The sequence below is a fragment of the Azospirillum sp. B21 genome, from assembly GCF_008364825.1.
Taxonomy (GTDB): domain Bacteria; phylum Pseudomonadota; class Alphaproteobacteria; order Azospirillales; family Azospirillaceae; genus Azospirillum.
Genome location: NZ_VTTO01000011.1, coordinates 1 through 57,671, shown reverse-complemented (window position 1 = coordinate 57,671; position 57,671 = coordinate 1). Strand labels below are relative to the sequence as shown.

Here is a 57,671-nt window from a genome sequence, read left to right as displayed (position 1 = left end):
GGCGAGGCCAAGGCCCGTCGGCGCCGCCACGGCGGTGTCGATGGTGACGATCAGCCCGCCGGAAGCCGCCGAGGTGTTGCCGGCCGCATCGAAGGCCTTGGCGGTGAGCGTGTGCGCCGCGTCGGACAAGGAGGAGGCCGCGATCGTCCAGAGCCCGCCGCCGCCAGCAGTGGCCGTCCCGACTGCGGTGCCGCCATCGTACAGAACGACCCTGTTGCCGGCCTCCGCCGTGCCGACGATGGTCGGCGTGACGATGTTGGTCAGGTTGTCGGTGCTGCTGGCGCCGCTGTCCGTCGTCAGATCGAGGGCGCCGGGGGGCGCCGCGACGGTGTCGACGGTCACGGTCAGCGCACTGGACGCCGCCGAGGTGTTGCCGGCGGCATCGACCGCACGGACGGTGAGGCTGTGCGCCGCGTCGGACAGCGCCGAGGACGGGCTGACCGTCCACACGCCCCCGCTGTCGGCCGTGGCCGAGCCGACGAGGAGGTTGCCGTCGTACAGCAGCACCGTGCTGCCCGCCTCCGCCGTGCCGGTGATCGGCGGCGTGGCGTTGTTCGTCAGGGTGTCGTCGTCGTTGGCAAGGTCGAGGTTGCCCGGCGCCGTGGGCGCCGTGGTGTCGATGCTGAAGAAGAAGGGCGCCGACAGCGGCGATTCGACCCCGTCGGGATCTATGGCCGTGGCGGTGAAGGTGTAGCTCGACCCGCTCAGGTTTCCGGTGGTGATCGACCAGAGGCCGTTGCCGTCCGCCGTCCCGGTCCCGACGACCGTGATGTAGTCGTACAGCGTCACGACGCTGTTCGCCACCGCCGATCCGGTGATGGTCGGGGTCCTGTCGTTGGTCAGCCGGTCGGCCTGGACGCCGCTGTCGGACGCCGGCGCCAACCCGATGCCGGTCGGAGCGGCGCTTTCCGGCGTGATGGTCAGGGTCAGGCCGCTGCTTGGCGACGAGGTGTTGCCCGCCGCGTCCACGGCCCTGACGGTCATGGTCTGGGCGCCGAGGCTCAGCGTCGAGGTGCTTCCCGACCAGTTCCCGGACGCATCTGCATCGGTCTCGCCCACCAGCGTGCCGTTGGCATACAGCAGGATGTGCGCGTTCGCCTCGGCGTTGCCGGTCAGCACCGGTTGCCGGACGTTGGTCACGAGGTTGTTGAGACGGCCGCTGTTGCTGTCGGGACTCAGCGCCGGGATCGCGGGCGCCGACGGTGCGGTCGTGTCGATCGTCACCGCCAGCCCCGACGCGGAGGTGGCCGTGTTCCCGGCCCGGTCGACCGTCGTAACCGAAAGCTGACGCAGACCAGTGTTCAGCGTCGCCGAGGTGATCGTCCAGGCGCCGGTGCCATCGGCTGTCGTGGTTCCCACCGCGAGGTTGCCGTCGTACAGCGTGACCACGCTGTCCGCCTCGACCATTCCGATGAGCGTCGGCGTGGTATCGTTGGTCAGCAGGTCGTCGCGCCCGCTGCCGGTGTCGGACGCCTGGGCCAGCAGCATCGAGCGGACCGGCGTCACGACATCGATGGTCACGAGCGGAGCGGACGCCCCTGCGGTGCCGCTGTTCGCGCCGGGCGCCACCGCCGTCAAGGTGTAGTCGGCCACGCCCAGGTCGCTTGCCAGCAGGGTCCACAGACCGTTGGAGTCAGCGGTTGCCGACCCGAAGACGTTGATGCCCTCCCCGGCGAGGTTCACGCCCTCGTAGAGGGTGACGATGCTGTTGGCGCCCGCGCTTCCGCTCGCCCGCATGATCGAACGGACGGCCGTCGTCAGGTCGATGGTCACGACCAGCTCGCCCGAGGCGTCACTGGTGTTTCCGGCCACGTCTGTCGCCCGCACGGTGAGCGTGTGCGCGCCCTCGGTCAGGGCGCCGGCCGTCACCGACCACAGGCCGTCACTGCCGGCGGTCCCCAGCCCGACGAAGACGCTGCCGTCGTACAGGGTGATGACGCTGTTGGCCTCCGCACTGCCGCTCACCGTGGGCGTGCGGTCGGATGTCAGCCGGTCGCTGTTCGAACGTCCAAGGTCGGAGCCCGCCGTCAGCACCGGCGTGGTCGGAACGGCGGCAGTCGTGTCGATCGTGACGACGAGCACCCCGGCGGCGCTGGTGTTGCCCGCGACATCGACGGCGGTCGCGGTCAGCGAATGCGTACCGCTGGAGAGCGTCGAGGCAATGTCGATGGACCAGACGCCGGACCCGTCGGCGGTGGCCGTGCCGACGTTCTGGCCGCTGACGTCGTCGTGCAGCGTGACGACGCTGTTCGCCTCCGCTGCACCTAGGACGGTGGGCGTGGCGACGTTGGTGATACGGTCGGTTGTCAGCGCACCGCTGTCGGAGCCGGTGCCCAGCCCCAGCCCCGTCGGCGTGGTCGAGGTGAGATCGATGGTGACGACGAGCGCAGCCGAAGCCGCGCCGGTGTTGCCCGCCACATCGCGGGAGATGACGGTCAGGCTGTGCGTGCCCGCGCTCAGCGACGCCGAGCTCATCGTCCAGGCGCCGGCGCCGTCGGACGTCGTCGTGTTCAGAAGGGTGGCGCCGTCATACAGCATGACCACGCTGCCCGCCTCCGCCGTCCCGGTCAGGACCGGCGTCGTGCTGTTGGTCACGAGGTCGGTGGTCGCGCCGCTGTTGGAACCCGCCGTCAAGGCGAGCGACGAAGGCTGGGGTGCGGCGGTGTCGATGGTGACCAGCAGGGCGGCCGAGGCGGCACTGGTGTTGCCGAACTGGTCGATGGTCGTCGCCGTCAGGGTGCGCTCGCCGTCGGCCAGTCCGATGGCCTGGACCGTCCAGTTGCCGTCGACACCCGCCGTCGACATGCCGACCAGCGCCGCGCCGTCATACAGCATGACGATGTTGGAGGCTTCCGCCGTGCCGCTGATCGTCGGCGACGCCACGTTGGTCTTGTTGTCGGTCGCGCTGCTGCCGGAGTCGGTCGTCAGGACAAGACCGCTCGGCACGGCCGCCTGCGTGCTGATGGTGACGATCAACTCGTCGGAGAGTTCGCTGGTGTTGTTGGTGACGTCGACGGCCCTGGCCGTGAAGGTGTGGGTGCCGTCGGCCCGCGTCGGCGTGGTGAAGGACCAGGTGCCGAGTTGGCTTGCCGTGACCGTCCCGATGGAGCCGCCATTGTCGTACAGCATGACGGTGCTGCCCGCTTCCGCGGTGCCGGTGATGGTCGGTGTCGCAACATTCGTCTTCTTGTCGGTCGTGCTCCGACCGCTGTCCGATCCGGTGGCGAGAGCCAGCCCGCCGGGTTTATCGGCGGTGAGGTCGATGGTGACGGTGACACCGTTGACGCCGGAGTTCCCCGCGTTGTCGAAGGAGGATATCCCGAAGTTGTAGACACCCGCGGCAAGAGAACTCGACGGCGTGAAGCTCCAGGCGCCGGTGATGGCGTCCGCCGTCACCGTTCCGATGTCTGCGGCCGTTCCTCCGTTGAACGCGCTCGAGATGGTAACAAGCCGGCCGGGGCCCGCCGTGCCGGTGAGCGCCGGCATGGTGTCGGAGGTGATCCGGTCGCTGTTGGAGGAGCCGGTGTCCGAAGACGGGGCAAGCTCGATCGAGACCGCATCCGGCACGGTATCGATGGTGAAGGTCAGCGACGCGGACGCGGAGCTGGTGTTGCCCGCCACGTCGACGATGGTAGCGAACAGCGAATGCGCCGTTCCGGTGCCGCCCTCCAGAAGGGAACTGGTGATCGACCAGGCGCCCGTGCTGTCGGCGGTGCCGGTGCCGAGCGCCCCCGAGCCGTTCGACAGCGTGACGACGCTCCCCGCTTCCGCCCGGCCGGTGATGGTCGGGGTTGTGGCGGAGGTCAGGTTGTCGCCCCGGATGCCGGTGTCGGAGACGGCGGCCAGGGCGAGCCCCGTCGGAGCCGCCGCCGTGGTGTCGATGGTGACCGTCAGCGCCGTGGACGCGGCGCTGGTGTTGCCGGCCAGGTCGAGCGCGACCACGGACAGCGTGTGCGCGCCATCGGCCAGCGACGGCGTGGTGGTCGACCAGGCACCGTTGCCGTCGGCCGTCACTGTGCCGAGCGCCGTCGTGCCGTCGTACAGCGTGATGATGCTGTTCGCCTCGGCCGAACCGGTGATGGTCGGCGTGAAGACCGAGGTGATGCGGTCGGACGTGGATCCGCTGTTCGAACCGGCGCTGAGCGACGGGGTCCCCGGCGCGCTTGGCGCCGTGGTGTCGATGGTGATGGTCAACGTAGCGGACGGATCGCTGGTGTTCCCGGCGGCATCGACCATCCGGGCCGAAAGCGTGTGCGCACCCGCGCCCAGCCCGCTGGCCGCGATCGTCCAGATGCCCGAACCGTTCGCCGTCCCGGATCCGATGAGGCTGGCTCCGTCATAGAGCCGAACGAGGCCGTTCGCCTCGGCCGTGCCGGTGAGGGTCGGCGAACCGGTGTTGATCAGCCGGTCGGTGCTGGAGGCGCCGCTGTCGACGACGAGCGACGGCGTCCCCGGCGCAGCCGCCGAGGTGTCGATCGTGATGACCAGCCCGGCGGAAGCGACCGAACTGTTGCCGGCGCGGTCGATCGCTCTGGCGGTGAGGGTCCGGGTGCCCGGGACCAGTGTGCCGGTGGCGATCGACCAGACGCCCAGCCCGTTCACGGTGGCGGAGCCGTAGCTCACGCCGCCGTCGTAAAGGGTGACGACGCTGCCCGCCTCGCCCGTGCCGGTGATCGTCGGGTTGACGATCCTGGTGATGCCGTCCGAGCTGGAGGTTCCGCTGTCGTAGGCAGCGCCCAGGACCGGGGTGCCGGGCGCGGCCTGGACGGTGTCGATGGTGACGGTCAGCGGCGAACTGGCGGCACTGGTGTTGCCGGCTGCATCGGTCGCCTTCACCGTGAGTGTGTTCACGCCATCGGCCAGCGACGCGGCGGTGACGGTCCAGCCCCCGCTGCCGCCAGCGGTTGCCGTGCCGACGGCCGTGGAACCGCTGTAGAGCGTGACCGTGCTGTTGGCCTCGGCCGAACCGGACAGGGTGGGCGTCGCGATGTTGGTGAGACGGTCGGTGTTCGATGCACCGCTGTCGGAAGCGGTCGCAAGCGTGACACCGGTCGGCGCATTCGGCACGACCGTATCGATGGTGATCACCACCGCCGGGGACAGAACGCTGGTGTTGCCGGCCGCATCCATGCCGCGCGCGGTCAGCGTATGCGGGCCGTTGCCCATCTGGCTGCTGGTGATGGTCCACAGGCCTGCGCCATCTGCGGTTGTCGACCCGCGCAGGGTGGTGCCTTCATAAAGCGAGACGAACCCGCCGGCCTCCGTCGTGCCCGTGAAATCGGGCGTGGCATCGTTGGTGATGCGGTCGCCGGTGACTCCGGTGTCGCTCGCGGCCGACAGGCCCAGCGAGGGCACCGCCGCAACGGTGTCGATGGTGACCACGAGAACCGCGGAGGTCGAGCGGTTTCCGGCGAGGTCGGTCGCCTCCGCGGTCAGGCTGTGGCTGCCCGCCGCCAGCGAGGGGGACGGCAGCGACCAGCCGCCCAGGCTGTCGGCGACGACCGTGCCGAATGCGGTCAGGCCGTCATACAGGACGACGGTGCTGTCCGCCTCGGCCGTGCCGCTCAGCGGCAGGATCTGGTTGTTGGTGATGCGGTCGCTGTTCGAGATGCCGCTGTCGGACGAGACGGCCATGAGCAGGCTGGGCTGCGGGGTCGATAGGTCGACCGACAGCACGATGCTGCTCGACACCGTGGAGGTGTTGCCCGCCCGGTCGACGCTGAGCGCGGTCAGGGAGTGGTTGCCCTGCGACAAGGCATTCGTGGTGAGGGAGAAGGCGCCGGTTGCGTCCGCCGTTGCCGAGCCGACGCTGGTGTTTCCTTCATACAGGGTGACGACGCTGAAGCTCTCCGCCGTGCCGACGATCCTCGGCGTGGCGAGCTTGGTCAGCCCGTCGCTGGCCGACGCCCCGGTGTCGTCCCCGGCCGCAAAGGCCAGGTTCGACATCGTGAGGTTCTCGGTATCGATGGTGACGATCAGCGGAGCGGAGGCCGCGGCTGTGTTGTTGCCGGCCAGATCGGTGACGCGGGCAACCAGCGTGTGGCTGCCGCTGATGAGCGTCCCCGTGGTCACCGACCAGTTCCCCGAACCGTCGGCGGTACCCGTGCCGACGAGCGTGGTACCGTCGTAGAGGGTGATGACGCTGTTCGCTTCGGCGCTTCCGCTCACCGTGGGGGTGGTGTCGTTGGTGAGCAGATCGTTCGGCAGACCGGTATCGGAGCCGGCGGTCAGGCTGGGCGCCGACGACGGCAGCACGGTAAGGTCGACGTTGATGATCAGCGCCGCCGCCACGAGCGCCGTGTTGCCGGCCGGATCGACGGCGTGGGCCGACAGCGTATACAGGCCCTCGCCCAGTGTCGGGCTGGCCACCGACCATTGGCCGAGGCTGTCCACCGTCGCGTTGCCCAGCACGGTGACGCCGTCCGGGTAGTAGAGAGTGACGATGCTGCCGGCCTGGGCAGTGCCGGTGATGACCGGCGCCGTCACCGACGTGACCGCGTCGTTGCCGACGCGACCGCTGTCGGTCGCCGCCGTCAATGCCAGGCGACCCGGGGTCGGGGGCGTGGTGTCGATGGTCAGCAGAAGCGAGCCCGAGGCGCTGCTGGTGTTGCCCGCGTCGTCCACGGACCGGACGGTCAGCGTGTTGACGCCATCGGACAGGCTGCCGGCGGTGATCGTCCAGGCCCCCGTCCCGTCGGCGGTCGCCGCTCCGACGCTTACACCGCCGCTGTAGAGGTGGACGGTGCTGAGTGCCTCCGCCGTGCCGGTCACGGTCGGGGTGGCGTCGGACGTGATGAAATCGCCCTGCGTGCTGCTGTCGGATGCTGAATCCAGCGACGGCGCGGAGGGCGCGTCGGGTGCGATGGCGTCGATGGTGATGACCAGCGGGGCCGAGGCGGCTGCCGTGGCGTTGCCGGCGGCGTCGACGACGCGGGCCGTGATCGTGTGCGCCCCGCTGCTCAGCGGCGTCTCGATGGTGTAGACGCCCGAGCCGTTGGCCGTGCCCATGCCGACGAAATTGCCGCCGTCGTACAGGGACACCACGGCGCCGCTCTCCACCGTGCCGGTGAAGGTGGGCGCGAGCAGGCGGGTCTTCCCGTCGCCCGCCACCCCGGTGTCCGAGGCAAGGGCCAGGGCCGGCGTGCCGGGCGCATCGACGGTCAGGTCGACCGTCACCACCAGCGTGCCGGCGCCGCTCGACGTGTTGCCGCTGGGGTCCACCGCCGTGGCGGTGAGGGTGTGCGTGCCCTCGGCGAACGCGGTTCCGGTGTAGGACCAGACTCCGTTGCCGTCCGCGACCAGGGTCGCCAGCGGCGTCAGGCTGCCGACGATCCCGTCATAGAGGGTGACGGAGCTGTTCGCCTCGGCTGAGCCGGTCAGCGACAGAGTCGTGGCGTTGGTGATGCGGTCCGTGGCGCTGTAGCCGGTGTCCGACGCCGCCGTCAGGGCCATGGCGCTCGGGGCCGGGGTGGACAGATCGATGGTGACGGTCAGCGCCGCCGAGGCGGCTCCCGTGTTGCCGGCCGCGTCGATGGCCCGTGCCGTCAGCGTGTGCCCGCCCGCGCCAAGCGTGCCCGTCCCGATCGTCCAGGCCCCGCCCGTCGCCACCTGGGTGCCGAGCGCGGTGGCGCCGTCGTACAGGACGACGGTGGCGCCGGCTTCCGCCGTTCCGGTGACGGTCTGCGCACGGATGTTGGTGACGTTGTCGCGGACGCCGCTGTCGTCGGCCGGGTCGATCGACAGTCCGCCCGGCGCGTCGGGCGCCGTCGTGTCGACGGTGACCACGAAGGCCGAGGAGGCGTCGCTGGTGTTGCCGACGACGTCAACGACGCGCGCGGTCAGGCTGTGCGTGCCGTTGCCGAGCGCGGAGGCGGTCACCGACCAGTTGCCGGAGCCGTCCACGGTGGCGGTGCCGACAAGATTGGAGCCGTTGTACAGCGAGACGGTGCCGTTGGCTTCCGCCGTCCCGGTGATGGTCGGGGCCAGGACCCTGGTGATCGCATCGCCCGCCAAGCCCGTGTCGGATCCGCTCGCCAGGGCGAGGCCGGTCGGAGCGGCGGCCGTGCGGTCGATGGTGACGACAAGGCCGCTGGACGCGGCGCCGGTGTTGCCGGCGATGTCGACCGCACGGGCGGTGAGCGTGTGGACGCCGGCCGCCAGCGAGCCCGTGCCGAGCGACCATATCCCGCCGTCGGAGACGGTGGCCGTGCCGAGCGCCGTGGTCCCATCGTTGCCATACAGCGTGACGACGCTGCGCGCCTCGGCGGTGCCGGTGACGGTGACCGCCTCGAGGTTGGTGACGCGGTCGCTGCCGTTCGAGCCGCTGTCCGAACCCGCTTGCAACGCCAGCGCCCCCGGCTGATCGGGCGCCGTGGTGTCGATGGTGACCGTCAGGCCCGAGGAGGTGAGGACCGTCCCATAGGCATCGATCCTGGCATACAGGGTGTGGGCGCTGCCGGCCGTCAGCGTGCCGGTCGAGGCGATGGTCCACAGGCCGCTGACGGCGTCGGCCGTGCCGGTCCCGATCAGCGTCAGACCGCTGTAGAGGGAGACCGTCGAGCCCGCAAGCGCCGTTCCCGTCAGGATCGGCGAGACAACATTGGTGATCCCGTCGTTGGCGACGCCGGAATCGGAGACGAGTTGCAGGCCGCCGGGCACGCCGACACGCCCGGTCACTGAAAGCGCCGTGGTCGTGATGGTTTCGTTGCCGGCCGCGTCCAGCGCGCGCGCAGTCATCGTATGGGTGCCGCCGCCGAGTTCCGGCGTGGTGATCGACCACAAGCCGGTGTTGTCGACGGTCACGACCCCGAGCACCGCCGCACCGACGGCGCCGTCATACAGGGTCACGATGCTGTTGGCTTCGGCGGTCCCCGACAGGATCGGTGTGAACTGGCCCGATGGCCCGGCCGTGTCGGCCGTCGGCGCAGACAGCCCCGGCCCGGTCCTGTCGATGCTGACGACAAGGCCGGCGGACGGCTGGCTGGTGTTGCCGGCCACGTCCACGGCGCTGGCGGTCAGGGTGTGGGCGCCCTCGGTCAGGCCGGTGATCGTGGCGGCCCAGCGGCCCGACCCGTCGGCCGTCGCACTGGCGGTCGTACCGCCGCCATACAGCGTGACCGTGGCGCCGGCTTCGGCCGTACCGGTGATCGTCGGGGCGAGAGCGTTGGTCAGGGCATCGGCCAGGCTGCCGCTGTTGGTGGAACTGCTCAGCGCCAAGCCGCCCGGCGTGGCCGAGGTCCGGTCGATCGTGATGGCGAGCGCTGCGGAGGCGGCGCCCGTGTTGCCGGCGGTGTCCACCGCCCGCGCGGTCAGCGTGTGAGCCCCCTCCCCCAAGCTGGAGGAGGCGATCGTCCAGGCGCCCGTGGAAAGGTCCGCCGTGCCCGTGCCGAGCAGGGTGCCGCCCTCATACAGCCGCACGGTGCTGCCGGCCTCGGCCGTGCCCGCGATCACCGGGGCCGTCACCTGGGTCCGGTTGTCGTTCGGCGTGCCGCTGTCCGAATTCAGCACCAGCGCGCCCGGCGCGTTCGGCGCCGTCAGGTCGATGTTGACGACGAGGCCGCCGCTCGCAACGGAGGTGTTGCCGGCCTGATCGACGGCGCGGGCAGTCAGGGTGTGAACGTCGCCGGTCAACGCGGATGAGGCGACCGTCCAGCCGCCATCGGCCCCCGCCGTGGCTTGGCCAAGCAGAGTGGAGCCTTCGTACAGAAGGACGATGCTGGAGGCCTCGGCCATACCCGTGACCGAGGGGGTCGTGAGATTCGTCCTCGAATCCCCCGTGACGCCGGTGTCCGAGGCGGTCGCCAGAGCCAGACCGGTCGGTGCGGAGGCGCTGGTGTCCACCGTTACCGTGAAGGCGGCGGAGGCGAGGCTGGTGTTGCCTGCGGCATCGACGGCCTTGGCCGTCAGCGTGTGGGTGCCGACGGTAAGGCCGCTGGTGGCGATTTCCCAATTGCCTTGGCCGTTGGCCGTCACCGTGCCGATCGCCAGGGCGCCGTCGTAGAGCGTCACGCTGCTGCCGGCCGCAGCGGTGCCGGCGACGGTGGGCGCGGTCAGGTTGGTGAGGCCGTCGGTCGTGCTGCGGCCGGTGTCGGTGGCGGCGGTCAGCTTCAGGCCGCCGGGCGCGTCCGCCGTGCTGTCGATGGTGACGTTCAGGCTCCCCACGCCGTCGCGCGTGTTCCCGGCCGCATCGCGCGAGCGGGTGGAGAAGGACCAGCTTCCGTCCGCAAGGGGGCTGCCGGCGGTCACGGTCCAGGCGCCGGAGCCGTCGGCGGTGCCGGTTCCCACCACGCTGCCGGAGACCAGGAGGTCGATGACGCTGTTCGCCTCGGCCGTGCCGGTGAAGGTCGGCGTCCTGACGTTCGTCAGCCGGTCGGAGGAGGAGCTTCCGCTGTCCGATGCCGCCGTCAGCGACGGCGCGGAGGGAGCGGTCGGCGGCGTGGTGTCGATGGTGATGGTGAACGGGTTGGAGGCGGCGCTGCTGTTGCCCGCCGGATCGACCGCGCGCGCGGTGAGGGTGTGTGCGCCTTCGCCCAGCGCGCCCAGCGTCATCCGCCAGACGCCGCTTCCATCGGCGGTCGCGCTGCCGAGAAGGGTGCTGGAGTCCTTGTACAGGCTGACGACGGCGTTGGCCTCCGCCGTGCCGCCGATGGCCGGGGTGTTGACGGCGGTGAGGTTGTCACCGAAGATTCCGGTATCGCTCCCCGTCGCCAGCGCGATGCCGGTGGGAGCCGCAACCGTCGTGTCCACCGTGAGCGTGAGGGCGGCCGAGGCATTGCTCGTGTTGCCGGCGGTGTCCACCGCGCGCGCCGTCAGGGTGTGGCTGCCCTGGGAGACCGTCGGCGTGGTGATCGCCCAGGCACCGACGCCGCTGGCGGTCGTGGTTCCGACGCCGACCCCGTCGAGATACAGGGTGACCGTGCTTCCCGCCTCGGCCGTGCCCGTCACGGTCGGTGTATTGACGTTGGTGATTCCGTCCGAGGACGAGCGGCCGCTATCGGAGCCCGGCGTGTAGGACAGGGTCGGCGCTGTCGGCGCCGTCGCATCGATGGTCAGCAGAAACTCGCCCGACGCCGCGCTCTCCATGCCGGAGGAGACGGCCTTCGCCGTCATCGTCCAGGTGCCGTCGGCGAGCGCCGTGGTCGCCGTGACCGCCCACTGGCCGGCCCCGTCGGCGGTCCCGCTGCCCAGCGCGATGCCGTTGCCATAGAGATTGACGACGCTGCCCGCCGCGGCCGTGCCGGTCAGGGTCGGCAGGGTCGCATTCGTCTTGGAATCGCCCAGGGTGCCGGTGTCCGAGCCGGAACTTAGACTGGGGGCCGAGGGCGCCGACACCGCCATCGGGAAAACCAGCACCCGCTCGGTATTGCCGATCTCCATGGCCTGACCGCCCACGAAGACGGTGTCGATCCCGGACACATAGACGGTACCCGCGGCTTCCGTGAGCCACACCACGTCATTGCCGGCGCCGCCGATCAGCGTCTCGACCGACGACACCATCGTGGTCATGCCATTGTAGGCGCTGGCGCTGATGCCGGTTACGGACACGACGTCATTGCCGGCGCCGCCGATCAGCGTTTCCAGGGAGGCGACCTTGACCGTGTTGCCGCCGGCGCCCAGCAGCACCGTTTCAGCACCTCCCCGACCGATGATCGTCTCGATCGCCGTGACGCTCATCGTGATGCCGGTGTTCCCGACCACCATGAGCGCGTCTTCGCCGGCGGTGCCGATCACCGTCTCGAGCGCTTCCACCTGCATGGTGTTGCCGACGGTGTTCCAGGCGATGGGGCCCGTGCCGACGATCGGCGTTCCATCCCGGAACGTCATGTTGACGACGTCGTTGCCGGCGCCGCCGATCAGCGTGTTGAGGCTGGCGACCGTAACGGTGGTGCCGACGTCCAGCAGGATGGCGGTGTTCTTGGTGCTGGTTCCACCGACGATGGTGTCGATCATCGACACGGCGGTGGTGCCACCGCCCGTCGCCATGTTGGCCGTGCCGATCTTGTAGCCCATCGTGAACACATCGTGGGCGTTGCTGCCGATCAGCGTCTCGATGAAGCTTGCACCGATGGTGCCGCCCGCCGAGCCGAGCAACACGGTTTCCCCGGCCTTGGAGCCGTTGCCGAGAAACACCTCGATGTTATTTACCTGGACGGTGTTGCTGCCGCCCGCGATGGTCGCTATGAGATCGTCGCCCGAGGTGCCGATCAACGTCTCGACCGCCGTGACGGCGGTGGTGGTCCCCACCTGGCCGTCGGCGCCGAAGTTGATGATGTCCTTGCCGGCGCTGCCGACGATGGATTTCAGATAGGCCACCGACATCGTATTGCCGGCGTCGTTGGTCAGGACGATCAGGTTGGTGCCGCTGCTGGCGCCGATGAAAGTCTCGATCGACTCCACCGCCATGGTCGTGCCGGTCGAGGTGCCGACGACCCGGTCGGCGCCGCCGCTGCCGATCAGCGTTTCCAGACCCGAGACGGTGATCGTGTTGCCGCCCGCGCCCGCCAGTAGGATGACGTCCTTCTTGAGGCTGCCCGGAGCATTTCTGCCACCGGTGATGTGATCGAGGTTGGTGACAGCAATGGTGTATCCCTGGGAATCCAACACCACGCCACGCGTGCCGAACCCCTTGATTCCGGACCAGGTCTCCGTTTTGGAGAAAAGATAGTCCGAACCCGAGCTCAGGGTCAGAGTTCCACCGGCAGCCATCACAGTCCCCATTTGCACGCTTCCCGAGAGGAAGCTTGACGATCACAGTCTCAAAAACATGCGCCGCGCACCGAAACCCTGCCCATCGGCATAACCTGAAGATGCATAACTTCTACTTGGGGACAGGCGCGCAATAACAACTTAAGGGGACAGGATCAAAGAAGTCCAAGATGAAAATCGGTCGATTTGTGACAAAAACATCCACCAAGAAGTTGTTAACATTAGTTAACAACTAATTAACCATAGAACTTCAAGATTGAGTGCCAACAAAAATTTTTGTGTAATTGCGCCCCTCTGATTGGAGGTTTGGCGGAATTTTCGCCTCCCTCCCGCTCGGCGCGGGTATGGTTGGCCGAGAGAGCAGCAGCTTCCGGACCTAGTTGGGCCACGGTCCGATCGGCGATTCGTGGTTGTACGACGGCACGGCAGCGCATGACGACGCGCTTAAGGACGACCGTCCGACGTCCAATCGCGCCACATGGCGCGGTAAGCCTCTTCCACCGACCGCGCGAAGCCGCGGTGATCGAGAAGCGCCGAGCCCTCCAGCCGCGCCCGCATGCCCCGGCGCAGCCCGCGGAGCCGCGCGAGGTCGCCAGCCAATGCCGTCGCCGCCTCGACATAGCCGGCCTCATCCTGACGGACCAATTCGTCCAGCCCGCACCGGGACAGCAGACTTGCGCCGACCCGCGCCACATGATGACGGCCGGCGAGTGTGACGACCGGAACGCCCATCCACAGGGCCTCGCACGTCGTGGTCGTGCCATTGTAGGGAAAAGGGTCGAGCGCCACGTCCAGCCGGTCGTAGGTCCGCAGGTGATCGGCGACGGACTCCACCGGCGCCAGGAGTTCGATCCGCTCGGGCCGCACGCCCCGGCGGGCGAAGTCGCGAAGGACGGCACTCCGCACCGCGACCTCCTCGAAACCCCGGCTTTTCAACAACAACCGGGCCGACGGCACCCGCGCCAGCAGGGCGGACCATACCCGCACCACCTCCGGCGTCACCTTGGCCAAGCTGTTGAAGGAGCCGAAGGTGACGAAGCCGTTCACGAGTGCCGGCGGGTCCGCGACCGGTCCCGCGCCGGCGGGCGGCTGGAAGGCGAGGAAACCGCGCGGCAGCCGGACCAGCCGCTCGGCGTGCCGACCGTCGGTTCCGCCTGGCGGGTCGGCGATGGCGTCGGTCAGCCGCCAGTCCACTACCGGCATGCCGGTCGTGTCGGGATAGCCGAGCCACGTGACCTGCACCGGCGCCGGCCGCCGCGCGAACAGCAGGGGCCGCCCGCCCGCCGTATGGCCGGCCAGATCGACCAGGATGTCGACACGGTCCCGCTCGATCAGCGCCGCCGCGGATGCATCGTCGAGATCGGCCAGCGACCGCCAGTCGGCGGCCAGGGCCTCCATCCGCAAGGTCATGTCGTCGCGCCGCCGCGCGGTGGCATAGCAGAGGACCTCCACGGTGCCACGATCATGCTCGCGCAGCAGCGGCTCGATGAACTGGGCGCAGGCGTGATGGCAGAAGTCCGGAGACACGTATCCGACCCGCAGGCGCCGGTCCGGATCGCGGTCGTTGGCGAAGCGCTTCATGCCATCGAAGAGCGGCCGCGCGTGACGCTCGCTCCAATGCCTGTGCGCGCGGGCGATGACCTCGGGCGGAATCCACGGCGAGTAATGGAGGGTCAGCAGCAGGTTGGAGCGCATCAGCGCCATATCCGGGTGATGCTCCAGCCCCTTCTGAAGAATGCCGATCGCCTCCGAAATGCGCCCCTGCTCCTTCAGCGCCTCGCCCAGGTTGACGAAGGGCTGCGGCAGGTCCGGCCGCGCCCGGATCGCCGCCAGATAACTGTCCACCGCCTGCGCCAGCGCCCCGTCTTCGCGCTGACAGTCGCCGAGATTGCTCAGCGCCTCGCCCATGTCGGGATCGAGGCGGATCGCCCTCCGGTAAGCCGCCTTGGCGCCCTCCGGGTTTTGCGCCGACTTGAGCAGGTTTCCGGCGTTGAACCAGGAACCGGGAGCCTCCGGGCTGAGCGCGAGCGCGACCCGCATCGCGGCAAGCGCCTCGACGACGCGCCCCTGGTCGCCGAGCGTGCAGGCGAGATTGCTCCGCACGCCCGCGTCCTCCGGCCAGCCCGCCACGGCCATACGAAGGCAAGCGGCGGCGGCCTCCCAGCGCTGCACCCGGCGCAGCAGGACAGCCAGATTGTTGTTGGCCTGCGGATGGCCGCGCTCCTGCGCGAGCACGGCGCGGTAGCCGGCTTCCGCCGCCGTGAACCGGCCGCACTCATGATCCGCCAGCGCGGCGGCGAAGGCCTCCTCCGTTCCCATCAGCGCAGCCCCGCCTCGTCGAGGATGGCCAGCAGCCGGTCGGCCGAGCGTTCCCAGGTGAAGCGCTCGCCCAGACGGTCGCGGGCGGACGGCAGGCGATCCCCGCCCCGGATGATGCCCGCCAGGATCGCGACGGCGGCCACCTCGTCCGGCACCCACCAGTCCAACCCGTGGAAGGGCGGGTGGAAACCCTCCTGCCCCGGCACGCGGGCGGGTGTGACGGACGAGGGGATGAGCCGCGCGCTTTCCTCGTCGAGATAGGCGAGATAGGCGGAGTGGGCGGGCGCGATCAGCCCCAGCCCCATGGCCCCAGCCGTGGCCATGGGCAGGTCCCAGCCCTCCCCATGCGACAGGCTCCAGTAATGGGTGGCGGCGCGGTGGAGCCCCGTCATCTCCTCGTCGTTGAGCAGCCGGTCGATCAGCACCACCGGCGCGGCATCCGACAAACATCGGCCGACGGCCTGCTCCGCCCCCCGCACCAGCGTGCCGAGTTCCGCCCGCGCCGCCGGCCCCAGGTTCCGGCCGAGCTTCAGGATCAGCACGGCATCGTCCGTGGACGCGGTGGCACGCAGCCAGACCCGCAGCAGCCCGTCGATGTTCTTGCGCGGGTTGAAGTCCGAGACGTTGAGGAAGCGGTGCCGGTAGCTCGACACCAGCCGACCGCCGGGAGCGACCAGGACCGGGACGTTCCCCGCCGCCACCGGATCGACGCCGAGCGGACAGACGCGCAGGCGGTCCTCGGGGAAGCCCTGCTCCGCCCAGGCAAGGCGCGAGGATTCGGTCGGCACGACGATCAGGTCGCTGAACTCGCTCATCCGGCGCCAGGCCGGCGGAATGCGCGTCCCCTCGAACATGGAAAAGGTCACGGTGGCACGGCCCGGCACCCGCTCCACCGCCAGCGGAATGAGGCAGTTCACCATCGCCCGGGCCGGAACGGACCGGTCGAGCGGGCCGCCCGGCCAGGATTCCAGTCCCTTGATCCCGACAGCCTCCAGCGGCACCTGCCTTGCCCGCAACGCCTGGATGAGGCGCTGACAGAAATAGCCGTACCCCGTGGCGCTCTCGAACGGCCCGCGGATCGCCACCCCGCCGGCCGGAATGCCCGGGGTGGCGGTCATGACGCGGTAGCGCCCGCAACGGGCCAGCCCGCTTTCCGCGTTCGGAATGGACGGATCGAGCCTCATCCCCCGCCGGAAGACCTCCGCCGCCGCCTCGACCTCCCCCAACCGCAACAGCATCTCGCCGAGCTGGACATGGGAGAGGGCGCCGGCGGGATCCTCGGCGATGGCGTGGCGGAACGCGGCGATGGCCTCATCGAACAGGCCGGCCAGCATGCGCACCGAGGCGAGATTGAACCACGCCAGCCCGGAGCGGGGATCGAGACGGACCGCCCGTGTCAGGGCACGCACGGTCCCATCCAGATCGCCACGTTCCTGCCGCACGGTGCCGAGCCGGTCCTGGGCGAGCCGAAAGGCCGGGTCCAGCAAGGCAAGCACGGCGAAATGCGCTTCCGCCGCCGCCCACTCGCGCCGCTCCTGCCGCAGGAGCGCCAGATTGCACCGCGCCGCAAGGTGGGTGGGAGCGATCTGCACCGCCTCCTCCAGCGGTCCCACCGCCGCATCGCCGTTGCCGGTGGAGATGAGCGCGGCTCCCAGCAGGTTGAGGATGTCGGCGTCACGCGATCCCGCCTCCAGAAGGGCAAGGCACGCGACGGCGGCCTCTGCCGGGCGGCCGGCTTCGTAGAGCGCGATGGCGGGATCAAGATCGGGCACGAAACACCTCTTCCGCAACGGCTTCGGCCACCCGCGCCATGACCCCGTGCCAGTCGTTGCGGCGCGCCATGCGGAAAAGACGATGCGCCGGATACCAGGGCGTGCGGTCGGGATGATTCATCCAGCGCCAGTCGCCCAACCAGGGCAGCGCCAGGAAGACCGGCTTGCCCAGAGCCCCGGCAACATGCCCGACCACGGAATCGCAGGCAACCACCAGATCCATGCACTCCGCGAGCGCGGCGGTGTCGAGGAACCCCTCCGCCCCGGCTTGCCGGCCCGGCAAGTCGATGATTGCGAACCGCTTGCCCAGCCGCTCCAGCTCGTCCAGCCCGGTGACCTGCTGCAGACTGAACAGCCGCGCGCCCGGAAGCTGCGACAGCGGCTCGAAACACTCCAGCGGGATGGAGCGGTCGCCGCCGTCGGCGCGCCACTGGATGCCGACGCGGAGGTCGCCCGGCCGTGCTTGCCCAAGGACCCGCTCACGCCAGAAGGCCGCCCGCTCCGGATCGGCCCGCAGATAGGGAATGTCCCGGGGGATCGTACCCGCCCCGGTGCGGCAACGGTACGGGAAGCTCATCAGGGACAGGCAGCAATCGAAATCCGGCAAGGGCTCCCCCCGCGCCACCAGCGCGTCGATGCCGGGGGCGGTGGCGAGCAGCCGCTTCAGCACCGGCTGGCACTCGAAGACGGTTCGCGCACCCATGGTCTTGAGCAGCGGGAAATAGCGGACGAATTGCACGCTGTCGCCCAGCCCCTGCTCGTAATGGACCAGGATGGTTCGGCCGGCGAGCGGACCGCCGTCCCAGACCGGCTTGCCCGGAAAACGCCGGTTCCATTGCCAGACCGCTTGGCCCATGCGCCATTCGTATTCGCGGAAGCCCTCTTCCAACTCGCCGCGCATGAGTTGGGCAATACCGAGATTCTTGCGATGCTCCGGCCGGGACGGGTCGATCCGGATGGCCCGCCGGAAATGCCCAAGGGCGGCGCCCGGCCGCCGCTGCGCCATGATCGCCGCCCCGAGATTGTTGTTCAAGGCCGCGCCATCGGGCTGCAGCAGCGCCGCCAGCCGGAAGGCGCGCTCCGCCTCCTCGGGGGCATCGAGCGCCATCAGCGCGCCGCCCAGCGCGAAGGCCGCGCCCATCCGATCGGGCTGCAGGTCGATCAGGCGCCGCAAGGCCGGCAAGGCCAAGTCCGGCCGCAGCAGGTCCAGTTGGGCGGAAGCGAGATGGAAGAGCGCGTCGGGATGCTCGGGCCGCAGGCGAAGCGCCGCGTGCAGCGCCGCCGCGGCCTCTTCCGCGCGGCCCATCGTGCGCAGGGTCACTCCCAGCAGAAACCAGACCACCGGATGCGCGGGATGCAGGGCGGCGGCGGTTCGGAAGCACGCCACCGCATCCGGCAGCTTGGATTCCTGGACGCTTGACACCCCCCGATCGAATGTTCGGAGAAAGAAATCGTCGTCCACGACTGTCCCCCTCATGGACGTCACCGAATAAAGCACCATCCGGAAAAGCCCTGTCGGCGGGCCGGCGTCGAATGCTAACCATTGTCGGATGGAAGCCGTTCCGCCGCAAGGCGCCTTCACGCTGGCCGAATCCCTGGACCGGGCGCTCGCGCTCCTTCAGGCCGGCCGTGCCGAGGAGGCGGCCGATCTCTGCCGCTCGATCCTGCGCGTCCGGCCGGAGCAGGCGGAGACCCGCTGCCTGTCGGGCACCATTGCCTTCGGGCAGGGCCGCCTGGACGCGGCACGCGCGCACTTCACCGTCACGGCGGCGCTGGAACCCGGCTTCTTCGACGCTCACCGCAACCTCGCCATCCTGGAACAGTCCGCCGGCCGGCCGGCGGCGGCCTGCCGCCACCACCGGCGCGCCGTGGCCCTGCGGCCGGAGGATGGAGCGAGCCACCTCTCGCTGGCGCTGCTTTACAGCCGGAGCGGTGACGAGCCGGAAGCGGTCGCGTGGTTGCGGCGGGGCGTGGCGCGGGCACCCGGTTTCCTTCCCCTGCGGGAGGTCTATGCCGCCTTCTGCGAGCGCGCCGCCGTTCGCGCATTCGGCGGCGGAGATCCGGAGGGTGCCGCGAGGTTCTGCGAACAGGCGCTCTCCCTTGTGCGGGGGGCGCCCGCTCTCACCGAAGCCCTGCGCGAGCTGCTGGAACGGCTGGTGCGGGTGGCGCTGCTCGTCGAGCGCCCGGCCCTGGCCATGGAGCTGCTGGCGATCAAGGACACGCTCGACTTCCCCGAGGTCCCGCCCCCGGACATAGACCGCTTCCCTCTGGCCCTGCTGCCCTTCCCGGCCTGGTGCGCCGCCGCCGACTTCCGCTATGAGACCTGGCGAGCCCCGGCCCAGGAGCCCAGCGAGACGCTGACATCGGCGAGCCCCGACTGGCTGCGCCCGCAAATCGACCGGCTGTCGACGCTCGCGCGGGAAGCGGTGGGCGTGGCGCTCGATGCGGAGATCGAGGTCGTTCAGGGCTTTTACGTCAAGGACAACTACGAAAGCCACTTGCTGGCTGGCCGGCGTTTCCTTCTGCGGGAAGTGGCCGACACGGTCGTGCACGGGGCGCGGGTGCCGCTGGTCGGCGTGACGCCCGGCGCCACGGCGGGCGCCTTCCGCCTGCCCCGCCCGCTCTACCGGACGGTGGCGATCGACCAGCCGGTGCTCGTCCTCCCCTCCACCCCCAATTACTGGCATTTCCTCGTGGAGGTGCTGCCGAGGTTGATGGTGCGGGAACGCGTGGCCGAGACACGCCCCCTGCCGGTCCTTCTCTTCGACCTGCGTCCATACCATCGGGAAATGCTGCAACTCGCCGGCCTGCCCGCCGAACAGGTCATCGAGGCGCGGGATCTGGTGGGTCCGGACAGCGCGCAGATTCACTACCGTCTGAGCCGGGCGGCGGTACCATCGGCCGTTCCCTATCCCGTCGCCTATCGCTGGCTGCGGGACCGGCTGCTGCCTTGTCGGCGCAGCGACGGGCCGCCGACAAGGCGCCTCTACCTGTCGCGGCGCGGCTCGGCGCCCAAGCACCGCATCGCCAACGACGCCGAGATCGCGGCCCTGCTTGAAGCCCGGGGTTTCGAAACGGTGCAGCCGGAACGGCTCGGCGTGCTGGAAACGATCGAACTGATGGCGGAGGCGGAGGTGGTGGTGGCCCCGGTCGGGGCGGCCACCGCCAATCAGGTGTTCCTGCCGCCGGGCGGTCACTGGGTGCATCTCTGCAACCCGGACTTCTTCCATCCGGACTCCCGCTGGAACCCGCAGATGGGCGTGCAGATCCCGCTGCTCGGCCGGTTCCACCATCTGGCCGGCCGGTTCACCGACGATCCTGCCGGCCGGCCCGACGACCTGCTCGCCCGGCTGGACATCCCCGTGCGGATCGACCCCGACGCACTCGGCAAACTGCTGGATGAGGTTCTGGCTCACCCCAAGCCTTGGGGATCAGAGCCGCGGTGAGCCACCTCCCCGCCGCAGTCATTTCCCAGCAGCAGCGCCTCCATGCAATCCAGCCGGGCCTGCGCCCGCTCGAAGTTCCCCGCCGCCACCACCTCCACTTCCGGCAGCGGAAACAGCAGCTTGGTGCCGCCCATCACCATCGCGCGTTCGCGTTCCAGGAATTCGCGGCGGAAATGCCAGGGCAGGACAAGGTAGAGGTCGGGCCTGAGCGCGCGGGATTCCGCTTCGGAGACGATAGGGATGCCGGTGCCGGGCGTGACGGCACCGACCTTTTCGGGATTGCGGTCGGCGGCGCACTCGACGAGATCACGGCCGATCCCGCACCATTGCAGAAGCACGTTGCCCTTGGTGGAGGCGCCATAGACATGCACGCGCCCTCCCCTTTCCCGGACGGCGCGCAGATGGCCGACCACCTCGTCCCGCAGGGTCTCCGCCCGCGCCTGAAAGGCACGGTAGGGACGGTCCGTCGCCAGCCCCATCGCCGCCTCCCGCCGCCGCAGCGCCTCCAGGAAAGCCCGGTCCTCCGCCGTGCCGAACCGGTCGTTCGCGGCGTGGCAGGCGAAGCAGCGGATGCTGCCGCCGTTCATCCCGTTGACCTCCGCCCGGAAGATCCGCAGCCCGGCCCGCCGGGCGACGGTCTCCAGCACGGCGAGGCTGTAATATTCCAGATGTTCGTGGCAAACCGTGTCGAAGGCGTTCCGCAGCAGCATGAGCGGCAGATAAGACAGCTCCAGCACCCACACCCCGTCCGGAGCGAGCAGCCGGGAGATCGCCGCCGCCGCCCCGCAAGGGTCTTCGATGTCGTAGAACATGGCGATGGAGGTCACGATGTCGAACCGGGCGCCGGCGAGTTTCGTCAGGGCGGCGTCGGAGGGGAAGAAGGTGTTGACGACGGTGATGTCGCCGTCAAGCCCGGCGGCGATGTCGGACGGATCGACCCCGACCCGCAGCGACGCGGCGGGATAGGAGAGGAGCAGGGTGCCGTCGTTGCAGCCGATGTCGAGCACCGCCGGCGCCGGCCGCCCCGCCAGCGCCCCGGCCTGCTCGGCGATGCCGCGCAGATGATCGCGCATCGTCGCGTTGAGGCCCGACCGGTACCAATAGGTCCGGTACAGCAGCTCGGGCGGTACGCTGGCGGCGGTCTGCAGCAGCCCGCAGGCCGCCGGGTCGCGGTCGGCGCCGCAGCGAACGAGCCGCATGGGAAGCGTCACCTCGGCCGGTGCCGGCCGCCCCGGCTTGGCGAAGGCTCCCTGCAGGACCTGCGGGCCGAGATCGATGACCGGCACCAGGATCGGAGAACCGCAGACCCGGCAAGTCTTACGCGGGCGAATGGACATACCGGGACCTCGGACGAGCTTGAACACACAGGCTTGAACCCAGGCGGCGTGAACCCGGGGATTGGGGAAGCATGGAGTGGAACACACCAGCGTGGCAAGATGCCCGCGGAGTTGCCAAGACCCGGTCGATGATGCAGGGTCGATGCCCTGTTCGATGAAAGGAGGGAACGAATGGAACGCACCGCCGGTTCCCGCTTCGGACATTTCGCTCTTCTGCCGCCCCTCCCCCGCCGCGGGAGAGGAACGCCGGCCGGGAGTTGATCGGTGCATCCCTTCGCGATTGCGACGGCCGGCGACGGCGCTTATTTCCCGCTGCTTCAGGGGCTCATCCGCTCGATCCGCGCCTTTCCACAAGGGGCCGGGGTTCCCATAACCGTGCTCGATCTCGGGCTTGGGACGGAGCAACGGCGCTGGCTGACCGGCGAAGGCGCCCGGCTGGTGCTTCCCGGCTGGGACCATCCCTTCGACCGGCCGATGCCGGAGTATTTCAAGGCGATGATGTCGCGCCCGCATCTCCCGCGCCACGTTCCCGACGCCGCCACCATCCTGTGGCTGGACGCCGACTGCTGGGTACAGGATTGGTCGGCCGTCGAACTGCTGCTGGCCGGTGCGGCGGCGACCGGCTTCGCCATCGTGCCGGAACTCGACCGCGCCTACACGCCCTTCTACGACGGCGCGCCCTACGCCAATCACCTGCATGACTGGTACAAGGCCTGCTTCGACGAGGACACGGCGCGCCGGCTCTTCGCCTATCCGCTGCTGAACTGCGGGGTCTTCGCCGCGCGCCGCGACGCGCCGCACTGGGCGCTCTGGGCGCGCCTGCTGGCGGACTCCCTTCGCCGGACCGTGCTCTTCGTCAGCGAGCAAGTCGCGTTGAACCTCGCCCTGCGCACCGGCGGGCTGCCGTTCAGCCAGTTGCCGGCGCGCTGCAACTGGATCTGCTTCCGGGCCACACCCTTCAGTTCCGCGGACGGACGGCTGCTGCTGGAGCCGGAGCTTCCCCACGCTCCGCTCGGCATCCTGCATCTGGCGGGCTACCCCCTGCCCCGCAAGCAGGCCCCCCACACCCTCTCCACACCCGACGGCGGCACGGTCACGCGCCCGCTCAGCCATGGGTCTGCGGTCTCCAGCCCGGAAGAGACGCTGGGCCGGGCTTTCGCCCTGTACCAGCAGGGAAAGCCGGAGGAGAGCGCCATGCTGTGCCGCGCGATCCTCGCCACTTCGGCCGACCAGCCGGCGGCGGCCTTCCTGCTGGGAGTGGTGGATTTTTCGCTCGGGCGGCTGGAGCAATCGCGGCGGCACTTCGCCCTCGCCATCGCCTTGCAGCCGGACCTCGCGGATGCCTTCAGCAATCTCGCCCTGCTGGAACGCGCCGCCCGCCCGGGCCCCGCCTCGGTCCTGATCCGGCGCGCGCTCCGCCTTCAGCCGGACGCCCTGCTCTTCACCCGGCTCGGCACCCTGCTCCGGGACGGACACCGCGGCGAAGAGGCGCTGGACGCCCACACGAGGGCGCTGGCGCTCCAGCCGGACTCGGTGGAGGCTTGGCGAGAGACTGCGCACAGCCTGCGCGCGGCGAAGCGGATGGCAAAGGCCGCCGAAGGCTACGACCACGCCCATCGGCTTGCCCCGGAACGGACTGAATCCCTCTGCGACCGTCTGTTCGCGAGCCTGTCCATCTGCGACTGGCGGGTCCACGGAGAGACCTGCCGCCGGCTGCTGGAGGTCATCGACCGCGACGAGGGAATCGTGCTGCCGCTGCTGAGCCTGCTCATCGGGACCAGCCCGGCGCAGCAGGACCGCGCGGCCCGCCATTTCCACCGGTCAGTCGTCGGACCGGTCCCACCGGCTCCGGCCATGCGGCGTCCCGTGCCGCCGGGAGGGCGGCTGAACGTCGCCTATCTCTCCGCCGACTTCCACGAGCACGCCACGGCCCACCTGACGGCGGAACTCTTCGAACTGCACGACCGGAGCCGCTTTACCGTTTTCGGCTATTCCTACGGCGAAGACGATGGAAGCCCGATGCGGCGGCGGCTGGAGGCCGGTTTCGACCGCTTCCGCGACCTGCGGCGCGCCGATCCCGACACGGTCGCGGCGCTGTGCGCCGAGGACAACATCCACATCCTGGTGGACCTGAAGGGCTATACCCAGAACGCCCGTCTGACGCTGCTGGCGCGGCGCCTAGCGCCCATCCAGGTCGCCTATATCGGCTATCCGGGAACCCTGGGTGCGGACTTGCTGGACTATGCCATCGGCGACCGCATCGTCACGCCGCCGGAGCACCAGCCTTTCTACCGCGAGCGGCTGGTGCGGATGCCCGACAGCTATCAGGTCAACGACCGCCGCCGGCCGTCCGACGCCCCCGTGCCGACGCGCGCGGCCTGCGACCTGCCCGCCGAAGGTGTGGTCTTCTGCGCCTTCCACGCCACCTTCAAGATCACCCCTGCCCTGTTCGCCCTGTGGATGCGTATCCTGCGCCGCGTGCCGGACAGCACGCTCTGGCTGCTGGAGGCGGGAAGCGACGCCACCGCCAACCTGCGGATGGAGGCGGCGCGCCATGGCGTCGAACCGGCACGGCTGGTCTTCGCCGCTCCCTGCCCGCAGGCCGGGCATCTCGCCCGCTATCGGCTTGGCGATCTGGCGCTCGACAGCTTCCCATACACCGGCCACACCACCACCTCCGACGCCCTCTGGATGGGGTTGCCCGTCCTCACCATGCGGGGCGAGACCTTCGCCTCCAGCGTCGCAGCCAGTCTGCTGCACGCGGCCGGCCTGCCGGAGACGGTCACCCACTCCTTCGCGGAGTATGAGGAACGCGCGGTGCGGCTGGCTGGAGAGCCGGCGACGCTCGCCGCCTACCGCCGCCGGCTTGAGGCCGGGCGCGCCACCGCACCCCTGTTCGACAGCCCGCGCTTCACGCGGCATCTGGAGCGCGCCTTCCGGATCATGTGGGACCGCCACGTGGCCGGGCTGCCGCCGGAGGCCTTCACGGTGGAGCCGGATGCCCGCTCGGTTCGGCGGTAAAACAAGCGTGGGTCAGACGGTGCTTTCCAGCATCCTGCACAGCCGCGCCACGATCGTGGTCCAATCGCCGCGCCGCTCCTGCCGGAACAGGCGCATGGTCGGATACCAGGGGGTGCAGACGCCGTGCTCCAGCCACCGCCAGTCCGGCGCGAAGGGCAGCACGGTCCAGACCGGCCGGCCGAGCGCCCCGGCGAGATGGGCTGGCCCGGTGCAGGAACTGACGACGAGATCCATGGTCTCCATGATCGCCGCCGTGTCGGCGAAGTCGGCGATGTCCGCGCCCAGATCGACGAAGCTGGCCGGCAGCGGCCCGCACCGATCCAGATCGCGCCGCCCCGCCCCCTTCTGAAGGCCGTATACCGAAACACCCGGCAGATCGAGCAGGGGCCGAAAGGCTGCGAGACCGGGGGAGCGCAGCCGGTCGCCCTTGAACTCCGGGTTGCCGGCCCAGACCAGCCCGATGCGAAGACCCCGCCGTGGACCGAGCCGCGCGCGCCAGCTCTCCACCAAGGCCGGTTCCGCCCGCAGATAGGCGAGCGGCGCGGGGATGGTGTAGAGCGTGGCGCGCAGCAGGTACGGCAGGCTCGCCAGCGCCACATGGAAATCGTGCGGCGGTGCGGGATCGTAGCGGGGAACGACGCCGGCAATTCCGGGCATCGACGAGAGCAGCCGGACGAGTTGTCCATTGCAGTCCAGGAACACCCGCGCACCATGCGTCTGGAGCAGCGCGGCGTAGCGCGCGAACATGATCGTGTCCCCCACCCCCTGCTCGTCGTGAACCAGCAGGGTGCGACCCGCGAGAGCAGAACCGTCCCAGACGGGCGAAGCGAATTCGCGACGGGGCGAGGGGAAATCCGCCATGCGGGTCCGCCATTCATACTCCGCGAACCCCTCGCGGAACTCCCCCTTGATCAGAAGGCCGTGGCCCAGGGCGGTATGCGCCTCGGCCAGGGCCGGCTCCAGCGTGGCGGCACGGCGCGCCAAAGTGATCGACTCGTCCACCCGCATCTCGTCGCGTGCGACGAGGCCGAGATTGAGATGGGCATGGGCGCCGTCCGGCTGCATCGCGATGGAGAGGCGGAAGCAGGCGGCGGCCTCCTCGTAGCGGCCCAGATCCTGAAAGGTGATGCCGAGGTTGTTGAGGGTTCCCGGCTCCCCGGAAGAGAAGCCCAGCGCGCTGCGGTAGGCGGCCATCGCCTCCTCCACCCGCCCGAGCCGGCGCAGAGCCACGCCCAGATTGGTGTATCCCGCCACCGACAGGGGCGTCATGCCGAGCAGGGTCAGCAACGTCTCCACCGCGTCCTCGTTCCGGCCGGCGTGGAGGAGCGCGTGGGCGCGTTTCAGCCGCGGTTCCGTCGACCACGGGCTGAGCACCAGCAGACGGCCGAGCGTGTCCGCCGCGGCACCATGCTCCCCCCGCTCGGACAGGATGTCGGCGAGGTTGGCGAGGCCGTCGAGGGATCCGGGGTCCAGTGCCAACGCCAGCCGTGCGCTCGCCCGTGCCTTGCCGAGTTGGCCAAGCTGAAGCAAGGCGCCGGCTAGGCTGGAATAGCTGGCGGGATTGCCGGGATTTTGCCGGATCGAGTCCCCGATGAGCTGCGCCGCGACCGCCGGCTGTCCATGATGAAGCGCCAGCACCCCCAGCAGATGCAGGGCGCCGGGATGGCCGGGATCGGCGGCCAGCACCGCCCGGTATGCGCTTTCCGCCTCCGCCGCACGCCCGGCGGCATGGTGGGCCATACCGGTTTGCAGCAAGGCGTCGGGATTGCCGGTGTCCGTCATCACAGCAGGACCGGGCTGGACCAGGGGTCATAGGGAAGAAGCGCCTGCCGGGCCTTGTCGGGGCGGACGACGCTTCGGGCGCGCCGGTTCAGCATGGTCGCCACGAAGGAGAAGCTGCTGTTCGACACCGCCACCAGATCGGCCTCGCACAGGACATGGAAATCGGTGAGGAACTCCGCCCCGGGGACCGGCTCCGCCAGATCCCGGGCGGAGAGCGGCCGGTAGGCGGCGAAGGCGGAGAGGCAGCGCGGGTCGTCCGTCGCGACGTAGAGAACCGGCTGGTCCAGGCCGGGCCAGATCGCATCCAGCCAACGCAGGTACCAGCTTTCCGGCGCCACCCAGAAGGGACCCCAGCCGAAGTCGCCGCGCCGGATGTGCAAGGCCACCACCGTACGGCCGGCTGCGCGCAGGCGGGCGGTCAGCGCGTCCGTCCAGGGCCTGATGTGTGGTCCCGGCGTGAAGAAGCCGCGGAAGGCATCCCGATGCGATGCCAGGAAGCCGGTGTCGCCGCAGAAATATGCGGTGACGTCGTGGTCGGCCAGTACCTCGCGTTCCGTGCCGCGCCTTACGCCACTGAGCGCGGCCATGACGCTGGCCTCGACCTCCCGCTCCGGCAGGCGGGGCAAGGCGGGGCCGGGCAGCGGATCGTCCAGCCCATAGAGATGGCGCCCCGGCCAGGGCGGCACTTCCAGGGTAAGGCCATGCCGCGCAGCGTACAGACGCAGGACCCCGTACTGCAAAAGCTGATTGCCGAACCGGCCATGCCAGCCGAGCGATGTGGAGGCGAGCCGGCGCCCCGTCTCCGCCTGCGGCGCCGGCAGGGGCGGCGGCCCGAACCGCCGGATGAGCAGGTTGACGGCGCGTCCGGTAAAGGCCTCTCCCCGGCCCGGATTGCAGCGGATCGCCCGCTCCCAGCCCGGCAGCGCCGCATCCGGCCGGCCGAGCGCCTCCAGCGCACCGGCAAGCGCGGTGTGGCCGTCGAACAGGGCAGGTGCGAGCGCCAGCGCATGTTGGGCATGCTCCATCGCCTCGACCGCATGGCCGAGCGCAAGGGCCGCCTCGGCCCGCTCGGCGCGGATCTCTCCCAACTCCGGTTCGACCCGCGCGGCCCGCCTGAGAATTCCCTGCGCGATAGCCGCCTGTCCCCGCCGCCGTTCGGTGCGCCCCAACAGGAACAGGGAACCGCCATGCTCGGGCCGGAGCGCCAGCGCGTCGCGCAGATGGCGGGCGGCCGGATCGAGGGCGCCCTGCTCGAACCGCAGGGAGGCAAGGTTGAAGCGCGCCGCTCCCGCATCCGGGTGCAGGCTCGCCACCGCCTGGAACCCGCGGAGGGCCAGGTCATCGCGTTTCAGCCCGTTCGCCGCCAGCCCCAGCTCGAACCAGACCGTCGCGTTGGCGGGATCGAGCGCCGCCGCCCGGACCAGCACGGCGATGGCGGGCTCCGGCTGTTGGCCGCGGATCAGGTCCCTCGCCTTCTCCAGCCAGACGGTCGCGTCCGTCGGTGGCGCTGGCGGGCTGGGGATCGCGTTGGCCGCCAAGCCGTAGAGGCGGCGCTGGGTCAGCAGCTCGATGGCCACGAAGCGGCTGTCCGGCCGCTGGCGCTCCGCCGAGGGCGGGCCACCGGTCATCTCGGCCCGTTGCCGCTCCAGCGCGTTGCCGGGCCGCATCGTGTAGTGGACGGTCTTCTCGGAGATCTTCAGGCCGCCGAACCGGCTGTGCAAGGCGCGGCTGTAGGCCACATCGTCGGCGACCGCCGGGTGGAACGGCGCTTCCTCCGGAAAGCCGCCGATCCGGTCGTGGCAGTCGCGCCGGACACAGAGATTGCCGGGATAGCAGTTTTCCGATGCCTGCCGCCAATCCTGGGTGATCTCGGCATCGATGGCGTCGAAGACCATGCCGGTGCGGACGAAGCCGGCATCGGATGCCGCGTCCAAGGCTTGGATCGTCAGGAACAGGTGCCGTTCCAGATAATAGTCATCGGCATCGAGGAACCAGAGATAGCGGCCCTGCGCTGCGGCGGCGCCCGTGTTGCGTGTCCGCCCCGCCCCCCGGTTTTGGTTGTTGGCGATGATTGCGACGCTCTGTTCGGGATGCGCCCGCGTCCAACCCAGCGCCCTTGCCACGGTGTCGTCGGGAGAGGCGTCGTCGACGACGCAGATATGGACCTTCGCTCCTGCGTCGCCGGTCGCCGCGCGGTGATAGCGGACCGCCGCCAGGACACTGTCGAGCGCCCGCTCGATGGTGTCTTCCATCCGGTAGACGGGAATCACGACCGTGCCGATGAAATCGTAGTCGGCACGGTGGCGGGCGACCCCGGCCAGGGCAACACCGAGGCCGCTGTCCTCCATCCGGGACACGGCGTGGAAACGGGCGGCCTCGTCGTCGCGCCCCTGAACCAGGCGCAGAACGCCGAGAACATGCGCGAAATCGCCGCGCGGGGCGATGACCTCGGCCAACGGTTCGATGACCGCGGCCGCCTCGTCGACCAGCCCGTTCTGCATCAGCGCTATGGCTTGGTTGAGGGCGGGTGTGATCACCCCCTCGATCTGCCGCTCCAGCACGGCGCCGTCGCCGTGCAGCCGCGCGGCGCGAACGAAAAGCGACAGGGCCTGCCTCCTTTTGCCGGCCCGGTACGCCTCCACCGCCAAGTGCTGCCAGGAAACTGCTTCCGCCGGATCTTCGGCCAGCGTCCGCCGGTGCGCTTTCCTCGAACCCGGATCGTCCGTCATCAGCCGGTCACCGCCTGCACGGCGACCGCACGCTCGCCCATCCGCGTCGCACTTCGCAAAAGCCTACGACCTTCATGCCGGTGGTGGCGGGTGCTATGGTGCAGGGTTGGCTGCACCAATGGTTCCATCGCACATGAATTTAGCGCCCGCTCCCCCCGGCCTTCAAGCCATGATCGTCACAAACGCTGTCCTCGATTTTCGGGCACGGAAGTTCCTGCGGGTGTCGGGCACCATACTCCTGCGGAACGGTTGAGCATGCGGATCGAAGCGGATGGCGCCGGTAACGCTCACAATGACGACGACCAACTCCGCAAGGACGCGGAGGCGGCGCTTGACGCCGATCCGTCCGACGCGGAGGCGTGGAGCATCCTGGGCCTGTTGCTGCGTCGAACCGGGAAGCTGGAGGAGGCCATCGCCTGCCACCGTCGCGGGCTGGAACACGCGCCCGATCAGGCCGGCATCTGGACCAATCTCGGCAACGCGCTGACCGAAGCCGGACGCCTTGCCGAGGGGGTCGCGGCGCAGGAGGAGGCCTTCCGGCGCGAGCCCAACGACCGGACGGTACTGTTCAACCGCGCGGTCGCCTTCCGCAAGGCGGGGCGGTATGCGGAAGCCCTGGCGGCGATCGAGCTTGCCGTCACCGGAAACGGCGGGCCGACGGCGCTCCTGCGATGGGAACGGGCGCTGACGCGGCTCCAAATCGGCGACTATGTGCACGGCTTCGACGATTACGAGGCGCGACGGCAGCTTCCCTCATATCTCGCGCGACCACCCTCGGCGCCGCCATGGAACGGGCCGGCCTTGGACGGGCGCCGCATCTTCGTGACGGCCGAGCAGGGCTTCGGCGATGCCCTGCTGGTGGCCCGCTATTTGCCGATGGTCAAGAGGGCTGGCGGCCGGGTGATCTACGAATGCCATTCGGAGTTGCGGCGGGTGTTGTCCGGGCTCGACCTCGACGACTGGAAGCCGTGGGGCGCGCCGGCTCCGGCTTGCGACGTCGAGGTGTCGCAGATGACCTTGCCGATGCTGTTCGGCACGACCTTGGCCTCCGTGCCTCCGCCGGTGCCGCTCACCATCCCGGTGGAGGCTCGGGAGAAAGCGGCCCGGCTGCTGGGGGAACGGGAACCGGGAACGCTGCGCGTCGGCATCGTCTGGGCCGGCCGGGCCACCTTCGCCGACAACGCGTGGCGCGCCACGAAGCTCGCGCCGTTCCTGCGCCTCGCCGAAATCCCGGGTGTGCGGCTCTACAGCCTTCAGAAGGGACCGCAGGAAACCGAACTGGACGCGCTCGGCCCGGCGGGCCGGCTGGTGGTGCCGCTCGGCCCCCATCTGGAGGATTTCGCCGACACCGCGGCGATGATCGAGCGGCTGGATCTGGTCATCATGACCGACAGCGCCGTCGCGCATCTGGCCGGCTCGCTCGGCACCCCCATCTGGAACCTCGTGCAGCACGTGCCCTATTGGGTCTATGGCTTCACCGGCGAGCGCACGCCCTGGTACCCGTCGATGCGCCTGTTCCGCCAGGGGCCGGAACTGGACTGGGCGCCCGTCTTCGCAAGCGTCCGCGCAGCTCTTCGCGACGAGGTCCGGCGGCACGCCGCGCAGGGCACCCTCACCGCGACGCCTCTTTGACCGCCCGCTGAAGCGCGGTGCGCAGCGCCGCCACGACGTCGCTCCAGTCCCCCGCCCGCACCTGCCGGAACAGCCGCATGGTCGGATACCAGGGAATGTCGGTGCGCTCCAGCATCCATCGCCATTCGGACTCCGCGCGCAGGATGGTCCAGACCGGCCGCCCCAGCGCGCCCGCGAGGTGGGCGACAGCGCTGTCCACGGAGATGACCAGATCGAGCTGCGCCACGACGGCCGCGGTATCGGCGAGGTCGTCCAGCGCGTCGCCGACGTCATGAAAGCCAGTGGGAAGCCGACCGCCCAACCGTTCCAGATCCGCCCGGCCGTCGCCCTTCTGAAGGGAGACGAAGGCGACGCCGGGAAGGTCGAGAAGCGGCAGCAGGGGCTCCAGCCCCGGCGAGCGCTTCGGATCGTCGGGAAGGCTTGCGTTGCCTGCCCAGACCAGCCCGACGCGCAGCCCCACCCGCGCCGGCTCCAGTCGGTCGCGCCACATCGCGATGAGGGAGGGTTCGGCCGCAAGGTAAGGCACCTCCGCCGGAACCGTGGCGAGGGTCGTGCCAAGAAGATGCGGCAGGCTCATCAGGGCCGCATGACCATCATGCTCCGGTGTCGGAGCGGAGCGCCCGACCACCGCCTCCACGCCCGGCAGCGTGGCGAAGAGCCGTACCAGCGCGTCGTTGCACTCCAGGATCACGCGGGCGCCGCGCCGCGCAAGCAGCGGCGCGTAGCGTGCGAACTGGATCCCGTCGCCAAGCCCCTGTTCGTCGTGCAAAAGGATGCGTCGACCGTCGAGAGCGCCGCCCGTCCACGGTGGCGTCGGCAGGCCGCGCGCCTCCACCTGCCCATCGACCAGCCGGGTGCGCCATTCATACTCGCGGAACCCCGCTGCGAGATCGCCCCGCATCAGCAGGCAGGTTGCCAGGAGCGTATGGGCTCCGGCCTCGTCGGGGCGTTCCGCGATCAGACGGCGGCATGCGTCCTCCGCTTCGTCCAGCCGATGCAGGCTGCGCAGGACCAGGGCGCGGTTCATTCGCGTCTCGGCATGGCTCGGCTCCAGGACCAAGGCGTGCGACAGGGCGTCGGCCGCCGCCTCGCCCCCTTCGATCCGCATCGACAGAGCGAGGCCCAGATTGCTCAGCAGGCCCGCATCCGCCGGCATCAGCGCCAGCGCCCGGCGGCCGACCGCCACCGCCTGCTCGTGGAGGCCGAGATTCTTCAGCGCGACCGCGAGGTTGCCGTAGGCACGATGCTCCTCCGGCTCGCGGCGGATCAGTTCGCTCAGGACCGTTGCTCCCTCCCCGTACCGGCGGAGCAGAAGCAGGCTGTGGGCGAGCTTGAACAGGTGGAAGCTACCCTCGGGGTCCAGCCGGGTGCAGCAGCGCAGGGGCCGGAGCGCCTCGGCCGTTGCGTTCCGCGCCAGCAGCCGCTCGGAAAGCGCGTGGAAGGCTTCGATCTGGGTGGGGTCAAGGGCGGCGGCGCAGCGCCAGATCGCCTCTGCCGCCGCTCCGTCCCCGCGCCGCTCCCGCGCCCGGCCTTCCTCGGTCAGGGACTCCGGCGCGGGTTCCGCCTGCGGGGTGATCCAGCCGAGATGACGGAAGCGGGCGAGCGTTTCCCGGATGCGGCTCGGATAGCGCCCGTCGATGGGCACTCGGCGAAGGCCCGTCCACATGCCGGGCAACGCGCCGTCATCGAAACGGCCGGTGGCGTAGAAGCGATCCAACCGGGCTTGGTTGACCTGCGGATCGCGGTCGAAACCGGCCATCATCTCGCGGTGGGCGAAAGCCTCCAGCTTTGCGCGGAAACGGTCGGCGCCCCCCATCCAGGTGAAATGCCAGCCGGCATCCGGTATGACGTGCCCGATCCCCTGCTTGGCCAGATAGCGGGCACGGTTGGCGCCGATGCGGCGGATCAGCTCCCACTGGGCGGCCGCCACCGAGACCCAGGGATCGGGCGCCTTGAGGTCCAGGAAATAGAGGAAGATGTCCAGATGGGGAGCGAAGAGCGTGGCGCCCATCCCTGCGCCCGCGCCTGAGCCTTCATCCGGCTCCCGACGCAGCCGCTCGACGACCGGGGCACGCAGGATTTCGTCGGCGTCAGAGATGAGGATCATGTCGCTGGGCCGGCAGTCTCCGAGCCCGCGCAGGATCGCGTCCCTTTGGTAAGCCTCGCGGTTCCAGGCGAAGCCGCCGGGATCCTCGGCAACCACGATGTGGACGATCTTGTCCGCATAGGCCGCGAAGCGCGCCCGGTTGTCGGCGTAATGCAGCGGCTTGGCCGCGCCGGCATGGGTGTAGGTCGCCTCGACCAGGACGAAGCGGTCCACCACCGGGTAGAGTTCGGCCAACCGGACCTCCAGCAGATCCAGTTCGTTGTAGAACTGGAAGCAGTCGAAGATGCGGCGCCCGCCGGGCGGCAGCGGAGACGGCGGCGGCAGTTCGGGCAGCGCGGTCTGGTAGGACAGCCAGGCGTCATAGCCCCGCAGAGCCGACCAGACGCCGGTGCGCGCCTCCTCGTCGTTGTGATCGAGGTGGAGCGAACGCTCCACCAGTTCGATCATCCCACGCGCCTCGGCCCGCCAAGCCGGGTCGGCCAGCCGGCGGTCGCCTCCGGAATTCAGATGGATGCCCAACGCCTCCATGAGTTGCTGCTGAGCGGAGACGATCTTGGCGGTGATCGCCGTGGCGGCCCCTCCTGAAACCGGCGGCAGAGGAACAGGCGGCAGGGAAGGCGGCGCCAGCATTTCCTTGAACCAATCGATCCAGCCCTGCGCCCGCACTCCCCAGGTCGTCCCGGAGTTCGCATGGTCGACCTGGGCGCGGAGCCGGCGGCCGGCATCGCGATCGTCCCGCAACTCGCTCAGGGCAGCCACCGCCGCCTCGGCATAGTGCCGCGCATGCTCCTGCGGATCTTCCGGCACGGGAATGAGACGCGCGAACCCGGCTCCGCTTTCCGGCAGGGCTCCCAGTTGGCTCGACACCACGAGGCAGCCGGCAGCCAGCGCCTCCAGCACGGCGATGCAGGAGGTCTCGGCGAAGCGGTTGAGATAGGCAAGGCAGGTCGCCTCCCGCATCACCCCGGCCAACGCCACCTGGCCGATGCCGCCGAGATACTCCACTCCTTCGGTCTCGCGACAGCGCTGGTACAGGGCGGTGAAGGGATCCCGCTCGGCGGGGACCTGATAGGTCTCAAGGCTCGAACACACGCGCAGCCGGGTTCCCGGAATCGCCGCCCGGATCAGCGGGAAGCTGTCGAGCAGCACGTCGAGGCCGCGGAAGGGCGTGCTGGTGTAGGCCAGCACCGGCGGCCAGGGCTTCGCCGCCAGGATGTCCTCGTCCGGCCCGAACAGGCCGGCAAAGGCCGGCGCGATCCCGTTGCGCATCACCCGGCAGCGCGCCGGATCGAGATGGAAGGCCTTCAGATACCCATCCATCTGCCATCGGCTGACGAAGGCGATGCCGTCCAGGCAGTCGCGCAGGTCGGCTTCGGCCAGAGTCGCCACAGCCGGCTGGTCGGCGGCGTGCTGTGTCCAGAGGATCAGTTTGCGCTCGCCGCTCAGTCTGGCGCGCAGAGGCAGCAGAAACTCCCGATCGCAGCCATTCAGGACGACCACGACGTGAAATCCGCACAAATCCTCAAGGGTCACCGACGCGATCGGCAGGCAGTGCACGCCGCGCACGGTCACGGCCGCGCGTCCCCCATTGACCACCGTGATCGAATGGCCGGCGGCGGCCAGCATTTCCGCAAGGTAGCAGAGCGCCGACTGAGATCCGCCAAGCGGCTGATGATGCGGCGTCTCGGGGGTGTAATCGCCCTTCGTCGGGTCGATGAATGCGATCTTGACGGTCATGCCTTGAAGGTCGAGGTGGGCCGGCGCAAAATAACGGGCCGGCCGGATGCCGGCACTTCCTGCTGCATAGCACCAGTCCCCGGCGGGAAGGTCAACCGGCATTTGCGCTGCGCGTCGAAAGGCTGTGGGTGGAACAGAACATTGCTTTGACCTGGCAGCTTTCGGAAATCCATGGCTGGGGTCTGGTTGGGGTGCATACGGCGCTTTACCTGCTGGACCACGGCCGCCCACCGCTTTTGCTGGAACGGCCGCTGCTGGCCACGCTGCGGCCGGAGAACCGGGAAAGAGTGACGCCGCTGCTTGCCGGGCATGAGCGCATCAGCGCCATCGCCGATCAGGTCCGGGATTCTGTGGTGGTCGTCAAGGGCTGGACGCTGCTGCACGCGCTGGCCAACGGCTTCAACGAGGGGCCGACATCCGCGCGCTTCCGCGGCAGCCGCAATGTCGGTGTGATCGCCTTCGAGGACAGCCGGTTCGACACCGCAACACTGGAGCGCGCGCGCAGCTATGACAAGCTCGTGGTGCATTCGACCTACAACCGGGATTTGCTTCTGGAACAAGGACTCTCGGAGGTCGGCTGCGCTTTCCAGGGCATAGATCCGGGTGAACTCCCCGCTCTGCCTCCCACCGGCCGGTTCGGCGACCGCTTCGTCATCTTCTCCGGGGGCAAGCTGGAGTTCCGCAAGGGACAGGACATCGTGCTGGCCGCCTTCCGGCGTTTCCACGAACGCCACCCCGAGGCGCTGCTGGTCACCGCTTGGCACAATCACTGGCCGCACACCTCCGGAACGATTGCCGAATCCCCGTTGACACCCATGCCCCCGATGATCGGCGACAACGGAAAGCTGCGGATCGTGGAATGGGCGATGGCGCATGGCGTGCCGCCGGAGGGCTTCGTCGACATGGGCTTCATCCCAAGGCATCGGATCGCGGCGATCATGGCCGATTGTCACGCAGCCGTTTTCCCCAACCGCTGCGAGGGCGCCACCAACCTCGTTGCCATGGAGGCGATGGCCTGCGGTGTGCCGGTGATTTTGTCGGCCAACACCGGCCATCTCGACCTGATCCGTGAGGGCAATTGCCTGCCGCTCCGCGACCAGACACCGGTGGTCGATCCCACAGGTGCGCGGCGGGGCTGGGGCGAATCCGCTGTGGAGGAGGTGATCGAACAGTTGGAACGCGTCCATGCCGATAGGGCGGCCGCGCGTGCCTGCGCCGAGAAGGGGCGGGCTTTCATGTGCGGGGAGCGGAGTTGGCGTGCCTTCGCCAACTCTTTCATCCAAGCCGCTGCCTGAGCCGCTTGTATTCACGGCAGCGGTTGAGATGGTCCCCGTTTCGCGGACAGATTTGCCGCTTTGCTAAGCTTGGTTCTGATCTTGCCCCGGTTCGGTGGAGCAAGATCATCCTCCGTGGTCCGGTTAACCAGATCACGCTGCAGCCGGACGGCAACGGGCTGGCGATCGTGCTGTGCGGCGATGCTGAGCTTCGCCGCGAATATGAAGAAGCCCAGCCTCCGTGGAGAGACCGGGCTTTAGAGCGATCGAGGATCGCAAGCATCGGTGGTCGCGGGGGAGGGATTTGGCCTTTACCGAACGCCCTGGCTGCGACGATGAAGGGGCATGATCGACTTGATCAAATCGCCCTTGTGCGAACAAGGGGACGGCTCCTCTTTGACCCGTAGGTGCTCAATCTCTCCTACCCTTGGGTCATCCGGACGCACGGGTTGGTGCGAAGGCCTGCATCGCGTGATCAGGAATGATTGGCGGCGACATGCGGTCGTCTGGCTTCCGGCCGCGCGGGCCGCCGGCTCGTCCTATGGCATCGCATCGGCCCGACGGACACGCTCCAGGATCGCGCGTTCACGCCCCAGAACGACATACCGGCCGATCGCGGAGAGAACGCGCCGATAGCTGGCGCCGCGGCGCTGGGAACGATGGACGGTCACGCCACGCACATCGCATGTCGCCAGCCAGCCGTGCAGCGCCGCCCCATTGCCCGCCATCCAGCAGTCGTTGTCGGGCGTAAACAGCGCAATGCCCGAAGGCAGGCGGGCCGCCTCCTGGCAAAGCCCCTCGATGAAGGCGAGTAAACGGCGGTCGTCGCTTTCGGTGGCCGCAGCGTCATAGGCGCTGAGCCCCTTCTGAAGGCACAGGAACAGCACCGGCATGGGCGAATCAGAACGCGATCTTGGATCGCGTGGATGGTAGACCGGAACGCTGGTCACATACTTGGCGAAGCGCTGCATCATTGCGACGCAGCACGGCCAGTCGAGTTCGAGCCGCCGCACCGTCGGCATCAGATCCGCCTGCGACAGACAAAACCGGCGCAGGGTATCGGCCGCGGCTGCCGAGGCAGCAACAGAAATCAGCGTGCCAGCGACCGGTTCCGGCGGATGCACCCGGTCACGGAGCGGTGCGTCCCAGTCCTCGGCATCCCGATCCTCAATAGTCCGATCTGGAGATAGCATGGATGTGCACCCTGAATGAGAAGGGCCGGATGCACGCCGCCGTAGCGAGGCATCCATGCAACCGTACAGGGGGCGGGGACGCGTCTTTTTTCGCCATTCGGCGAATGACAGAGGTTGTATTTGCTGGCCAGCTTGTCCAGAAGCCGGCGCACCGCGTCGGCGCGGTTGGGGATCTCGCCCACGAAGCGAACCTCGCCCGAACGGGCAGCTTCGGCTACCGCAACGGCGATCATCTCTTTGTGCGTGTCCATTGCAACGAACGCGGCTGTATCCTGCTCCACGGCTCGTCCCTTCTGTCAGAAGCAAGGCGCCGGCCTACTCGGCGCAACCCTCGTTGGCGACAGAACGTGAGACGAGCCACCCTCAGCTCGGCAGGGACATGAGGCCTAGCCATTTGCGCACAAAATAACCAGCGAAAACACATTGTTCACTAATAAAAAATCTTTCTATTGAGTTTTCAGAGTGTACATCTAGGAAATAATGTCGCAATTCTCCGGACACCCTTGCAATAAGACGTTATCAAGTTGGGTATTATTGATGAATAACCTGCAGATGAATAAGACTTCTTGCAGCCAAGCACCTGATCGCCCGCAAATGCTAAGCTCATCCCACGCGCAATGATGTTCAGGCAGCAGCACTCGGTGGCAGCATCCGTACGGGTAGGCCTTCGAGAGAATTCAACGAACCGCCATCAGGAGGCGACTTGTGCTTAATCAGCCCGCAGCTTCACTGAAAGAAAATCCCATGAAGAAAAAAACGTCCGTGCGCCCTGCCAACCTGGATGACGCGGAAGAAATCTGCGGTCTGATTCTCAGGCAGTTTAACAATGGGATTGACCGGGCCGCATGGCGACATTTGCTTGAAAACAACTGGAGCAACAACGAGGGAGAGTACGGGTGGGTTCTGGAAGCCAAAGGGGGCGTCGTCGGATTCATCGGGACAGTGTACTCGGAGCGTGAAATCAATGGTCGCCGAGAGAGGTTCTGCAATCTCACAACCCTCTGTGTGGATGAAGGATATCGTGGAATGGCGTTGTCGTTGTTGACCGCAGCGATTCGTTCGGCAAATTGCACCGTTACAAGCATTTCTCCGATCCCGACTGTGGCTCGACTGATGAAGATGATGGGGTTTAAGTCCCTTGATATAGGCAGGATAATCTATCCTCCGGTTATGAATGCGTTCGGGCTTATGAGAGGTCTTCCGCGTTTCGAGTCTCGAATAGAATTTATCAAGCCGCACATCAGCCAGGTCCTTCGTCAGGTCATCAACGATCACGTCCCCTACGGCTGCCTTGCCGTATTGATCTGGTCCAGAGGTGAGCAGTGCCTTATTCTTTCAAAGAAACGCATCAAGCGCGGCGTGCCTTTTTCCGAAATCTTGTTTGTCAGCTCGGCTGAACTTTTCGCAAGACACTTGGAAGCCGTCAAATGGTATATCATGGCAAAGCAGTACACGGTTGCCGTAATGGGGGATAGCCGCCTATTCGGAAAGAGCCGGCCTTGTGGAATACTAATGAGGAGGCCGGTTTTGTTTCGATCTGCATCGGTCACCCCGGAGAACATCGACAACCTTTATACGGAACTCGTGCTTATTCCGATGTGACCCGACCGCAAGGAGGCGCTAGACCGCACTCTTCTTTCAACGGGGCGCCGCTCCGATCTTTAGCTCCCAACTGCGTCTCAAAGCATACCTTGATGGCAAGCTGCCTATCCAGTCAAGCCCACCCTAATACTATCTTATTAACACTACTGTGATAGTTCCACTCTCGCCTGTGCGGAATTTTCCTGGAGGAAATTCGGGCCGAGGGTCACGCGGCACTCAGTGGATGCTTACCTTGGATCAGGGTTTTGTGTTTTACTGAAAGAGGCATTCTGAATGTTAGATTGCGAGCGAAATCTCTCGACGCGCTATGGAAGCCCGCATTTTCTAGAAACAAACCGGACACCCGTCCGCGCGACAAAACGTTCTTGAGGGGAGACGAATGACATCAAGGCTCCAACACCGTGCGATTGGCGCCATAATTGGCGGCGTCCATGCAACGGGGCTGGATCTCTTGTTCAATAATCGGTATTCAGGAATTGGATCTATATTTTCCCTCCACAGAGTTCGCTCAACATTGGGAGGCTTTTCTCCGAATGCAGGGCTATCAGTTACTCCTGAGTTCTTTGAGGAAGTTATTAAGCACATCAAAAAGCGGAACATTGACATCCTATCCATGACCGAAGCGCACAAGCGGCTGGTGAAGAGCGACCGGCCCAAACGCTTTATCGTTCTATCGTTTGATGATGGTTACCGCGACAACTACGACAACGCTTTCAGGATCTGCCAAAAGCATCGAGTTCCGATGGTCATCAACGTAACCACCGGCTTTGTCGATGGAACGAGTTTTCCGTGGTGGGACGCAATCGAAGAATTCGTCCGGCAACGCGAGCGCATAATCATCCCGACGAAGGCGGGAAACCGTGAGCTTGACTTAAGCACACTGAGCGCCAAGACAGCGGCTTATGGTCAGCTCTACAAATCGCTACGCGCCGCCAATCGCGGCATAGCCGCTGATTTTCTGCGGAAACTCGAGCGCCTGAACAACACGGATTTCCAAGAGATCTGCCAGCGGCTCATAGTGGCATGGGATATGGTGTATAAAATGCGCGACAGCGGTCTCGTGGAGTTCGGCGCCCATACCCTAACGCACCCGGTGCTCCGGACTCTTTCTGAGGCGGATGCGGAGCATGAGATGGCAGCCAGCCGTGCCGTTCTTGCCAAGCGGTTGGGGCTCCCGATCGTGCATTTCGCCTATCCCTTCGGCAGTTCTGCGGATGCCGGCGCAAGGGAGTTCGCGTTGGCAAAGCGGGTCGGTTTCTCCACGGCGGTGACAACTTGCCACGGCACCTTGCAGCCCGAGCACAAAGCTCAATTGCACGCGCTCCCGCGGCTCAGCATCAATGGCTTCCACCAGAATCTCCAGACGATTGAGGTCTTCCTAAGCGGCGCCACCACGGCTCTGGCGCATGGATTGCGCCGCGTCGCGATGTGAAACATCAACACTCTCGCTTTCATCTCTCCGGCTCGCGCGGATATGGCTGGCTTTGCAAGACGAGCGATGAGCTGCGATCCGGGCAATGGCTTGGCCGGTTTGCGACGACCACTTGAATCCGCGGTCGCAATGGTGAATGAGGCCGCTGCCCATGACGGGCCGGCGGTGGAGTGCCTGTTCGAGCGCGTCCAAAACGAAGCCACGCCCTGTCCGTTTGGCTGGACGATGCAGCCACCAGTGACCTACGGTCCTTTGCCGATAATCTACGTTCCGATTTCGCCGCGGTCTATGCCGCGCTTACCACCCTTTGGAGCAATGGGTAGACGGATGGGCAGATCATACGGCTCAAACTCGTCAAGAGCTCTATGTACGGCCACGCAAAGCCCAACCTTCTGCACATCAGGCTCATGACAGCCTGAAAACCTTCATCAAATCTGAAGAAGAGCGAGTGTTGCAAGCCGAAGCACACCGATGACGATTCGAAGGGGCTGATCCACTCTGTTTGAAGCATACGTATACAAACGAATAACATTCGTCTCAAGCTGCACAAAGGATTGATTTTATGAAACTTTAAAAACAATCATATTTTCTGCATTCTGCCGTTGTTTTTAAAATACATCGCCCAAAGAGGGATATATATTGGAGCGCTAGCATATTATCAGAAGATAAGCTGCCGCCAAAACAGCTGGCCGTATGCTACTGATTCTCTGGCAAATAAACCCCATCGCCACTTGCCCTCGCTTCAGGCGTTCTGCAAAATCGTGGTGAAGCTGTGGAAGTTAATGGGGAGTGGGGAATACCACCACTAAGCAGCTGATGACAGACACAAACGACAATTCCCATAATCGTGGTGGCGATGCTCCTGTGGTCATCATTTTGATGAGCCTGAGTGTTGTGCTCTCTTCGGCCGACACTTACATGGGGTCCGGAACCGCAGGCTTGGTGCCTCTCCGGTCAACGGAACTGGGGCTCTTCCTTGTTGGCGCCATGTTCGCCATAGCCCTTGTCCGCAGCGTTCACGCCGACAACGGTCGCTCGTTGGTCTTCGCCTATTCCGGCATCATTCCCGTTCTGGCTGCAAGCACTATGGTCGCCATCGTTCGCACCAGCGGCGCTTGGCTACCCGATTATTATTGGATAAAGAGCGAATACATCTATTCTCCACTGTACAATTTCATTTTGTTCTTCTTGGCGACCGGAGTGGTCGCCATTCCGACTTTCCGCCGACATCATCGCAAAATCGCCGGCGTCAGCCTGCTGCTTATTTCTGGCTCCATTGCGATGGATATCGCAAACCCTGGGATGTTTGCCGCCTTCAGTGATCGTGCCGCCGGCTTTGCTTTCAACTCAAATTACGCATCCGAAGTCGTCAACCTGTCGCTCATCGCTGCGGTTAATTGGCGGCGCTTTCTCTGGCGAGATACAGTCCTGTGGGGAATCGCCGGCTTCGCCTTGTACTGCACCCTGTCACGTTCCGGCGCTTTGGTGTATTTCGTCTGCGTGACAGCGTATATCATTATTATGCTGAAAAATGGCACACTCCGCCTCCAGACATTCTTGGGAATGGCTTTTGGCTTGGCCCTTGTAGGGGCCGTCGTTGGCCCAACTGTCCTTGCTTTCATCAATGGGCAAGAGATGTTTTCAACATATTATGCGACGTCGGATCGCATGGATTCGCTGCTGAAGCTATTGGGCGGCGACGTGGCCTCGGTGCAGGATGACGAGCGGCTGCGCAAACTCGCCTTTTTCCTGGGGAAGATCGAGGAGTCGCCGCTTCTTGGGCGGGGGCTTTATTATCACTTTTACTATGAAGTCGGTCCGCATAACATGTTCGTGGAACTGTGGCTCAGCGCGGGCTTGGCCGGGCTCTTTTCGGCAGTTGTGCTGTACGTCGCCTTATTCGCACATTTCATTCGGCTCGGGGACGCTCGTGGCGTGGTGTTCACCATAGCGTTCTTTATATACGCGTTCTTTAGCCACAATCTGTTCGATGACCGGCCGGTCAACGTGTTTATCGGCCTTCTTGCCGCGCTCGCTGCATGGGAAGCGGCAGAACGGGAAGCGAGTGCGTGGGAAGGCAGCACTCCTCGTGCTGCGGGCTGCGAATCTGTTCCTGCAGGCCCCATGTCGGAGGAAAACGAATGCACAAGCTAGCACGCCACGCTGTGCCTCTCTGGAGGGACAGGATAGAAACGCGTAAGCCGTGCACGGTCCTTCATGTCTTTCGCTGCCCTGTGGGCGGCCTGTTTCGGCATGTTCTTGATCTGGCGCACGGCCAAGTGGCGCGTGGGATGCACGTCGGCATTCTGTGCGATGCCGGCCAGTACAGCGAAGGCGTCGAAAGACAGCTGGCCGATTTGACGAAGCACGCCGGCATCGCGGTGTACCGTGTCCCGATCTCCCGCATGCCGGATCTGAACGACTGTGTCGCGTTGCCGGCGGCGCACCGGATCGTCAAGGACATTCGCCCGGACATCATCCACGGGCATGGTGCCAAGGGTGGCATTCTGGCCAGATGTCTTGCGCGTCCAGGCGGCCCGCTGGCGGTGTACTCGCCGCATGGTGGCTCGCTGCACTATTCCAAGACGTCGCTGGCGGGTTTCACCTTCCTCAGCATCGAGTGGGCACTACGCTCTCTGACGGCCGGGCTCATTTTCGAAAGCACGGCCAGTATGTCGGCCTATGCCTCGAAAGTGGGCCTCAGCGGCGGGCATTTCCGGGTCATTTACAACGGCCTGCATACCTCGGAATTTGCCCTCGACGGGGGCGGACCACCCATGGTCGAACGCCGTTACGACTTCGTCTTTGTCGGCGAGTTGAGGCGGCTTAAGGGGGTGGATGTCCTGCTGCGGGGGTTCGCGCGCCTTTGCGATGACCGGCCCACTCTGCGCCTTGCCATCGCCGGTGACGGACCCGAGGACGAGTACTTTCGGGAATTGGCCGCGCAGTTGGGCATTGCTGAGCGTGTGGCGTGGCTGGGGTCGGTATGTCCGGCGTCTTGTGCGTTTCGCCTGGGCCGCTGCCTCGTGGTGCCCTCCCGCGCTGAGGGGCTTCCCTACATCGTGCTCGAAGCGGCCGCCGCGGGCCAGCCGCTCATAACCACGAAAGTCGGCGGAAATCCGGAAATCTTCGGGCCGACGCATGCCAAAGCCTTGCTGCCGCCGGGGGACGTCGACGCATTGAGTGCGGCCATGGCGGCTTTCCTCGACGATCCGCAACCGCTGCTGCTCCAGCGCGACGACCTGTATCGCCGCGTCTTCGGCATCTTCCAGGTCGAGCGCATGATCGAAAGGGTGGTTGGCTTCTACGACATGCTGATTGATGACGCGGGACTGAAGACAAGTACATATCCAGTTGCAGCGCTTCCTTTGATAAACAAGACGACGCCTCGCTCCATACCGGACATCCAATCCAGCGCTGCGGTTTAGGGGGTGATGGTGATGTGCATACGTAGTGAGGTGGCGAGGCATTCGGATGGCCCGCCGCGATCTCCTAAGAGCAGCACGCAAAGGGCATGCGCTTCCACGCTGCCTCTGCCGCTCCTTCCCCGAGGCGCTCAAGAGGAAGAGGATAAGGCATGACCGACGTTCCTCAGATGCACATCAATGCACATAAGCGGCTGCCGCCGACGTCCGAGGTCGATCTGCCTGAAATACTGCGCCGGCTGGGCCGGCGCAGCGGCTTGATCGTCAGCGTCGCATTGCTGACGGCCGGTGCAGCCGGGGCCTTCGCTATGAACGCGGTGCCACGCTATACGGCAGAGGCCCTGGTCATGATCGAGCCGGGTTATATGCAGTTGCCCGATGTCAGCCAGGACAGGAGCGCCGCTCCGCCGGCCGATGCGGAAGTGGTGCAAACTCAAATCGAGATCATCCGCTCGACCCATATCATCGCCAGGGCCTTGGATGAGTTGGGCATCGAGGAACTGCCAGAGCTGAGCCGCAAGCCCAGCCCTTGGGAGCTTCGCCTCGCCAGGTGGAGCGAGCGCGTTCAGGATTGGGGGACGGCGTCGATCAAATGGCTTGAGGCCAACCTTCGCTCCTGGGGACCGGCTTGGCTTTCGACATTGATGGGCGAGGAGAAACCCGCTCCATCGAGCCAGCAACCCTTCAGCGCATCGGAAGCAGCCACGGCACCCGAGGATGTGGGCGGCTTGGCAATCCGGCGGTTCGCCAGCCGTTTGACGGTCAATCAGGAAGGGCGTTCGCGCGTTGTGCGGATCGCTTACACCTCTGACAGCCCCTCGGCCGCGATGAAGGCGGCCAACACAATCGCCAACCTCTACATCGCCGACCGTGAAGCGACAAAGCAGAAGATGGCAGACAGCGCCACCAGCTGGCTCAACGAGCGGCTGCGTGAACTGGAAGATGAGGTCAAAGCGGCGGAAAGCGCCGTGCATGAGTTCCGCGAACGCAATGGGCTTGTCGGCGAGCGGGAAGTCTCATCGTCGCAAAAGCTCCTTGTCCTCAACCAGGAGCAGGCTCAGGCTCAAGCTTTGCGCATGTCGGCCGAAAGCCGCCTGCGCACCGCCGAGGCTGATCTGGCTTCCGGACTCCGCGACGGGATCAGCTCGCCCGATTTGCGGCAGTCGGTGGGATTGCAGCAGTTGCGTGATCGCAATGCGCAATTGTTGGCACGGCGCGCGCAACTGGATCAGTCCATGGGGCCGCTCCATCCAACACGCGTTCAGCTCGGCGCCGAAATCGCTTCCGTGCAGCAATCGATCCAGGAGGAAACCTCGCGGGTGCTGTCCTCCTTGCGTGGGGAGCTGGAGGCCTCTCGCAAGAGAGAGCAGTTGCTGGTGGGAGCTACGGAGGGCGCGAAGGCTGCCTTCATGAAAGACGATCAGGCCTCAATCCAACTGCGTGGTTTGGAGCTCAAGGCCACGGTGGCGCGGGGGATTTTGGAGCGCTACTTGACGCAAGCCAAACAGGTTCAGCAGATCGACAGCTTCCAAAGGCCAGAAGCGCAAGTGGTGTCGAGCGCTCGTGTGCCAGCAACGCCGTCTTTTCCCAGAACCAACATTTTGGTGATCATGGGTGGGGTCATCGGGGTTATTCTGGGCTCGGGAGCAGCATTGGCAATCGAGCACTCAGACCAATCGTTGCGCAGCATGGAGCAGGTCAAGGAGCGGCTTGGGGCCCCTGCTCTTGGTCTCGTGCCAGCGGATCCGGCCGTACAGCGCAGCCTTTTCCGTTCTCCTTTGCGGCTGCGCAAGACGGCATACACCGAGGCTGTCCGCCGCCTCTACATGCACCTCAATCTAGGCCGCGGTGAGTGCCTCCTGATCTCCTCGGCGGTTCCCGGTGAGAGCAAGACCACGCTGGCCGTTTCGCTGGCGCTGACCGCGGCAACCTGGCGCCGCACGTTGCTGGTGGATGGTGATCTGCATCGGTCACGGGTGCATCACGTTTTAGACTTGCCCAGCGCTCCTGGATTGGCGCAGGTGCTGGCGGGTGCAGTCCCGCTCTCAGAAGCAATTCAGGTTGATGAGCGGTCTGGGCTCCACGTTCTGCCTGCCGGCACGCCGGAAGATGATGAATTCAGCCTTATGTCGTCGGTGCAGATGGTGGATGTCATCGATCAGTTGCGCCAGCATTACGACCTTGTGATTTTTGACTCCGCGCCAGTTCTCGCGGTCACCGGAACGCCGATCCTGGCCAAACTTGTCGACCGGACGATAGTTGCGGTTCGGTGGGGATCGACGGATTGGAAGCTTGCCGATGTTGCGCTCAAGGAATTGGAGCGCTGCGGGGCTCCTCTGGCCGGCGTGGTGCTGACCCGTGTCAACGTAAAGAAGAACCGGCGGTACGGATACAAAGACTCCGGCCTCTATACTGGCTCTCTTACCCGGTATTACAGAACCTGATGACCGCAACCATCGCCCCGGAACGGCGGCTCCTTCATGTCCCCCGGCTTTCTCTCGCCGTCTTAAGATGACGGGAGAAAGCCGGGGCGGCACAGGCGCCGATGCGCGCCGAACAATACAAGAACATTCGTCGCATGGTCCTGACATCGAGCTTCCAGCATCGGCTTTATCCCAACGCCGCCCCGTGTGCGGCGCTGTAAGCGATCGACACGGCAATCCGCCCCGGCTTCTTGCAGGCAGCCGACGACCGGCTGGCGGGCGCCGGCGTCACGAGGAATGAGAGGCGCATGTGATTGGAGATACCATGCAGAGCCATCCAATGTATTCCGGGCGTCATGCGTTCTTTTTGCCAGACTTAGACGATGGCGGTGCTCAGCGGGTCGTCGTCAATCTGGTGAATGGCTTCGTTCGTCGTGGGGCTGCGGTTGACCTCGTCGTCGCCAAGGTCCAGGGGCCGTTCCGATCAAAGCTGGATGCTGCTGTGCGCCTCCATGATCTTGGGTGCACGCGTACCCTGTCGGCCGTTCCACGGCTTGCCGCCTATCTCCGCAGGGAAAGGCCGGTCTCCGTGACAGCCGCGATGTCACACGCCAACGCTGCCGCCCTTATGGCCGCCGCCCTTGCCGGCACCCGCACCCGTATAATCGTTGCCGAACACTGCCATTTGTCCAGCAACAGGGACAACGCGATTTCATGGATCGACCGCCATGCCCTGCCATGGCTGATGAAGCGACTTTATCGCCGCGCCGACGCGATTTTGTGCGTGTCCGCCGGGGTCCGGGACGACATTGCCACTCAACTGCAAATTCCGGTGGATCGCATTGGCGTCATCGCCAATCCAGTGATCACTCAGGATTTGCTGGCCTCGTTCGGAGAGCCGGTCCAGCATCGATGGTTTTCGGATGGAGAGCCGCCGGTCCTTTTGGGCGTCGGACGCATGGTGCCGCAAAAGGATTTTTCCACGTTGATCAAGGCCTGCGCCTTGCTTCACGACCGCGGCTGCCCGGTCCGGCTCATCATTCTGGGGCAAGGTCCGGAACGCGAGGCACTCCTTGCTTTGACAAGACAACTCGGCCTGGCTGACAGCATCGACATGCCGGGGTACGTGCAGCATCCAGCAGCTTATATGGCGCGTGCTGGCGCCTTGGTGCTGTCGTCACGCTGGGAGGGTTTGCCAACGGTCCTTATCGAAGCCATGGCTGCTGGCTGTCCGGTGGTCTCCACCGATTGCCCGAGCGGTCCACGCGAGATTCTGATGGATGGTCGTTATGGCCACTTGGTTCCCACCGCCGATGTGGCGGCGCTTGCTGGAGCGATCGAGGCCGTGCTCCGCGATCCACTGCCGTCGGCTTATCTGAAGGGCGCGGTGCAAAGGTTCACCACCGATGCCGTCTTGGACCGCTACTGGACGGTCATGATGGGTGGGGCAGAGGCGCTCGATGACGACATCAAGGCGGCCTCCGTCCCCCGGACCCTCGGGTAGGCTTGGATCACCGGGGCGCCCGTACTGGCACAAGAACAGCCCGCTCCGCTGCCGTGTGTGCCACGGCAACGGAGCGGGCTGCCTGCCCGTGCAGCGTTACGCCGCCAGGAGGTGCGGATCGACATGGTCCGCCAGCGTGTGGACGGCGTCCAGGTTCATGCCGGACAGGTCGTTGCTCACCGGCATGTGCGCGACCTGGTCCGCGATATCGGTCGCCGGGGTCGTGTCCTGGCTGGAGGCCACGTGCGCCCACACGTCCGTCTGCGCATCGGCCGTCTCGACCGACAAAGCGGCGACCTTGGCGGCCGGGAAGAACGACTTGTCGGCGTTGACGACGAGCGTGCCGTTCCACCACAGGCCGGTCTGACCATGGACCACGTTCTTGCCGTCCAGCGCGCCAATGTCGTAGGTGACGGTGCTGTCGGTCGGCAGCACGGCCTTGTCATTGATGGTGATCTTGTTGACGTACAGGGTGCGGTCCTGGCCGTTGATCACAGTGTCGTTGTCGTACTGCACCTGCACCTTGTGGGCCGCATCAAGAGTCGCGGAGGTGGTAAAGGTGTAGTCCTTGGCCGTCTGCGTGCTGTAAGCTTGGCCGATCGTCTTGCCGTCCATCAGCACCTTGAAGTGGGCGTTCGTGCCACCCGCCGGGGAGCCGGAGATGTTGACGGTGATGGAGGACGTCCCGAGCGTCGGCGTCAGGGCCGGAGTCGGGGCCGGCGGCGCGGGGACGTTGGTGGCGCCGGTCTCATAGGTGCCGAGGTCCGGAGCGGAGCCGTTGAAGGAGAGACCGACGTTCACGCCCTTGTCGATCAGGCCGCTGCCCGACGACAGATGCAGGAAGTCCAGCGTGGGCAGCGCACCGTTGGCACCGCGCGCGCCGGACGCGCCGCTGCCGTCGAGCGACAGAAAGTCGGAAGCCTTCGGCGCCGTGGCCATGGTCCAGGAGTTGTGATCGCTGGTGCCCGAGGTCTGTACCTTCCCGGTGCCGAACGAGACGTCGTTGCGGAAGGTGTGGGCACCGTCCCAGAAGCGGTAGTTGTACTGGCCGTTGTTGTAGGCGGTGTTGTTGTTCAGCGTGAGCGGCTGGTTGGCACCGTTCTGGTCGAAGCCGTTGAACGGGTTGTCCCAGGCGGCGTTGTTGGTGACGACGTGGCCCCCGGAGGTGCCGCCGGCGCCGGCGCGCGTGCCGCCCAGCTTGAAACCGTTGCCGTCGCCGATCTGGGTGCCGGCGGCGTTGTAACCGTTGTGGAAGGCCCAGTTGCCGTCGAGCAAGACCGACCCGGCGCGGGTGCCGTCCTGGACGTTGAAGAGGTCGAAGCCGTCGTCCGAGTTGTTCCAGGCGCGGTTGCCGCGGAACACGTTGCCGGCGCCGGTGGTGGCGATCTGGAAGCCGTCGGCGTTGTCGGCCGGCAGGTCCCGGTTGTCGTGGGAGTCGTTGTTGAGGAAGAGGTTGTTGGCGCTGGAGCCGTACAGGACGATGCCCTTGCCCTCCCACTCCGACAGGCGGCCGTTGTGATGGACGTCGAGCTGCTCGATGACGTTGTTGTGGGAGGCGTCGCGGACGAGCAGGCCGAACTCGGGGCCGTTGGCGATGCTCAGGCCCTTGATGTGGTTCCACGACACGCTGGACAGATCGACCACGGCGCCGGCCCACCCCTTGCCCGACATGCCCGAGCCGTCGAGGACCGGCTTCTCGCCGGGATAGTTGGTCACCGTGATCGGGTTGCCGCTCGTGCCGTCGCGGGTGAGCTGGATCTGCTGGGTCAGCTTGTAGGTGCCGCCGCGCAAGTAAATCGTGTCGCCCGGCTGCGCCAGATTGTGGGCGTGTTGAAGCGAGCCAAAGGGCTGCTCAATGGTGCCGGCCTGAGTATCGCGACCATTCACCGCCACATAATACGTCGACATCACATAACCTTCCGGTTCTAACTCATTTGTCAAAGGCTCGACCCGGCAGGGCAGATCGAAACCGATGAAAGACTTACCCCAACCGACCAAGGCCGCGGGTGTCACAATTCGAGGTACTATTTTGTGATAACTTTAAAAAAATTTGATCGAAATGAGAAGATGGACAGGACGGTGTGAGGAGTTCGGGTTTCGCGCATTCTCTTCAGTCTGACTTCAACCTACGATCAAGATGGTTGGAGCGCCGAATGTCGATGCGAACTCTGTCATCTCCTCTGCATTGCCTTGGCGATGAGCCAAATGAGCGGGAGAATCCAGATTAGAGTGACAAAGTCGGCGCGCGTCGCGCCACCGGCGGCGCGCTCCGGCGCCTCGAAAGCGCCGAGGTCCGGAGCGGAGCCGTTGAAGGAGAGACCGACGTTCACGCCCTTGTCGATCAGGCCGCTGCCCGACGACAGATGCAGGAAGTCCAGCGTGGGCAGCGCACCGTTGGCACCGCGCGCGCCGGACGCGCCGCTGCCGTCGAGCGACAGAAAGTCGGAAGCCTTCGGCGCCGTGGCCATGGTCCAGGAGTTGTGATCGCTGGTGCCCGAGGTCTGTACCTTCCCGGTGCCGAACGAGACGTCGTTGCGGAAGGTGTGGGCACCGTCCCAGAAGCGGTAGTTGTACTGGCCGTTGTTGTAGGCGGTGTTGTTGTTCAGCGTGAGCGGCTGGTTGGCACCGTTCTGGTCGAAGCCGTTGAACGGGTTGTCCCAGGCGGCGTTGTTGGTGACGACGTGGCCCCCGGAGGTGCCGCCGGCGCCGGCGCGCGTGCCGCCCAGCTTGAAACCGTTGCCGTCGCCGATCTGGGTGCCGGCGGCGTTGTAACCGTTGTGGAAGGCCCAGTTGCCGTCGAGCAAGACCGACCCGGCGCGGGTGCCGTCCTGGACGTTGAAGAGGTCGAAGCCGTCGTCCGAGTTGTTCCAGGCGCGGTTGCCGCGGAACACGTTGCCGGCGCCGGTGGTGGCGATCTGGAAGCCGTCGGCGTTGTCGGCCGGCAGGTCCCGGTTGTCGTGGGAGTCGTTGTTGAGGAAGAGGTTGTTGGCGCTGGAGCCGTACAGGACGATGCCCTTGCCCTCCCACTCCGACAGGCGGCCGTTGTGATGGACGTCGAGCTGCTCGATGACGTTGTTGTGGGAGGCGTCGCGGACGAGCAGGCCGAACTCGGGGCCGTTGGCGATGCTCAGGCCCTTGATGTGGTTCCACGACACGCTGGACAGATCGACCACGGCGCCGGCCCACCCCTTGCCCGACATGCCCGAGCCGTCGAGGACCGGCTTCTCGCCGGGATAGTTGGTCACCGTGATCGGGTTGCCGCTCGTGCCGTCGCGGGTGAGCTGGATCTGCTGGGTCAGCTTGTAGGTGCCGCCGCGCAAGTAAATCGTGTCGCCCGGCTGCGCCAGATTGTGGGCGTGCTGAAGCGAGCCAAAGGGCTGCTCAATGGTGCCGGCCTGGAACTGATCGGTGATTCCGTCCTGACTGTCCCGACCGGAAGGGGATACGTAATAGGTCGCCATCGTTGGGATCTCTCGATGCGAGGTGAGGGGATCAAGGCATGAGGCAGAGAGCCGTGCACCGGCAGATTGCTCGTGCTGTTGCTCTTCTTACGAGAGTGCGGTTTTCATCAGGCCCTCCGCACCAGCGGAACACAACTTGAACATGGCTGTAAGTCCTCGGACATGAAAAGGAATGTTGAAACTTGTCGAATGCGCTTGCTGCTTCCGCTTCTGCCTGACACCGAGCAGGCTGATCTGCTGACCCGGACGTTCGGGGACGTGCGCGTGGTCTACACCCCTGCCCGCGCGACGCGGGAGACGGCATGGGCTTAGCGTAAGGAACGGTGCGGCTTCACCCAGACGAACACGATGCTGACGGTACTGAAAAAACAGCCGGTGTTCGGGTGGCTGAATGCGGTGTCCAGCGTGCCGATGCACCACCTCGAAACGGCCTACCGCAACTTCTTTCAGCGGCGAGCCCGCTACCCGCAGTTCGGCCGCAAGGATGGACTTCAGTCCGCCGAGTTCAACAAGTCGGCGTTCAACTACCGGAAAAGCGTACTGAAGCTGGCGAAGATGGCGGAGCCGCTGAATGCAATGTGGTCGCGCGATCTGCCCAGCGCCCCCACCACGATCACGGTGACGCGCGAAGCGGATGGCCGCTGGTCCGTGTCTTGCCGGGTTGTGGCCTACGCCGAGATGCTGACGGGAGATGAGGAGGCTGGAATCGACCTCGGGCTGAAGAACTTGGTCGTCCTCAGCACCATCGTGTCCGGCGCACGGTCGCCGGCGTTTTCCATCACATCAGCCCCGACCACGCCGACCTTTAATTTGGCTAGATCGGCTTCCACTGGTCCCTGCACACGGAGGCAAGTTAAGCCGAACGCCGGACCCGCAACGGACGGTGATCCAAACCCTCTGGTCCCGTGTTCCTCTAGCTCTACAGCTTCCGGCGGTCTTTCGTTACGCTGTCGGGCGTCAACTCCAGCGGACCAAGGATGGCGGGATCAGCATCCGCTCGGCCGTAGCTGTCTTTGGTTGATAATCGCGGTGTTGTTTAGCTGACACCTATCGCGCTGCCCTCGACTTCTTCCGACACGACGGAGAGCGGCCCGATTAGGCTCATATTTCTTGAAATTGCAGCGTTGTCTTGGGCTGTAGACATATCATGCCAGCATGATGCATTGGCAGTCCACGACTGCTGAAGCAAATAAACCAATTTTTCAATGAAGTATACTATCCAGTAGATTATCAGTAGGATATCTCAAAATTTCCTTCGTTCCTTCGCGAATTGGAATCAGCTTTGAAGTGCCGGTTGGCTGCCTGTTTGCGGGAAAAAGGCTTTGTGTTGTTGCTGTGTGCCAATCGGAAAAGGGCTATGCTATACATACCTTGTTTCCGGTAGCATACTAATTTGGTATTGTAGGAAGCGGGTTTTCAGGACAGCATAACGGGCTTCGTGCATTCCACAGTTTATCTTCCTCCTTGTGGGTAATAGTCCCGGCGGCAGGTTCCGCCCGCGCTTGCCAGGCTAGGTTTGATGTTGACTCCACAACGCGCCTCATAGTTTGTGCAGTTGCTTCCGAGCCTGTTTGGGGGAGGACTGATAAAATGCATACAGATTGTCTCGACTGCGATCATCCCACTGTTTTATCCAAAGTATTGTGATCGTGCCGGCAAATCTCTCCCCGAAACACTTCCAACCAGATTACGGGCTGAGCCAGAGTGAAGGGTTGCGCTATCCCAATTGCTAGGACGGCATCGCTACGAGGTACTCAACCGTCTCCCGAGATCATAGCACGGCACCTGCTAAACTTTCCGCGGCGAAAGCGCACTCGCGCTCAATGGAGTGACGCGTTCCGCCTTTCTGGAAGAAGGACACTATGGACCACACCTTCCTGAAACGCGTCGTCGTTTACTCCCTTGCCAAGGCTGGGCCGGGAGCGATGGTACTGTTCACCACTCTATACTACATAAACACAGTCGGACCGAAGATATATGGCGAGTACGCGCTAGCAATCAGCATAGTTGGGGTAGCCGAGGCAGCGCTTGTTAATTGGATTTTTGTGAGCATTGGCCGATATTTCTATGACAGCAGCTTCTCAAACAACGAGTGCTTTCGAACGGTGTTCCAGCTGACGGCCGCCATTTCGATTGCGGCCATCGCCGGCGGGTTTGCCGCCTTTTTCCTGCTCGAAGACCGCCATCTCGGCGCGCTTCTGCTTCTTGGCACCGCGCTTTTTATTGCGCAGTCCTGGTATGATCTTGAGCTTCAGATCGCCGCCACGCAGATGCTGCAAACGCGCTACGGCGTGCTGGCGCTGGTGCGGGCGACGCTGATGCTGTGTGCCGGCGTTACTAGCGTTTATCTGTCCCTCGGCTCATACGGCCTTATAGCGGCGGCCATTCTCGGCTGCAGCGTCCCTGCGCTCTCTCGAACAGCACTTCGCCGCTGGGCGGGCTTGCGGTGGCTCCATGTCGAAGTCGGCTTGATTCGCAAGTTGTTCCGCTTCGGAGTACCGCTCGCTGGTTCCTTTCTATGCATGATGTTGATGCTGGCCACCGACCGGCTGCTGCTCGGCTGGTTCAACGGCCCGGTGGAGGTAGGGCTGTACGCCGCCAGCAGCGATCTCACCAACCTCAGTGTGGCCTTCACGCTCAACGTGGTGAACCTCGCTGGTTACCCGGCCATCGTCAAGGCGTTCGAGAATGGTGGGCTTGCCGCAGCCAAGCCGGCGATGGAGGTTCAGGCGGCCGTGCTCTTGCTGGTGATTGGCCCCTTTGTCCTGGTGTTTGTGTCGTTCGCCCCCGAGGTGGCGCGCGTGGCGCTCGGCCACGAATACGCCACGGTGGCGCCGAGCGTGATCCCATGGATTGCGGTGAGCACGGCGGTGGCCGGGTTCCGCGCCTTCTACGCGGACCTTGCCTTCCAGTTGGGGCACCAGACGCAAGGGCAATTGTTCATCAGCGTGGGTGCGGTGGTGTTGAACCTGCTGCTTGGCCTGTTGCTGGTGCCGAAATTCGGTGCCTGGGGCGCGGCTGTCGCGACCGCCGTGACGCAGATCGTGGCGCTCTGCGCCAGCATCGGGCTCGGCCGCGCCTGGGCGCTGAAACTGCCGTTTCCGCCACGCCCGCTGCTGACCATCGCGGTGGCCTTCGCGTTGGCACAGACCTTGGCGCTCTTCATGCCGCAGCCTACGGGCATCACTGCCTTTGCCATAGCGACGACCGCCGTTCTCTCAGTCTATGCGGCGGCGCTCATCATTGCCGATTTCGCTGGGTTGCGGAGCCTGCTGGTTAAAATGCTGATGAGGACGGCAAATGCCGGTTCCTCCTGAGGCCGAAAAGGAATGTGCGAAGCGGAGCGTCAGAACAATGGAAGCAGCCTTTAATCTTTGTTGATAAACAACGATGTTTTCAATTTCACGCAAGCCGGAGATGATTCTTTAATCAATCTTGCAATCTTTAGCTGGTGCATGATGAAAATCCTTCACATAATCACCAATCTCGGCATGGGCGGCGCGGAGATGATGCTGTACAAGCTTCTTCGCCAGGTCGGCGCCACGCCGCTGGATACGGCGGTCGTTTCACTGCGCGACAACGGTTCGGTGGGAAGGCTGATCGAGGGTCTCGGCGTTCCGGTGCTGACGCTAGGAGTATCGTCACCGATCCGGGCGCCGCAAGCTCTGGCTGAGTTGCGAAGCATCGCTCGGCGCTTCCAGCCGGATGTTATCCAAGGCTGGATGTACCACAGCAATCTGGCGGCCACGATGGTGCGCAATGTGCTTGGCAGGGACGCTCGGGCGCTATGGAACGTCCGGCAATCCCTCGAATCGCTCAGCACTGAACATGTGACCAGCCGAGGCGTCATCCTGGCCAACGCCGCGCTGTCACGCGGTCCAGCCTGCGTCATCTACAATTCCGAAACGGCGGCCCGGCAGCACCAGCGCTACGGCTTCAAGCCGCATCGGGAGGAAGTGATCCCCAACGGGTTCGACTGCAACGAGTTCACGCCATCGGTCGACGCCCGCGCCACGACGCGGGCGCGCCTCGGCATTCCCGACGAGGTGCCTCTGATCGGACTCGTCGGCCGGAACAATCCGCAAAAGGACCCCCACAACTTCATCCGTGCCGCTCGCCGCGTCGCGGCGCAACGGTGCGACGCGCGCTTTGTGATCGCCGGCCGCGGGATGGACAGCGATCCGGACCTGATCCGCGCCATCGCCGAGGCGGGCCTTGCGGAGCGGTTCACAGTGCTTGGTGAATGGCGCGAAATGCCTGGGCTGTACAATTCCCTGGACGTTTTCGTGCTGTCGTCGTCCCACCGCGAGGCCTTCCCCAACGTCGTGGGCGAGGCAATGGCGTGCGGCCTGCCTTGTGTGGTCACCGACGTCGGGGATTCACGGATCGTTGTCGGCGATGCCGGTCGTGTCGTGCCCCGGCAGAACGACGCAGTGCTGGCCGATGCGATCACCGGGATACTGGCGCTCGCCCATGGCGAACGCGCCTCCATCGCCCGGCTCGCGCGCAAGCGCGTCGTCGATCATTACTCGCTGGACGCCATCACCCGTCGGTACGTGAGCCTCTACGAGGAAGTCTTGGGCCTTCCCTGCGAGCAGGAGGTGGCTTGAGACCGCGTCAACCCTACGCAGCCACAGGGGAATTTCATGTGCGGTCTTGTGGGATTCATTGAGAGCAGCATCCAGGGCACTTCAGCCATCGAAGCCGAACACGCGTTGCGCCGCATGAGCGGCCGCCTTCGGCATCGCGGCCCGGATGACGAAGGCTTCTGGATCGACCGGAAGGCCGGCGTCTTCCTGGGCCACCGCCGCTTGGCGATTGTCGATCTTTCGCCGCACGGGCGCCAGCCCATGGTGTCCTCGTGCGGCCGCTGGGTGATAGCGTTCAACGGTGAAATCTACAACCACCGGACTTTAAGAGCCGATTTGGGGGAGCCGGCGCACGGACCGTGGCGCGGACATTCCGACACTGAGACCCTCGTGGAGGCCATCAGCCGCTGGGGTATCGGCAAGGCCCTCGAGCGCTGCAACGGCATGTTCGCCATCGCCGCCTGGGACCGTTCCAAGCGCCAGCTTCACCTGGCGCGCGATCCCATCGGCGAGAAGCCCTTGTATTTTGGGACCATTGAAGGCCGCTTCGTGTTCGCCTCTGAACTGAAGGCAATCATGTCGGTTGCTTCGACGCTGCCCGATGTCGATCCCGAGGCGGTGAGCCAATTTGTCAGCCACGGCTTCATTTCCGCCCCAGCCACGATCTTTCGCGGCATCTCCAAACTCACCGCCGGGACGCGTCTGACGATCGTTCTGGGTCCGCGGGAGGTGGAAATCGAGGAATCCGTCCTCTGGTCGGCACGGTCCATGGTCGAAGGGGCATTGGCCTCTCCCTTCACGGGCTCTCCCCAGGACGCGATTTCCGAACTCGAGCGCCTGCTGCGGCAAGCCGTGGCCTTGCGCATGGAGGCGGATGTTCCGGTCGGCGCCCTGCTCTCCGGCGGCATCGACTCGAGCCTGGTGGTCGCGCTCATGCAGGCGCAATCGGCCCGCACCGTGCAGACTTTCTCGATTGGCTTCTCCGAAGCAGCCTACAACGAGGCGCCGCACGCGCGCGCGGTGGCCCAGCATCTGGGCACGGAGCATCACGAGCTGTATCTGTCGCCGCAGGAGGCGATGGCTGTCGTTCCGGACCTGCCCAGGGTTTACGACGAACCTTTTGCCGATCCGTCCCAGATTCCGACACTGCTGGTCTCACGTTTTGCGCGCCAGTCCGTGACCGTGGTGCTGTCCGGCGACGGTGGGGACGAGTTGTTCCTCGGCTATGACAATTACCGCTGGGGGGCTCGGATCTGGTCACAATTCGGCATACTGCCGGCACCAGCCCGTCGCGCGGCGTCCGCGCTAATCCGGACTTTGCCACCGTCCGCCTGGGACCGGGTGCTATCCCTGCTCCCATCGAAAACGCGTCGGGAGCTGTCAGGGCATCGGCTGCATCGGGTCGCTGACCTGTTGAAGCATAGAACGCTCGACGACATCACCGCCGCCCTGGCGTCGCATTGCCCTGAACCGTGGCATTTCCTTAAAGAGCCTGCCGGAGCAGGCATTGCCGAGCGTTCGCGACGCCCGCCTAGACTCGACCCTTACCACCACATGGCGTTTGCCGATCTCACCAATTATCTGCCCGAAGACATTCTGGTCAAAGTCGACCGTGCGAGCATGTCCGTTGGTCTGGAAGGGCGCATTCCTCTGCTCGATCCCGCGGTGGTGGCGTTCGCTTGGCGCTTGCCGTTGTCGCTCAAAATCCACGCCGGACGCGAGAAGTGGATTATGAGGGAGCTGTTAAGCCGCTTCGTCCCAACCTCCTTGATTGATCGGCCCAAGCAGGGGTTTGCGGTCCCGGTGGGGCAATGGCTGCGCGGGCCTCTGCGCGATTGGGCGGAGGCAATGCTGGCCCCCGACAGGCTTAACCAAGATGGGATTTTCCAGGTATCGGCGATCCGTCGGCTGTGGAATGAGCACAGCTCCGGTCAGCGCAACTGGCAGCATCTGTTGTGGCATGTGCTCATGCTACAGGTATGGCTGGACGAGGCGCGCAGAAGCCAAACAGCCCATGAGGAGCTTGTCGGTTGACGTTGATCTTGCCCCGGTTCGAGTTCTTGCGTAAGCGTTGCGTGACCACACATCCGACGTGATCGTGGTCTGATCTTGCCCTGCTTCGGTGGACACCACAGCTAAGCTCCGAGTGGAGCGGGAAGGTGTCTGATGACGAAGACGAGG

The 57,671-nt window shown here is 66.1% G+C and carries 24 protein-coding genes and 1 pseudogene (1 of these 25 running past the window's edge); 14 read left to right on the top strand and 11 right to left on the bottom strand.

Going from position 1 to position 57,671, the window contains the following annotated elements:
* The 4 genes from FZ983_RS22895 to FZ983_RS22880 form a co-directional block, all read right to left on the bottom strand.
* Window positions 1–12,606, bottom strand: partial view of an Ig-like domain-containing protein gene (locus tag FZ983_RS22895; protein WP_149225801.1) — the 5' portion only. It extends 2,082 nt beyond the left edge of the window; 12,606 of the gene's 14,688 nt are visible here — the first part of the coding sequence; it begins with the start codon at window positions 12,604–12,606; the stop codon falls past the left edge of the window.
* A 543-nt stretch (window positions 12,607–13,149) separates the two neighbouring features.
* Entirely contained in the window at window positions 13,150–15,024 is a 1,875-nt protein-coding gene (locus FZ983_RS22890; RefSeq protein ID WP_149225800.1) for a glycosyltransferase family 41 protein, read from the bottom strand.
* A complete protein-coding gene (locus FZ983_RS22885; protein WP_188092462.1) occupies window positions 15,024–16,796 on the bottom strand; it encodes a tetratricopeptide repeat protein in 1,773 nt (590 codons plus the stop codon). Before FZ983_RS22885 ends, FZ983_RS22890 begins: the two co-directional genes overlap by 1 nt.
* Window positions 16,783–18,258 carry a tetratricopeptide repeat protein gene (locus tag FZ983_RS22880; RefSeq protein WP_188092461.1) on the bottom strand — a complete coding sequence of 492 codons (1,476 nt, stop codon included), beginning with the start codon at window positions 18,256–18,258 and terminating at the stop codon, window positions 16,783–16,785. The genes FZ983_RS22885 and FZ983_RS22880 overlap by 14 nt, the downstream gene beginning before the upstream one ends.
* An 88-nt stretch (window positions 18,259–18,346) precedes the next feature.
* Between FZ983_RS22880 and FZ983_RS22875 the strand changes: the two genes are divergently transcribed.
* Window positions 18,347–20,242: a glycosyltransferase 61 family protein gene (locus FZ983_RS22875; RefSeq protein ID WP_149225797.1), complete on the top strand. Its 1,896-nt coding sequence runs from the start codon at window positions 18,347–18,349 to the stop codon at window positions 20,240–20,242.
* Here FZ983_RS22875 and FZ983_RS22870 read toward each other — a convergent pair.
* Complete coding sequence (locus FZ983_RS22870) at window positions 20,209–21,579, bottom strand: class I SAM-dependent methyltransferase (RefSeq protein ID WP_149225796.1); 1,371 nt, start codon at window positions 21,577–21,579, stop codon at window positions 20,209–20,211. The genes FZ983_RS22875 and FZ983_RS22870 overlap by 34 nt on opposite strands.
* A 264-nt stretch (window positions 21,580–21,843) precedes the next feature.
* Between FZ983_RS22870 and FZ983_RS22865 the strand changes: the two genes are divergently transcribed.
* Entirely contained in the window at window positions 21,844–24,600 is a 2,757-nt protein-coding gene (locus FZ983_RS22865; RefSeq protein ID WP_247883922.1) for a hypothetical protein, read from the top strand.
* A 12-nt stretch (window positions 24,601–24,612) separates the two neighbouring features.
* On the opposite strand, the gene FZ983_RS22860 is transcribed toward FZ983_RS22865, so the two are convergent.
* Window positions 24,613–26,382 carry a tetratricopeptide repeat protein gene (locus tag FZ983_RS22860; RefSeq protein WP_149225795.1) on the bottom strand — a complete coding sequence of 590 codons (1,770 nt, stop codon included), beginning with the start codon at window positions 26,380–26,382 and terminating at the stop codon, window positions 24,613–24,615.
* The gene (locus FZ983_RS22855; protein WP_149225794.1) at window positions 26,382–29,111 is read right to left on the bottom strand and encodes a glycosyltransferase; all 2,730 of its coding nucleotides are present in this window, start codon (window positions 29,109–29,111) and stop codon (window positions 26,382–26,384) included. The genes FZ983_RS22860 and FZ983_RS22855 overlap by 1 nt, the downstream gene beginning before the upstream one ends.
* A 255-nt stretch (window positions 29,112–29,366) precedes the next feature.
* Here FZ983_RS22855 and FZ983_RS22850 point away from each other — a divergent pair, with 255 nt between their 5' ends.
* Entirely contained in the window at window positions 29,367–30,743 is a 1,377-nt protein-coding gene (locus FZ983_RS22850; protein WP_149225793.1) for a tetratricopeptide repeat protein, read from the top strand.
* On the opposite strand, the gene FZ983_RS22845 is transcribed toward FZ983_RS22850, so the two are convergent.
* The gene (locus FZ983_RS22845; protein ID WP_188092460.1) at window positions 30,724–34,587 is read right to left on the bottom strand and encodes a glycosyltransferase; all 3,864 of its coding nucleotides are present in this window, start codon (window positions 34,585–34,587) and stop codon (window positions 30,724–30,726) included. The two genes, FZ983_RS22850 and FZ983_RS22845, sit on opposite strands and share 20 nt — an antisense overlap.
* A 146-nt stretch (window positions 34,588–34,733) precedes the next feature.
* Between FZ983_RS22845 and FZ983_RS22840 the strand changes: the two genes are divergently transcribed.
* Window positions 34,734–35,882 carry a glycosyltransferase gene (locus FZ983_RS22840; protein WP_247883921.1) on the top strand — a complete coding sequence of 383 codons (1,149 nt, stop codon included), beginning with the start codon at window positions 34,734–34,736 and terminating at the stop codon, window positions 35,880–35,882.
* Between the two features lie 518 nt (window positions 35,883–36,400).
* Here FZ983_RS22840 and FZ983_RS22835 read toward each other — a convergent pair.
* Window positions 36,401–37,054 carry a hypothetical protein gene (locus tag FZ983_RS22835; protein ID WP_149225790.1) on the bottom strand — a complete coding sequence of 218 codons (654 nt, stop codon included), beginning with the start codon at window positions 37,052–37,054 and terminating at the stop codon, window positions 36,401–36,403.
* Window positions 37,055–37,759: 705 nt separating this feature from the next.
* On the opposite strand from FZ983_RS22835, the gene FZ983_RS22830 reads away from it, so the two are divergent.
* The 6 genes from FZ983_RS22830 to FZ983_RS22805 all read left to right on the top strand — a co-directional run bounded on the left by FZ983_RS22830 (window position 37,760) and on the right by FZ983_RS22805 (window position 47,440).
* Complete coding sequence (locus FZ983_RS22830; RefSeq protein WP_149225789.1) at window positions 37,760–38,656, top strand: hypothetical protein; 897 nt, start codon at window positions 37,760–37,762, stop codon at window positions 38,654–38,656.
* Window positions 38,657–39,269: 613 nt separating this feature from the next.
* Window positions 39,270–40,088 carry a polysaccharide deacetylase family protein gene (locus FZ983_RS22825; protein WP_188092459.1) on the top strand — a complete coding sequence of 273 codons (819 nt, stop codon included), beginning with the start codon at window positions 39,270–39,272 and terminating at the stop codon, window positions 40,086–40,088.
* An 816-nt stretch (window positions 40,089–40,904) separates the two neighbouring features.
* Complete coding sequence (locus FZ983_RS22820; protein ID WP_188092458.1) at window positions 40,905–42,242, top strand: O-antigen ligase family protein; 1,338 nt, start codon at window positions 40,905–40,907, stop codon at window positions 42,240–42,242.
* Window positions 42,128–43,516, top strand: a complete 1,389-nt coding sequence (locus tag FZ983_RS22815; RefSeq protein ID WP_149225786.1) for a glycosyltransferase — start codon at window positions 42,128–42,130, stop codon at window positions 43,514–43,516. The genes FZ983_RS22820 and FZ983_RS22815 overlap by 115 nt, the downstream gene beginning before the upstream one ends.
* A 149-nt stretch (window positions 43,517–43,665) precedes the next feature.
* Complete coding sequence (locus tag FZ983_RS22810) at window positions 43,666–45,957, top strand: Wzz/FepE/Etk N-terminal domain-containing protein (protein ID WP_149225785.1); 2,292 nt, start codon at window positions 43,666–43,668, stop codon at window positions 45,955–45,957.
* A gap of 304 nt (window positions 45,958–46,261) precedes the next feature.
* Window positions 46,262–47,440 carry a glycosyltransferase gene (locus tag FZ983_RS22805; RefSeq protein WP_149225784.1) on the top strand — a complete coding sequence of 393 codons (1,179 nt, stop codon included), beginning with the start codon at window positions 46,262–46,264 and terminating at the stop codon, window positions 47,438–47,440.
* Window positions 47,441–47,536: 96 nt separating this feature from the next.
* Here the strand turns inward: FZ983_RS22805 and FZ983_RS22800 are convergent, their stop codons facing one another.
* Both FZ983_RS22800 and FZ983_RS22795 read right to left on the bottom strand, forming a co-directional pair.
* Window positions 47,537–49,348, bottom strand: coding sequence for a carbohydrate-binding domain-containing protein (locus tag FZ983_RS22800; RefSeq protein WP_149225783.1), 1,812 nt, complete (start codon window positions 49,346–49,348; stop codon window positions 47,537–47,539).
* Window positions 49,349–49,611: 263 nt separating this feature from the next.
* Window positions 49,612–50,901 carry a right-handed parallel beta-helix repeat-containing protein gene (locus tag FZ983_RS22795; RefSeq protein WP_149225782.1) on the bottom strand — a complete coding sequence of 430 codons (1,290 nt, stop codon included), beginning with the start codon at window positions 50,899–50,901 and terminating at the stop codon, window positions 49,612–49,614.
* A 746-nt stretch (window positions 50,902–51,647) separates the two neighbouring features.
* Between FZ983_RS22795 and FZ983_RS34845 the strand changes: the two are divergent.
* From FZ983_RS34845 to asnB, 4 genes and pseudogenes are all read left to right on the top strand, one after another.
* A pseudogene (locus FZ983_RS34845) lies at window positions 51,648–51,922 on the top strand (IS1595 family transposase); the annotation flags it as partial.
* Window positions 51,923–52,763: 841 nt separating this feature from the next.
* Window positions 52,764–54,218, top strand: a complete 1,455-nt coding sequence (locus tag FZ983_RS22780; protein ID WP_149225779.1) for an oligosaccharide flippase family protein — start codon at window positions 52,764–52,766, stop codon at window positions 54,216–54,218.
* 57 nt (window positions 54,219–54,275) lie between these two features.
* Complete coding sequence (locus FZ983_RS22775; protein WP_188092455.1) at window positions 54,276–55,511, top strand: glycosyltransferase; 1,236 nt, start codon at window positions 54,276–54,278, stop codon at window positions 55,509–55,511.
* A 36-nt stretch (window positions 55,512–55,547) separates the two neighbouring features.
* Complete coding sequence (gene asnB, locus FZ983_RS22770) at window positions 55,548–57,524, top strand: asparagine synthase (glutamine-hydrolyzing) (RefSeq protein WP_149225777.1); 1,977 nt, start codon at window positions 55,548–55,550, stop codon at window positions 57,522–57,524.
* Window positions 57,525–57,671 lie beyond the last annotated feature (147 nt).

Coding starts and splice junctions, on each gene's coding strand:
- FZ983_RS22810 (WP_149225785.1), top strand. CDS start 43,666: ATGACCGACGTTCCTCAGATGCACATCAATGCACATAAGCGGCTGCCG.
- FZ983_RS22835 (WP_149225790.1), bottom strand. CDS start 37,054: ATGCTATCTCCAGATCGGACTATTGAGGATCGGGATGCCGAGGACTGG.
- FZ983_RS22890 (WP_149225800.1), bottom strand. CDS start 15,024: ATGGGAACGGAGGAGGCCTTCGCCGCCGCGCTGGCGGATCATGAGTGC.
- FZ983_RS22845 (WP_188092460.1), bottom strand. CDS start 34,587: ATGACCGTCAAGATCGCATTCATCGACCCGACGAAGGGCGATTACACC.
- asnB (WP_149225777.1), top strand. CDS start 55,548: ATGTGCGGTCTTGTGGGATTCATTGAGAGCAGCATCCAGGGCACTTCA.
- FZ983_RS22780 (WP_149225779.1), top strand. CDS start 52,764: ATGGACCACACCTTCCTGAAACGCGTCGTCGTTTACTCCCTTGCCAAG.
- FZ983_RS22800 (WP_149225783.1), bottom strand. CDS start 49,348: ATGTCGACGTATTATGTGGCGGTGAATGGTCGCGATACTCAGGCCGGC.
- FZ983_RS22870 (WP_149225796.1), bottom strand. CDS start 21,579: ATGTCCATTCGCCCGCGTAAGACTTGCCGGGTCTGCGGTTCTCCGATC.
- FZ983_RS22860 (WP_149225795.1), bottom strand. CDS start 26,382: ATGACGGACACCGGCAATCCCGACGCCTTGCTGCAAACCGGTATGGCC.
- FZ983_RS22825 (WP_188092459.1), top strand. CDS start 39,270: ATGACCGAAGCGCACAAGCGGCTGGTGAAGAGCGACCGGCCCAAACGC.
- FZ983_RS22855 (WP_149225794.1), bottom strand. CDS start 29,111: ATGACGGACGATCCGGGTTCGAGGAAAGCGCACCGGCGGACGCTGGCC.
- FZ983_RS22805 (WP_149225784.1), top strand. CDS start 46,262: ATGCAGAGCCATCCAATGTATTCCGGGCGTCATGCGTTCTTTTTGCCA.
- FZ983_RS22815 (WP_149225786.1), top strand. CDS start 42,128: ATGGGAAGCGGCAGAACGGGAAGCGAGTGCGTGGGAAGGCAGCACTCC.
- FZ983_RS22795 (WP_149225782.1), bottom strand. CDS start 50,901: ATGGCGACCTATTACGTATCCCCTTCCGGTCGGGACAGTCAGGACGGA.
- FZ983_RS22850 (WP_149225793.1), top strand. CDS start 29,367: ATGCGGATCGAAGCGGATGGCGCCGGTAACGCTCACAATGACGACGAC.
- FZ983_RS22820 (WP_188092458.1), top strand. CDS start 40,905: ATGACAGACACAAACGACAATTCCCATAATCGTGGTGGCGATGCTCCT.
- FZ983_RS22875 (WP_149225797.1), top strand. CDS start 18,347: ATGGAAGCCGTTCCGCCGCAAGGCGCCTTCACGCTGGCCGAATCCCTG.